50 protein-coding genes (1 of these 50 running past the window's edge) are annotated in these 57,671 nt (G+C 55.0%); 43 read left to right on the top strand and 7 right to left on the bottom strand.

Annotated elements, in window-relative coordinates; translation table 11 throughout:
- The 13 genes from ACT3TR_RS00250 to lpxC form a co-directional block, all read left to right on the top strand.
- Window positions 1–1,479, top strand: the 3' portion of a protein-coding gene (locus tag ACT3TR_RS00250) for a peptidoglycan D,D-transpeptidase FtsI family protein (protein WP_441684075.1). It extends 228 nt beyond the left edge of the window; 1,479 of the gene's 1,707 nt are visible here — the last part of the coding sequence; its start codon lies beyond the left edge, outside the window; the stop codon is at window positions 1,477–1,479.
- A gap of 16 nt (window positions 1,480–1,495) precedes the next feature.
- A complete protein-coding gene (locus ACT3TR_RS00245) occupies window positions 1,496–2,989 on the top strand; it encodes a UDP-N-acetylmuramoyl-L-alanyl-D-glutamate--2,6-diaminopimelate ligase (protein ID WP_444625849.1) in 1,494 nt (497 codons plus the stop codon).
- A complete protein-coding gene (locus ACT3TR_RS00240) occupies window positions 2,989–4,347 on the top strand; it encodes a UDP-N-acetylmuramoyl-tripeptide--D-alanyl-D-alanine ligase (RefSeq protein WP_441684079.1) in 1,359 nt (452 codons plus the stop codon). Before ACT3TR_RS00245 ends, ACT3TR_RS00240 begins: the two co-directional genes overlap by 1 nt.
- A 9-nt stretch (window positions 4,348–4,356) precedes the next feature.
- Window positions 4,357–5,439: a phospho-N-acetylmuramoyl-pentapeptide-transferase gene (mraY, locus tag ACT3TR_RS00235; RefSeq protein ID WP_192535909.1), complete on the top strand. Its 1,083-nt coding sequence runs from the start codon at window positions 4,357–4,359 to the stop codon at window positions 5,437–5,439.
- A gap of 61 nt (window positions 5,440–5,500) precedes the next feature.
- Window positions 5,501–6,889: a UDP-N-acetylmuramoyl-L-alanine--D-glutamate ligase gene (murD, locus tag ACT3TR_RS00230; RefSeq protein WP_444625848.1), complete on the top strand. Its 1,389-nt coding sequence runs from the start codon at window positions 5,501–5,503 to the stop codon at window positions 6,887–6,889.
- Window positions 6,886–8,067 carry a putative lipid II flippase FtsW gene (ftsW, locus tag ACT3TR_RS00225; protein ID WP_441684083.1) on the top strand — a complete coding sequence of 394 codons (1,182 nt, stop codon included), beginning with the start codon at window positions 6,886–6,888 and terminating at the stop codon, window positions 8,065–8,067. The genes murD and ftsW overlap by 4 nt, the downstream gene beginning before the upstream one ends.
- 18 nt (window positions 8,068–8,085) lie before the next feature.
- Window positions 8,086–9,183 (top strand): undecaprenyldiphospho-muramoylpentapeptide beta-N-acetylglucosaminyltransferase, encoded by a 1,098-nt coding sequence (gene murG, locus ACT3TR_RS00220; protein WP_444625847.1) that lies wholly within the window; start codon window positions 8,086–8,088, stop codon window positions 9,181–9,183.
- A gap of 17 nt (window positions 9,184–9,200) precedes the next feature.
- Entirely contained in the window at window positions 9,201–10,649 is a 1,449-nt protein-coding gene (murC, locus tag ACT3TR_RS00215; RefSeq protein ID WP_193062703.1) for a UDP-N-acetylmuramate--L-alanine ligase, read from the top strand.
- Window positions 10,646–11,569 carry a D-alanine--D-alanine ligase gene (locus ACT3TR_RS00210; RefSeq protein WP_444625846.1) on the top strand — a complete coding sequence of 308 codons (924 nt, stop codon included), beginning with the start codon at window positions 10,646–10,648 and terminating at the stop codon, window positions 11,567–11,569. The genes murC and ACT3TR_RS00210 overlap by 4 nt, the downstream gene beginning before the upstream one ends.
- A gap of 33 nt (window positions 11,570–11,602) precedes the next feature.
- The gene (locus tag ACT3TR_RS00205; RefSeq protein ID WP_441684089.1) at window positions 11,603–12,316 is read left to right on the top strand and encodes a cell division protein FtsQ/DivIB; all 714 of its coding nucleotides are present in this window, start codon (window positions 11,603–11,605) and stop codon (window positions 12,314–12,316) included.
- Between the two features lie 311 nt (window positions 12,317–12,627).
- On the top strand, window positions 12,628–13,917 hold the full coding sequence (ftsA, locus tag ACT3TR_RS00200) for a cell division protein FtsA (protein WP_193062572.1): 1,290 nt from the start codon (window positions 12,628–12,630) through the stop codon (window positions 13,915–13,917).
- Window positions 13,918–13,951: 34 nt separating this feature from the next.
- A complete protein-coding gene (gene ftsZ / locus ACT3TR_RS00195) occupies window positions 13,952–15,133 on the top strand; it encodes a cell division protein FtsZ (protein WP_193062574.1) in 1,182 nt (393 codons plus the stop codon).
- Window positions 15,134–15,267: 134 nt separating this feature from the next.
- Window positions 15,268–16,179 (top strand): UDP-3-O-acyl-N-acetylglucosamine deacetylase, encoded by a 912-nt coding sequence (gene lpxC / locus ACT3TR_RS00190; RefSeq protein WP_193062576.1) that lies wholly within the window; start codon window positions 15,268–15,270, stop codon window positions 16,177–16,179.
- 105 nt (window positions 16,180–16,284) lie between these two features.
- Here the strand turns inward: lpxC and ACT3TR_RS00185 are convergent, their stop codons facing one another.
- Window positions 16,285–16,758 carry a DUF721 domain-containing protein gene (locus tag ACT3TR_RS00185; protein WP_193062578.1) on the bottom strand — a complete coding sequence of 158 codons (474 nt, stop codon included), beginning with the start codon at window positions 16,756–16,758 and terminating at the stop codon, window positions 16,285–16,287.
- 97 nt (window positions 16,759–16,855) lie between these two features.
- Here ACT3TR_RS00185 and ACT3TR_RS00180 point away from each other — a divergent pair, with 97 nt between their 5' ends.
- From ACT3TR_RS00180 to ACT3TR_RS00165, 4 genes are all read left to right on the top strand, one after another.
- Window positions 16,856–17,221, top strand: a complete 366-nt coding sequence (locus tag ACT3TR_RS00180) for a hypothetical protein (protein ID WP_226938526.1) — start codon at window positions 16,856–16,858, stop codon at window positions 17,219–17,221.
- A gap of 89 nt (window positions 17,222–17,310) precedes the next feature.
- On the top strand, window positions 17,311–20,043 hold the full coding sequence (gene secA, locus ACT3TR_RS00175; RefSeq protein ID WP_444625845.1) for a preprotein translocase subunit SecA: 2,733 nt from the start codon (window positions 17,311–17,313) through the stop codon (window positions 20,041–20,043).
- A gap of 43 nt (window positions 20,044–20,086) precedes the next feature.
- The gene (gene argJ / locus ACT3TR_RS00170; protein ID WP_444625844.1) at window positions 20,087–21,316 is read left to right on the top strand and encodes a bifunctional glutamate N-acetyltransferase/amino-acid acetyltransferase ArgJ; all 1,230 of its coding nucleotides are present in this window, start codon (window positions 20,087–20,089) and stop codon (window positions 21,314–21,316) included.
- A gap of 104 nt (window positions 21,317–21,420) precedes the next feature.
- Complete coding sequence (locus ACT3TR_RS00165; protein WP_444625843.1) at window positions 21,421–22,377, top strand: Nudix family hydrolase; 957 nt, start codon at window positions 21,421–21,423, stop codon at window positions 22,375–22,377.
- Window positions 22,378–22,503: 126 nt separating this feature from the next.
- On the opposite strand, the gene ACT3TR_RS00160 is transcribed toward ACT3TR_RS00165, so the two are convergent.
- Window positions 22,504–23,406 carry a carbon-nitrogen hydrolase gene (locus ACT3TR_RS00160; RefSeq protein WP_193062586.1) on the bottom strand — a complete coding sequence of 301 codons (903 nt, stop codon included), beginning with the start codon at window positions 23,404–23,406 and terminating at the stop codon, window positions 22,504–22,506.
- Between the two features lie 13 nt (window positions 23,407–23,419).
- Complete coding sequence (locus tag ACT3TR_RS00155) at window positions 23,420–24,469, bottom strand: agmatine deiminase family protein (RefSeq protein ID WP_444625842.1); 1,050 nt, start codon at window positions 24,467–24,469, stop codon at window positions 23,420–23,422.
- 239 nt (window positions 24,470–24,708) lie between these two features.
- On the opposite strand from ACT3TR_RS00155, the gene ACT3TR_RS00150 reads away from it, so the two are divergent.
- Window positions 24,709–25,950, top strand: coding sequence for a lipoprotein-releasing ABC transporter permease subunit (locus tag ACT3TR_RS00150; RefSeq protein ID WP_193062591.1), 1,242 nt, complete (start codon window positions 24,709–24,711; stop codon window positions 25,948–25,950).
- A 43-nt stretch (window positions 25,951–25,993) separates the two neighbouring features.
- On the top strand, window positions 25,994–26,722 hold the full coding sequence (locus ACT3TR_RS00145) for an ABC transporter ATP-binding protein (RefSeq protein ID WP_193062594.1): 729 nt from the start codon (window positions 25,994–25,996) through the stop codon (window positions 26,720–26,722).
- Between the two features lie 9 nt (window positions 26,723–26,731).
- On the opposite strand, the gene ACT3TR_RS00140 is transcribed toward ACT3TR_RS00145, so the two are convergent.
- Window positions 26,732–27,283, bottom strand: a complete 552-nt coding sequence (locus ACT3TR_RS00140; RefSeq protein ID WP_193062596.1) for a DUF2062 domain-containing protein — start codon at window positions 27,281–27,283, stop codon at window positions 26,732–26,734.
- 97 nt (window positions 27,284–27,380) lie between these two features.
- Between ACT3TR_RS00140 and ACT3TR_RS00135 the strand changes: the two genes are divergently transcribed.
- From ACT3TR_RS00135 to murB, 6 genes are read left to right on the top strand one after another with little or no spacing between them, the layout of a single operon-like run.
- The gene (locus ACT3TR_RS00135; RefSeq protein ID WP_444625841.1) at window positions 27,381–29,672 is read left to right on the top strand and encodes a DNA internalization-related competence protein ComEC/Rec2; all 2,292 of its coding nucleotides are present in this window, start codon (window positions 27,381–27,383) and stop codon (window positions 29,670–29,672) included.
- Window positions 29,673–29,728: 56 nt separating this feature from the next.
- A complete protein-coding gene (gene msbA / locus ACT3TR_RS00130) occupies window positions 29,729–31,465 on the top strand; it encodes a lipid A export permease/ATP-binding protein MsbA (protein ID WP_444625840.1) in 1,737 nt (578 codons plus the stop codon).
- Window positions 31,462–32,475, top strand: a complete 1,014-nt coding sequence (gene lpxK, locus ACT3TR_RS00125; RefSeq protein WP_444625839.1) for a tetraacyldisaccharide 4'-kinase — start codon at window positions 31,462–31,464, stop codon at window positions 32,473–32,475. The genes msbA and lpxK overlap by 4 nt, the downstream gene beginning before the upstream one ends.
- Before the next feature lie 13 nt (window positions 32,476–32,488).
- The gene (locus ACT3TR_RS00120) at window positions 32,489–32,698 is read left to right on the top strand and encodes a Trm112 family protein (RefSeq protein ID WP_193062602.1); all 210 of its coding nucleotides are present in this window, start codon (window positions 32,489–32,491) and stop codon (window positions 32,696–32,698) included.
- Window positions 32,698–33,501 carry a 3-deoxy-manno-octulosonate cytidylyltransferase gene (kdsB, locus tag ACT3TR_RS00115; RefSeq protein WP_444625838.1) on the top strand — a complete coding sequence of 268 codons (804 nt, stop codon included), beginning with the start codon at window positions 32,698–32,700 and terminating at the stop codon, window positions 33,499–33,501. Before ACT3TR_RS00120 ends, kdsB begins: the two co-directional genes overlap by 1 nt.
- 10 nt (window positions 33,502–33,511) lie before the next feature.
- Window positions 33,512–34,519, top strand: a complete 1,008-nt coding sequence (murB, locus tag ACT3TR_RS00110) for a UDP-N-acetylmuramate dehydrogenase (RefSeq protein WP_444625878.1) — start codon at window positions 33,512–33,514, stop codon at window positions 34,517–34,519.
- Between the two features lie 103 nt (window positions 34,520–34,622).
- Here the strand turns inward: murB and rne are convergent, their stop codons facing one another.
- Entirely contained in the window at window positions 34,623–37,958 is a 3,336-nt protein-coding gene (gene rne / locus ACT3TR_RS00105) for a ribonuclease E (protein ID WP_444625837.1), read from the bottom strand.
- A 730-nt stretch (window positions 37,959–38,688) separates the two neighbouring features.
- Here rne and ACT3TR_RS00100 point away from each other — a divergent pair.
- The 3 genes from ACT3TR_RS00100 to sppA are packed head-to-tail and all read left to right on the top strand — an operon-like array spanning window position 38,689 to window position 41,388.
- On the top strand, window positions 38,689–39,630 hold the full coding sequence (locus tag ACT3TR_RS00100) for an RluA family pseudouridine synthase (protein WP_096280609.1): 942 nt from the start codon (window positions 38,689–38,691) through the stop codon (window positions 39,628–39,630).
- A 39-nt stretch (window positions 39,631–39,669) separates the two neighbouring features.
- On the top strand, window positions 39,670–40,323 hold the full coding sequence (locus tag ACT3TR_RS00095) for an HAD family hydrolase (RefSeq protein ID WP_444625836.1): 654 nt from the start codon (window positions 39,670–39,672) through the stop codon (window positions 40,321–40,323).
- Between the two features lie 24 nt (window positions 40,324–40,347).
- Window positions 40,348–41,388, top strand: coding sequence for a signal peptide peptidase SppA (sppA, locus tag ACT3TR_RS00090; protein ID WP_444625835.1), 1,041 nt, complete (start codon window positions 40,348–40,350; stop codon window positions 41,386–41,388).
- A gap of 48 nt (window positions 41,389–41,436) precedes the next feature.
- Here sppA and ACT3TR_RS00085 read toward each other — a convergent pair whose 3' ends face one another.
- Window positions 41,437–42,039 (bottom strand): Maf family protein, encoded by a 603-nt coding sequence (locus ACT3TR_RS00085; protein WP_193062707.1) that lies wholly within the window; start codon window positions 42,037–42,039, stop codon window positions 41,437–41,439.
- Window positions 42,040–42,295: 256 nt separating this feature from the next.
- Between ACT3TR_RS00085 and ACT3TR_RS00080 the strand changes: the two genes are divergently transcribed.
- The 15 genes from ACT3TR_RS00080 to ACT3TR_RS00010 all read left to right on the top strand — a co-directional run bounded on the left by ACT3TR_RS00080 (window position 42,296) and on the right by ACT3TR_RS00010 (window position 55,465).
- Complete coding sequence (locus tag ACT3TR_RS00080; RefSeq protein ID WP_444625834.1) at window positions 42,296–42,826, top strand: YceD family protein; 531 nt, start codon at window positions 42,296–42,298, stop codon at window positions 42,824–42,826.
- A gap of 36 nt (window positions 42,827–42,862) precedes the next feature.
- The gene (gene rpmF / locus ACT3TR_RS00075; RefSeq protein WP_096280598.1) at window positions 42,863–43,033 is read left to right on the top strand and encodes a 50S ribosomal protein L32; all 171 of its coding nucleotides are present in this window, start codon (window positions 42,863–42,865) and stop codon (window positions 43,031–43,033) included.
- A gap of 43 nt (window positions 43,034–43,076) precedes the next feature.
- On the top strand, window positions 43,077–44,120 hold the full coding sequence (plsX, locus tag ACT3TR_RS00070; RefSeq protein WP_193062615.1) for a phosphate acyltransferase PlsX: 1,044 nt from the start codon (window positions 43,077–43,079) through the stop codon (window positions 44,118–44,120).
- A gap of 120 nt (window positions 44,121–44,240) precedes the next feature.
- Window positions 44,241–45,200: an ACP S-malonyltransferase gene (fabD, locus tag ACT3TR_RS00065; RefSeq protein WP_193062617.1), complete on the top strand. Its 960-nt coding sequence runs from the start codon at window positions 44,241–44,243 to the stop codon at window positions 45,198–45,200.
- Window positions 45,201–45,257: 57 nt separating this feature from the next.
- Window positions 45,258–46,001: a 3-oxoacyl-ACP reductase FabG gene (gene fabG / locus ACT3TR_RS00060; RefSeq protein ID WP_193062619.1), complete on the top strand. Its 744-nt coding sequence runs from the start codon at window positions 45,258–45,260 to the stop codon at window positions 45,999–46,001.
- 124 nt (window positions 46,002–46,125) lie between these two features.
- Window positions 46,126–46,359, top strand: coding sequence for an acyl carrier protein (acpP, locus tag ACT3TR_RS00055; RefSeq protein ID WP_008956801.1), 234 nt, complete (start codon window positions 46,126–46,128; stop codon window positions 46,357–46,359).
- A 191-nt stretch (window positions 46,360–46,550) separates the two neighbouring features.
- A complete protein-coding gene (gene fabF / locus ACT3TR_RS00050; RefSeq protein ID WP_193062621.1) occupies window positions 46,551–47,789 on the top strand; it encodes a beta-ketoacyl-ACP synthase II in 1,239 nt (412 codons plus the stop codon).
- Between the two features lie 6 nt (window positions 47,790–47,795).
- Window positions 47,796–48,635 (top strand): aminodeoxychorismate lyase, encoded by an 840-nt coding sequence (gene pabC, locus ACT3TR_RS00045; protein WP_193062623.1) that lies wholly within the window; start codon window positions 47,796–47,798, stop codon window positions 48,633–48,635.
- 30 nt (window positions 48,636–48,665) lie between these two features.
- Window positions 48,666–49,673 carry an endolytic transglycosylase MltG gene (gene mltG / locus ACT3TR_RS00040; protein ID WP_193062625.1) on the top strand — a complete coding sequence of 336 codons (1,008 nt, stop codon included), beginning with the start codon at window positions 48,666–48,668 and terminating at the stop codon, window positions 49,671–49,673.
- 62 nt (window positions 49,674–49,735) lie between these two features.
- A complete protein-coding gene (gene tmk, locus ACT3TR_RS00035; RefSeq protein WP_193062626.1) occupies window positions 49,736–50,389 on the top strand; it encodes a dTMP kinase in 654 nt (217 codons plus the stop codon).
- A complete protein-coding gene (locus tag ACT3TR_RS00030; RefSeq protein WP_193062628.1) occupies window positions 50,380–51,366 on the top strand; it encodes a DNA polymerase III subunit delta' in 987 nt (328 codons plus the stop codon). The genes tmk and ACT3TR_RS00030 overlap by 10 nt, the downstream gene beginning before the upstream one ends.
- Before the next feature lie 42 nt (window positions 51,367–51,408).
- Complete coding sequence (locus ACT3TR_RS00025) at window positions 51,409–51,744, top strand: PilZ domain-containing protein (protein ID WP_193062629.1); 336 nt, start codon at window positions 51,409–51,411, stop codon at window positions 51,742–51,744.
- A 72-nt stretch (window positions 51,745–51,816) separates the two neighbouring features.
- Window positions 51,817–52,647, top strand: a complete 831-nt coding sequence (locus ACT3TR_RS00020) for a TatD family hydrolase (protein ID WP_193062630.1) — start codon at window positions 51,817–51,819, stop codon at window positions 52,645–52,647.
- Between the two features lie 38 nt (window positions 52,648–52,685).
- A complete protein-coding gene (locus tag ACT3TR_RS00015; protein ID WP_444625833.1) occupies window positions 52,686–53,258 on the top strand; it encodes a DUF1285 domain-containing protein in 573 nt (190 codons plus the stop codon).
- On the top strand, window positions 53,255–55,465 hold the full coding sequence (locus ACT3TR_RS00010) for an ATP-dependent helicase (RefSeq protein WP_193062634.1): 2,211 nt from the start codon (window positions 53,255–53,257) through the stop codon (window positions 55,463–55,465). Before ACT3TR_RS00015 ends, ACT3TR_RS00010 begins: the two co-directional genes overlap by 4 nt.
- Before the next feature lie 84 nt (window positions 55,466–55,549).
- Here ACT3TR_RS00010 and ACT3TR_RS00005 read toward each other — a convergent pair whose 3' ends face one another.
- Window positions 55,550–57,214: an electron transfer flavoprotein-ubiquinone oxidoreductase gene (locus ACT3TR_RS00005; RefSeq protein WP_193062636.1), complete on the bottom strand. Its 1,665-nt coding sequence runs from the start codon at window positions 57,212–57,214 to the stop codon at window positions 55,550–55,552.
- Window positions 57,215–57,671: the final 457 nt, after the last annotated feature.

Below are 57,671 nucleotides of genomic sequence, written 5' to 3'. Positions count from 1 at the left end.
CGCAATGGCGAGCCGCTGGCAATTTCTACACCCGTAGTAACGCTGTGGGCCAATCCACAGGAATTGCCAGCAGACGCTATTCAACGCGTGATGTTAGCGCAAGCGCTAGGAATGACGCTGGACGATTTTGAATCGCGGGTCTCGCGTTATAGTGAACGTGAATTTATGTATTTACGTCGCCAAATGACGCCTGCTGCCGCTCAGCGAATTCTCGACTTGCGCACTCCGGGCGTTTATCCCCAGCGTGAATATAAGCGCTATTATCCTGCCGGTGAGGTGGCTGCCCAGCTGCTGGGGGTGACCAACGTGGATGATGTCGGCCAGGAGGGATTAGAACTCTCCTATCAGTCCTACTTAGCCGGGCACCCGGGGCAGCGCCGCGTGATTAAAGATCGCCGCGGCCGCTTGGTACGCGAGCTGGGTGTGATTAGTGAGGCCCAACCAGGGGGCGAGCTGATTTTAGCGATTGATCAGCGCATCCAGTACATGGCCTACCGCGAGCTGCGAGCGGCGGTCGCCAAACATGACGCGGATGGCGGTGTGCTGGTGATGATGGATGCACGCACTGGGGAGGTGTTGGCGATGGCCAACCTGCCTTCCTACAACCCCAATAACCGGGCGGGGCTTGATCCTCGTGGGCTGCGTAATCAGGCGCTGGTGGATGTGTTTGAGCCAGGCTCGGTAATGAAGCCATTGGCAATGGCCGCCGTGCTGGAAAGTGGTGTCGTAGATCGTGATGCCTTGGTAGACACCTCGCCTGGCTGGATGCGGTTGGATCAGTTTACCATTCGCGATTTTCGTGACTACGGTGAGTTAGATCTAGCGGGGATCCTTGAGCACTCTTCAAACGTGGGTATGTCTCGTTTGGCGCTACGACTCAGCGATACTGCGATTTGGGAAAAGTACAATCAGTTAGGGTTAGGGCAGGCACCTGGCACCGGCTTCCCCGGTGAGTCGACGGGCAGTTTGCCTGCCCCAGTACGCTGGTCGCGCAGCGAGCGGGCAACGCTTGCCTATGGATATGGCCTATCCGTTTCAGCGGTCCAGTTGGCGAGTGCCTACACCGCTATTGCAAACAATGGCGAACGTTTGCCGCCGTCTTTACTGCGCCTTTCTGAACCGCCTCAGGGTATACCGGCGATGTCGCCTACGGTTGCCAATGACTTGCTTAATATTCTTGAAACCTCGGTTGCCGCCTATACCGGCGGACGACGAGCACGCGTTGAAGGCTATCGCGTGGGGGGTAAAACGGGCACGGTGCGTAAAATAGGCCAGCAGGGCTATACCACTGATGCCTATCGCAGTGTTTTTGCTGGGATTGCGCCTATTTCAGATCCGCGAATTGTTACCGTTGTCATGATTGATCACCCCAAAGAGGGTGGGTTTTACGGCGGAGCCGTTGCAGCGCCCGTGTTTTCCAGCGTAACGGGTAATGCTTTACGCTTGTTAGATGTGCCGCCAGATCACGAGGCGGAGTAGCTTTTAAGGAGATGGCATGACGCTGAGTCAAGGCGATGTGTTGACGGCGCTCAGGCAGGTATGGCCAGCGTCACCGCTGCCCGTTGACCTGCCTACGCTCCCAGCAGAGGTGCGGATCGAAACAGATTCGCGCAAGCTTCAGCCGGGCGACATTTTTGTGGCGGTGCCGGGTAGCCAGCGTGACGGGCGCGATTTTATTGAGCTGGCTATTAAAGCTGGCGCTGCGCTTGTCTTGGCGCAAGGCCTGGATGACGATATGCAGTTAGAGGGGCGGGTGTTGGCGCTTCCTCATCTGTCGGCGCGCCTGGGCGAGTTCGGCAGCGCGCTGTTTAAAGTGCCGTCTGATCTTGAAGTCATCGGCGTTACCGGTACCAATGGTAAGAGCTCAGTGACGCATTACATCGCGGCTCTCAGCGAGGCGCTGGGAACAAAAGCGGGTGTCATTGGTACGTTAGGAATGGGGCGTCCAGGTGCGCTTAATGATAGCGGTTTAACAACGCCGGGTCCGCTGATGCTTCAAGCGGCGCTGGGCGAGCTTGCGCAGCAGGGCGTTCGTCGTGTCGCGGTAGAAGTCTCTTCTCACGCGCTTGATCAGCGGCGCTTGGAGGCCGTCAACGTTAGCGTGGGCGTGTTTACCAATTTGACCCGCGATCATCTGGATTACCACGGCAGCATGGCAGCCTATGCGGCCTCAAAAGCGAAGCTATTTCGTCGCTCAGAGCTTAGCTTAGTCGTTGTGAACGGTGATGATCCGTTGGCGCGTTTAATGCTGGCAGGCTGCACCAAAGGCGTTCGTGTCTTGGCGACGGGCCAAGACGAGGCGGTCACGTTCAGAGTGATGGACTGGCAGGCCTTTGAGCATGGTCAGCAGGCAATGATTGCAACGCCGGAAGGCGAGAAGATACTGTCGTTAAAACTGATGGGCCGTTTTAATTTAGACAATGTGCTGCAGGCAATGGCTGTGCTTTATGGGATCGGAGAGTCGATTGATGCGCTCTTTGAGGCCGCGCCATCGCTTACTCCCGTACCCGGCCGCATGGCGCTCTACCGCGATACTGATACGCCTAGTGTGGTCGTCGACTATGCTCATACGCCAGACGCTCTGCGCAGCGCATTGCAAGCGCTGCGAGCGCACTTGGGCAGTGCAGGTAAGCTATGGTGCTTATTTGGCTGTGGTGGCGATCGCGATACGGGAAAGCGTGCCGAAATGGCCAAGATCGCCGAACAGCTCGCGGACAACGTTGTGGTTACCGATGATAACCCTCGGTATGAGGCAGCTGCAGACATTCGTCAGCAAATATTGGCAGGCTTCTCCGCTGCTGCACAGCCTATTGAAATAGCGGATCGTCGCCAGGCCGTGGCGACCGCTATTCATGATGCTAGTGCTCAGGACGTGGTGCTGATCGCTGGAAAAGGGCATGAGGCGTATCAAGATGTGCAAGGGGTGCGCCACGCCTATGAAGACAGTCAAGAGATCCTGCGCGCCTTTGCTGTACGGAGAGCCTTGTGATGCGCTGGACGCTCGGTCAGCTAGCCACAATGCTCAGCATTGCCGTGCCTACCGCCAATGCTGAGCTGTTGATCAGCTCGATCGTCATCGATAGCCGTAAAATTGAGCCAGGGTGCCTGTTTGTGGCGCTAAGAGGGCCTACTTTTGATGGCCATGACTTTGTCAAACATGCCTATGAACTCGGCGCTGCAGCGGTTTTAGTCGATACGCCTATCGATAGCGATGTGCCTCAGCTGGTATGCCCCGACACGCGTTTAGGTCTAGGGTTGCTCGCCGGGGCGCATCGCCAAGCATGGCATGGCGTTTTAGTGGCCGTGACTGGCAATAGTGGTAAAACGTCCGTTAAGGAAATGTGTGCGGCGCTGCTGGCACCTTTGGGCAATGTTTTAGCCACTCAAGGCAATCTGAACAATGATATCGGTGCGCCACTTACGCTGTTGAGGCTAGCGCCGAGTCACGCCGCTGCCGTGATAGAGTTAGGGGCGAACCATCTAGGTGAAATTGCCTGGACGGTTCACATGGCAAAGCCTGACGTTGCGCTTATTACCAACGTGACCGGTGCTCATGTCGGTGAGTTTGGCGGAATGGGCCAGATCGCACAGGCGAAAAGCGAAGTGCTGGACGGCCTAAGCGAGAGCGGTACAGCCATAGTGAATCGCGACGATCGCTATTTTTCCTTTTGGGCCGCGCGCAATGCACCTCGGCGATTAGTGAGTTTTGGCTTTCACAGCTTGGCTGATGTTAGCGCCTCAGCGCTTTCCTGTGATCCTCAAGGACGTTATGCTTTCACGCTTATGCATAATGGTGCAGCGTTAGGCCGCGTTCAACTGCGGTTGCTGGGTAAGCATAATGTCAGTAATGCGCTGGCTGCGGCAGCAGCGGCATTAGTGCTAGGCGTTACTGCAGAGCAGGTTGTTGAACGCCTTCAGTCTCTGCAAACGTTAGCAGGTAGGTTGGCCGTTGTGCCCGGTTTACGTGGGGCCAATGTGCTCGACGATACCTATAATGCTAACCCTGGCGCGGTCAAGGCGGCTTTGGATACGCTGGCAAGCTTTCCTGCGCCCCGCTGGTGTGCGCTAGGTGCGATGGGTGAGCTAGGCCGTGAGTCGGACGCGCTGCATGCAGAGATTGGCCGCTATGCCGCGGCACTGGGGATTGATGAGCTGTTGACGCTAGGCGAGGCCGCCCGTGCCGCCAGCGATGCCTTTGGTCGAGGGCTGCATTTTAACGACCACGAGGCGCTAACGCGCCATGTCACTAATACTTTGCCGCCTGATACCACGTTGCTGGTGAAAGGATCGCGCAGCGCAGGCATGGAAAATGTCGTTAAAGCGCTGCGTTCGGATGAAATAAGGTAAACGCCGTTCATGTTACTTCACTTGGCGAATTTTTTATCGCAGTACCAATCTGCTTTCCAGGTTGTTAATTACTTAACCCTGCGGGTGATTTTAGGTGCCCTCACGTCATTAATGCTGTGCCTGTGGCTAGGGCCATGGATGATCAGGCGTTTGGTTGAAGGGCAAATTGGTCAAGCAGTGCGTGATGATGGGCCTAAGTCTCATCTCTCTAAAGCAGGCACGCCCACGATGGGCGGGGCAATGATACTGCTGGCCATTGCGATCAGTACCTTGCTGTGGGGTGACTTAACGAATCTGTATATTTGGATTGTCTTGGCGGTCACCTTAGGTTTTGGCGCCATTGGCTGGGTGGACGATTATCGTAAAGTGGTTGAGAAAAATCCGCGCGGTCTGCCTGCTCGCTGGAAATACTTTTGGCAATCTATCGTGGGGTTAGGTGCCGCGGTGCTGCTTTATGTCACCGCCTCTACGCCGGTTGAAACCAGTTTGCTCGTGCCGCTATTCAAAGACGTTGCCCTGCCTTTGGGCGTTTTCTATATCGTTCTAACCTATTTTGTCATTGTGGGTAGCTCCAACGCGGTGAACTTGACCGATGGTCTTGATGGCCTGGCGATCATGCCTACCGTGCTTGTGGCGATGGGCTTGTCGGTTTTCGCGTATGCGAGCGGCAACACCGTGTTTGCCGACTACCTGCACATTCCGTTTATTGCCGGCACCGGTGAGCTAGCGGTTTTTTGCGCCACGATTGCCGGTGCTGGGCTGGGTTTCTTGTGGTTTAACACCTATCCCGCGCAAGTTTTTATGGGCGATGTGGGCGCGCTAGCACTGGGCGCTGCGCTCGGCGTTGTGGCGGTAATTGTTCGCCAAGAAATAGTGCTATTTATCATGGGCGGCATTTTTGTCCTCGAAACAGTGTCAGTGATTCTTCAGGTGGGATCTTACAAACTTACCGGGCGTCGCATCTTCCGTATGGCGCCGTTGCACCACCACTATGAATTGAAAGGCTGGCCCGAGCCTCGCGTCATCGTACGCTTCTGGATTATTACCGTAGTGCTGGTGTTACTCGGCCTTGCGACGCTCAAAATTCGTTAATGCACGTGGTCATGACGGCTACGCCTAATGGGCGTGGCATTGTGCGACAAGGAAGCCGTTGATGGTTCGAGTAGCTAAAGGTTTGACGCTGGTAGTAGGGCTAGGGGTTTCAGGTCGCGCTATTTGCCGTCATTTAACGCGCTTAAATCTGCCCTATATGGTCGCCGATACACGCGTCGCGCCACCGGGGCTGGATGACTTTCGCGCTGCTCATCCTGGGGTTGCTATTCACTGTGGCGCGCTCACAGCGCTTGATTTGAGCGATGTAAAAGAGGTAGTAGTGAGCCCAGGTCTTGATCCTCGTATGGCGGGACTAGAAAGCCTTGCTGATCGGTTAAACCCTGACACCGGCGAGCCAATGGTGGTCGGTGAAATTGCGCTCTTTGTGCGTGCAGCCCATGCACCTATTGCGGCGATCACAGGATCTAATGCGAAGTCGACGGTTACCACTCTATTGGGCGACATGGCGGCTGTCGCCGGTGTTGATGCAGCTGTCGGCGGTAATTTAGGCACTCCCGCGCTGGATTTATTGGCCAGCCATCCTAATGCTGAACTTTTCATACTAGAGCTTTCCAGTTTCCAGCTTGAGACAACGCCTCGTTTAGGCGCCAGCTGTGCAGCTTTTTTAAATTTGTCGGAAGATCATCTGGATCGTCATGGTGATATGCACGGTTATCGCGCGGCAAAGCAGCGAATTTTTATCGGAACCCAGCACGCCGTTGTCAACGCCGATGAGCCTTTAACGTGGCCGGACCAGCCGGTTGCCCAGATTGCTCACTTTTCAATGAAAGCGCCCAGCAGTTCTGAATGGGGCTTGGCGCTTTATCACGATACGTTGACGTTAATGCAGGGTAATAAGCCTTGGCTGGCGGCTGATGAGATGCCTATGACCGGCCAGCACAATTACGCCAACGCACTTGCCGCGCTGGCCATGGGGAAGGCGCTAGGCTTTGCCGAAGCGCCCATGTGTGATGCGCTGCGTGAATTTAAAGGCTTGGCGCATCGTAGTGAAGTGGTGGCGCGTATTAACGGCGTTACCTGGGTGAACGACTCTAAAGGCACCAATGTAGGGGCTACGTTAGCGGCCATTAATGGTATTGGCGCTTCGCTTGACGGGCGCTTGATTCTATTGGCTGGCGGAGTAGGTAAGGGGGCGGATTTTTCTCCTTTAGCGGCGCCGCTTGCCTCATGCGCGCGGCATGTATTGCTATTCGGCTTAGATGCCCCGCGCTTAGCTGACGCCTTAATTAAGCATGTGAGTGTTCAAGAAGTAGACAATTTATCCCAAGCCATGGAGGCTGCCTTTAAACTCGCTCAACCCGGAGATTGCGTGCTCTTATCCCCCGCCTGTGCCAGCCTAGATCAGTTTGCCAATTATCAAGAGCGCGGCGATATGTTTCGACGCTGGGTAGAGCAGAGGGCGCAGCGTGCCATCGAGGCCTCGCTATGAGCAGGCTTCAGCGTTTGCGCAGTGCACTTACGACCCGCGATCTACCTTGCGATATTTGGCTGATTATCGCAGCCGTTGCTTTAGCGGGACTGGGGTGGGTCATGGTCAGCTCAGCATCGATTGGCCTGTTGGAAGATACCTTTCACTACTCGCGTCAGCATGGCGTTTTTCTAGTGATCTCTATTGTCGCCTGTATCTTTATGCTCTGCGTGCCGCTTGAAGTTTGGCGCCAAAATGCCGCACTGATTCTCATGGCCAGTATTTTTCTGTTGATTCTGGTGCTGTTCGTTGGCCAAGAAATTAATGGTAGTAAACGCTGGATTGCGCTGCCGGGACCCTTGCCTAGCTTACAGGTCTCTGAGTTTGCCAAAATTGGGCTTATTTTCTACATGGCGGCGTTTATGTCGCGCTTTACCTACGACCTGCGTCAGCGGGCATTTAGCATGTGGCGCCCGCTGGCTGTACTGGCGGCACCTGTTGGCCTGCTGTTTCTAGCGCCCGATTTTGGCGGCATGGTGGTGCTCGCTATTTGTGTCATCGGCATGCTGATGATGAGCGGGGCATCGCTGGTGTTACTGCTCGGTAGTGGCGGGCTGCTGGGGTTTGGCGCCGTTATGATGGTCGTTATTGAACCCTACCGGCTGGCGCGTTGGACCAGTTTTCTCGACCCATGGGCGGATCAGTTCGCTACGGGCTACCAGTTGACTCAGGCGTTAATTGCGTTTGGTCGTGGCCATGTTACCGGCACTGGTTTGGGCAACAGTGTTCAAAAGCTGCACTATTTGCCTGAGGCGCACACCGACTTTATTTTTGCCGTCATTGCTGAAGAGCTCGGCATGATTGGCGCCATTATTGTTGTCTTACTGTTTACACTTTTTATAGCCCGCGCGATGTGGGTTGGGCGGCGTGCTGAGCTGGCGGGCCATCTGTTTGGTGCTTATGTCAGTTACGGTATTGGCTTTGTCATCGCGGCTCAAGCATTTATCAATATTGCGGTCAGTTCAGGCTTGCTGCCTACCAAAGGGCTAACGCTGCCGCTGATAAGCTATGGCGGCTCGAGCCTGTTGGTGACCGGTATGATGGTGGGGCTACTGCTGCGCGTCGATGCCGAAACACGCCATCGTCCTCGGCGTGCCTCTACCCCTTATAAGCCGCGCCATGAGCCGCGTTTATCGTAGGCATTTTAGGAGTTTAATGTGACCACGAACGCACGTCGAAGAGTGCTGATCATGGCAGGTGGAACCGGTGGTCACGTGTTTCCAGCGCTTTCACTCGCTCGGGCATTGCAAGCGCAGCAAGTAGACGTTGAATGGCTAGGCAGCCCCAGGGGCATTGAAAATCGCCTTGTTCCTGAGGCAGGCATTACACTGCACACCATTGCAGTAAGCGGGCTACGTGGCAACGGGTTAATGGGCTGGCTCAAGACGCCGCTCAATCTTACCCGCGCCGTTTTGCAGGCGCGCGCAGTTATTCGCGATTTCAAACCCCAGGCTGTGGTAGGGCTGGGCGGTTTTGCCAGCGGCCCCGGTGGGCTGGCAGCATGGCTAATGCGCATTCCGCTGATTATTCACGAGCAGAATGCTGTGGCGGGGCTCACCAACCGCGTTTTATCACGCTTCGCCAAGCGCACCTTTGCGGCTTTTCCGGAAGCCTTTGGCGCGCGAGCTGACGTTATCGGCAACCCGGTGCGTGACGATATTGCCAGCCTAGGCAGTGCGCCGCGTGATGTGACTGTACTGTCCGCGCGCGCTCTACGATTGTTAGTAGTGGGTGGCTCGCTTGGCGCGGTTGCGCTTAATGAGCGCTTGGCGCCTGCTTTGGCGCAGCTGCCTGAAGAGCAACGCCCCCAAGTGCGCCATCAGGCAGGCAAAGGTCGTGACGCAGATACAGCAGCGCTTTACCAGCAATACGGTGTTGTCGCGGAGGTCAGTGCGTTTATCGATGACATGGCCGCTGCCTATGATTGGGCTGACCTTGTCGTATGCCGTTCGGGCGCCTTAACGGTCGCTGAGCTGGCCGCGGCGGCTAAGCCAGCGCTGCTGGTGCCTTTTCCGTTTGCGGTTGACGACCATCAGCGTATCAATGCCCAGGTGCTGGTAAACGCCGGTGCTGCACAGTGCGTTGTTCAGTCAGATCTGACCGTTGAGCGTTTAACCGATTTTTTAAATGAATTGCTCGTCCCGAATACTCTGGCAATGATGGCGTCTAAAGCACGCCAAGCCGCTCATTTAGACGCCACAGAGCGCTTAGCGGAAGGGTGTTTGGCGATGGTGTCGTTAGGAGACTCCGCGTGACCGATTTAATCAAGTCCATGACGCCCCAGCGTGGTTGTACCACGGCCCCGGGAATGCGCCGCATCCGGCGTATTCATTTTGTGGGCATCGGTGGCGTCGGTATGTGCGGTATCGCCGAGGTGCTCGCCAATCAGGGTTACACCGTTAGTGGCAGTGACATGAACGCCTCCTCCGCGGTGGAGCGGCTGCGTCAATGCGGCGTCTGTGTCGATATTGGCCATGCTGAAGCCCACGTTGATGGCGCGGATGTGGTGGTCGTATCAAGCGCCATTGATGACACGAATCCGGAAATTCGCTGGGCCCACGAGCACCGCGTGCCGGTCGTGCGCCGGGCAGAAATGCTGGCAGAGCTGATGCGTTTTCGACATGGCATTGCCGTCGCCGGTACCCATGGTAAAACGACGACGACCAGCTTAACGGCGACGCTGCTAGCTGAAGGTGGGCTTGATCCTACGTTTGTGATTGGTGGGAAGCTCACCAGTGCCGGCGCTAACGCACGCTTGGGCGCCGGTGATTACTTGGTCGCGGAAGCCGATGAATCGGATGCCTCGTTTTTGCATCTTCAGCCGATGGTATCCATTGTTACCAATATCGATGCTGATCATATGGCGACGTATGGCGGTGACTTCGAACGTCTGAAGAGCACCTTTATCGAGTTTCTGCACAACCTACCGTTTTATGGGTTGGCGGTGCTTTGCATTGATGATCCGCACATTCGCGGCCTCTGCGAGCAAGTTAAGCGCCAATTCGTGACCTATGGATTTGACAGCGATGCGGACTATCGCATTGTAGATTTTTCTCAGTGCGGCGGTGAAGTCACATTTACCGCGCTGCGCCCGGGAGACGTTGAACCGCTAAAGGTACGTTTAGCGATGCCTGGGCGTCACAATGCATTAAATGCCATGGCGGCGATTGTCGTGGCCACCGATGCTGGCGTTAGTGATGCCGCTATTTTAAGCGGTTTGGCGGGCTTTGCTGGAGTAGGGCGCCGTTTCCAGGTGCATGGCCACTTTCCTGCACCAAAAGGAGATGGCGACATCATGTTGGTAGATGACTACGGTCATCATCCGCGTGAAGTCGACATGGTGATTCAGGCCATTCGCGCAGGTTGGCCCGAACGCCGCTTGATAATGCTCTATCAGCCCCATCGCTATAGCCGGACTCGTGACTTGTACGAAGACTTTGTGCGGGTACTTTCCCAGGTTGATACGCTGGTGCTGCTGGATGTTTATAGTGCCGGTGAGGCCGTGATTCCCGGTGCAGAAGGGCGAACGCTGGCAGGCTCTATTCGCCAACGTGGCGAAGTAGACCCGCTATTTGTAGAGCATAAGCATGAGCTGCCAACTCTGCTCGCCAACGTGCTACGCCCCGGTGATATTTTAATTACTCAAGGGGCCGGCGATGTGGGCGGAATTTCTCTTCGCCTGGCGCAGGCGCAGCTAGTGATGAATGAGGTAGAACTGTGAGCGTTGATGTGACCAATACACAAAACGTCGTTGTGGTTTACGGCGGCACGTCTGCTGAGCGTGATGTGTCGCTCAAAAGCGGTACCGCGATTCTGGATGCGCTGAAGCGTAAAGGCGTGGCGGTATGTGGCTATGATCTTCGCGATAAAGGCCTAGTTGGCTTGGAGCAGCTGGCGCCTTCCGTGGTGTTTGTCGCTCTGCACGGACGTGGTGGAGAAGACGGAACGCTACAGGGCGCTTTGGAATTGCTCAATATCCCTTATACGGGCAGCGGTGTTCTTGCCTCTGCGCTGGGTATGGATAAGCAGCGCACTAAGCAAGTATGGCGCGCGATGGGTCTACCAACGCCTGAAAGCATTATGCTGGATGCAAGCTCTGACTGGTCTGCCGTGGTAGCTGAGCTTGGTTTGCCGTTGATGGTGAAGCCGGTGCATGAAGGCTCAACGCTTGGTATCAGCATTGTGAAAAGTCAGGCAGCGCTGGAATCGGCCTACCAAGAAGCAGCGCAATTTGATGCGCGCGTCATGGCGGAGCGTTTTGTCGTTGGGGATGAGTACACCGTCGCGCTGCTGGGCGATCAGGTGCTGCCGGCGATTCGCGTTGAGGTGCCGGGCGGATTTTACGACTACGAAGCCAAATATATCGCCAACACGACTCAGTATCATCTGCCCTGCGGCTTGTCTGTTGAGCAAGAGACAGCACTTGCCGTGCTCTGCCAGCAGGCGTTTGCCGCCATTGGTTGTGAGGGCTGGGGGCGTGTTGACGTTATGCACGACGGCGAAGGGCGCTTTTGGCTATTGGAAGTCAATACCGTGCCGGGTATGACCGGTCATAGCCTGGTTCCTCAGGCGGCCGCTTACGCTGGGATTGATTTTGATGATCTCGTGCTACAAATACTCAACACCGCAAGCGAGCAGTGACAGCATGAATAATGCCTTATTAAAAAGTGCCTTATGAAAAGGCGTAATGCTTGGTTGGGGATTATCCTGCTCGCTTTGCTCATGGGGGCCGGAGGGCGTGCGCTTTGGCTGTGGCTAGATCGCCCCATTGAGCGGGTATCTATTCGTGGCGAATGGGAGTACGTGAGCGCTGATTATTTGCGCACTCAGCTTGCTCCGCTAGTCGTTAATGCCACCTGGCTGTCGGCAGACCTGGGTGAACTTCGTGATCGAGCCCTTAATATTGGCTGGTTGAATGAAGTTCGTATTTCCCGTGAATGGCCCAATGCCTTAGTGTTTGAGTTGGTTGAGCAGCAGCCCGTGGCACGTTGGAATGATGACTTTTTAGTTAATCCCGAGGGCGAGGCTTTTGCCTTTGCGCCGCTTTCTCCACCGTCCGGGCTCCCAGATTTAGCAGGGCCTAACGGAAACAGTGCAGAGGTATTGCGCTATTACCAGCGGTTAAAATCTCACTTTGCGCAGTTATCGCTTGATCTAACGCAACTGCGTTTAGAGCCAAGGGGGGCTTGGCGGTTACAGTTAAATGATGGTGTTTGGGTAATGTTGGGCCGTCGGCAGCACGAAGTTCGCTTAGCCAGATTGTCTGCGTCATGGCAACGAGAGCTATATTCTCTTGGTGACAAGATTCGTTATATTGATCTTCGCTACCCTAATGGCGTTGCCGTTGCGTGGCATGGAGAAAGTGAATTTGAGGAGCCAGATGAGTAACAATGCTATTACTTAGTGCAAATAAGGTGTAAAAGTGAGTGGTTGCAATCGCTGAAAAGTCGATATTAGGCTTCATTTTGCTTTCAAAGCCTATTATTGTGTGTTTGTACTAGTCGTATTGCTACTATTGTTTCTATACTATGACCCAAGCGCTGGTTAAATAGTTTTTAAATTCGACTATTTGTACTTAGCAAGAGTTGAGAAACATCACTGATTATTTCGGGTTGTACGCCTTCAATGTTTAACGTTGGATTAAGCGTCTCCCTATTTATATTTACCTTTAAACATGACGCAAGGAGATTTACCGACTCATGGCAGGCTCACCCAACGCATCCAATATGGTGGTCGGGCTGGACATTGGAACGTCCAAGGTCGTCGCGATAGTCGGTCAACCTACCGATGACGGCGGAATTGAAATTGCCGGTATTGGCTCGCATCCTTCGCGTGGCATGAAGCGCGGCGTGGTGATCAATATTGAATCCACCGTGCAGTCTATTCAGCGCGCAGTAGAAGAAGCTGAGTTAATGGCTGGCTGTGATATTCACTCGGTATATGTTGGCGTCGCAGGCAGCCATATTAGCTCAATGAACTCTGATGGCGTCGTGGCCATTAAAGAGCGTGAAGTAACCCCTTCAGATATTGAGCGTGTTATTGATTCGGCTCGTGCTCGTGCTATTTCAGAAGGGCAGCGCGTCCTTCATGTGTTACCTCAAGAATTTTCGATTGACGCTCAGGGCGGCATTCGTGAGCCATTAGGTATGTCAGGCGTACGTTTAGAAGCTCAGGTACATTTGGTCACCGCGGCGCTAAACGCGGTGCAGAATATCGAAAAATGCGTGCGGCGGTGTGGCTTAGAAGTAGACGCAATTATTTTAGAGCAGCTTGCCTCAAGCATGGCCGTACTCACAGAAGATGAGCGTGAACTGGGTGTGTGCATGGTAGACATCGGCGGCGGCACTACCGATATGGCTATCTTTACCGAAGGTGCTATACGTCACACAGCGGTTATTCCTATTGCTGGCGACCAGGTCACCAACGATATTGCAATGGCATTGCGTACGCCCACGCAGCATGCTGAAGAAATCAAAGTTAAATACGCTTGTGCGCTGACGCATTTAGCGGCAAGTGATGAAATGATTAAAGTTCCTAGCGTAGGCGATCGCGCTGCTCGTGATTTATCACGCCAGGCGCTTGCTGAGGTGGTAGAGCCACGTTACGAAGAGCTGTTTACGCTAATACGAGATGAATTACGTCGCAGTGGCTATGAGGATATGGTCGCTGCAGGGATAGTGCTTACCGGCGGTACTTCGCGCATGGAAGGCGTTAGCGAATTGGCGGAAGAAATTTTCCATATGCCTGTTCGTATCGCTTGCCCTCAAAATGTAAAAGGTTTGGCGGATGTCGTCCGTAACCCGATTTATGCGACGGGGGTTGGCTTGCTGCACTATGCCTTGCAGGAAACGCGTTATGGGCAAGGCTTGAAAAGCCACGGGGGAGTTGTTGCAGCTCATAAAGGCCGCAACGAACTTGCCCGGCGTGATATCAAGGAAGACCATTCGACGCTGGCAAGATTTAAAGGCTGGTTCAAAGGAAATTTCTGACAGGGCCGCAAGCGCGGTTCAGGAGACGGGGCTTATGTTCGAATTGGTAGATAACGCACCCTCGAGCAGTGCGGTCATCAAAGTGGTGGGTGTTGGCGGCGGTGGCGGCAATGCTGTTAACCATATGGTCGAAAGCAATATTGAGGGCGTAGAGTTTATTTGCGCCAATACTGACGCGCAGGCATTAAAGCGCGTGTCAGCTAAAACGGTATTGCAGCTAGGCAGTGAGATCACTAAAGGATTGGGCGCAGGTGCCAATCCTGAAGTGGGTCGTCAGGCGGCCATGGAAGACCGTGAGCGCATTGCTGAATTGCTGGTAGGCGCTGACATGGTGTTTATCACTGCCGGTATGGGCGGTGGTACTGGCACTGGCGGTGCGCCGGTTGTTGCACAGGTCGCCAAAGAGCTGGGGATACTGACAGTTGCGGTAGTAACACGCCCCTTCCCCTTTGAAGGGCCTAAGCGTATGCGTGCAGCTGAAGAGGGTATGAAAGAGCTCTCTCAGCACGTTGATTCGTTGATTACGATCCCCAACGAAAAGCTGCTTTCTGTGTTGGGTAAAAATGCCACGCTGTTGACAGCTTTTAGCGCCGCTAACGATGTGCTGCTAGGGGCGGTTCAGGGCATTGCCGAGCTGATCACAAGTCCAGGTATTATCAACGTCGACTTTGCAGATGTGCGTACGGTGATGTCCGAAATGGGCATGGCGATGATGGGTACCGGCGGCGCGACGGGTGAGAACCGTGCTCGTGAAGCAGCTGAAAAAGCTATCCGCAGCCCGCTATTGGAAGATATCGATCTTCATGGTGCGCGCGGTATTCTGGTTAACATCACTGCAGGACCTGATCTGTCGATTGGTGAGTTCAATGATGTGGGCGCGACGGTGCAAGAATTTGCTTCTCCAGACGCTACTATTGTTGTGGGCACCTCCATTGATATGGAAATGTCCGACGAACTGCGTGTCACCGTTGTGGCTGCAGGCTTAGATGGCAATCACAAAGCTAAAACGACTGCGCGTGAACCGGCACGTCGTTCGGCGGCAGAATCTTCATCTGACTATCGTAAACTGCAACAGCCAACCGTGATGCGTCAGCAGGCGACGGCCCGCTCTGAAGCGCCTGAAGCCAATGCTAAACCACGTTCTGAAAAGCGCCGGTCGACTGAAGCCGATGACTATCTGGACATCCCAGCGTTTCTACGCCGCCAGGCGGATTGATCCTCTTTATCGGGCAGGCTTTAACAGTGAGCAAGCGTTTTATTGGCTAAAACGCTCGCTTACTGTTAAAGTGAACACTGTTTGATAACTTTTTCCCTGCGGTAATCACCGTCATAAGAGTACGACTACTATCCATGATCAGACAACGCACCCTTCAAAACGTCATTCGCGCTACCGGAGTGGGCCTGCATTCTGGCAAGAAAGTCCATCTGGCTTTGCGTCCGGCGCCAGCCAATACAGGGATTGTGTTTGTTAGAACCGATCTGGAGCCCGCTGCGCACGTGCCCGCGAAAGCTGAGTTGGTAGAAGATACTCGACTATGCACGGCGCTTGCGTATAACGGGGTTAAAGTAGCCACGGTTGAGCATCTAATGTCCGCCTTTGCAGGGCTCGGTATTGATAATGCTTACGTTGATGTAAGCGAGCCTGAAGTGCCCATTATGGATGGCAGCGCTAGCCCGTTCGTATTTTTGATTCAGTCGGCGGGTATTTTAGAGCAGAATGCAGCTAAGAAATTTATCCGTATCAAGCGTCGTGTGGCCGTCACCGATGGCGATAAAGAAGCCGTTTTTCTGCCCCACCAAGGGTTTAAGGTCTCGTTCGCGATCGACTTTGACCACCCCGTGTTTGAACAGCAAAAGCAGACGGCGCTGATTGATTTTTCAACCACGTCTTTCGTTAAAGAAGTGTCGCGTGCCCGTACCTTTGGTTTTATGCGTGATTTAGAGTTTTTGCGCTCTAATAATCTGGCGCTAGGCGGCAGTCTAGATAATGCGATCGTGGTAGATGATTATCGCATTGTTAACGAAGGTGGCCTGCGTTATGAAGACGAGTTTGTTAAGCATAAAGTCCTGGACGCGATTGGTGATTTATACCAGTTGGGCTATAGCCTGATTGGTGAGTTCCGAGGTGTAAAATCAGGTCACGCGCTTAATAATCAGCTGTGTCGAGAACTAATGGCGCAGCCCGATGCTTACGAAATCATTACCTTTGAAGAAGAAAAAGCGGTTGCACCGATCTCTTATGCAGCCCCTGCTATGGCGTAAGGTCGGCGTTCATTACTGAATCGTTAATTGTCAGTTTTATAAAGCACCACTCATGTGGTGCTTTATGCATTTCAGGCCCGCTTAAAGAGGCTAGTTGTGTATTCGTCAGAGCGGTTGCTTGGTTGGTGGGCGAGCATGTGAGGCAAGCCTTTCAAGAGCCCGTTTTAATGCGGGGTTGGTGGTGTCTTCAGCACACTCAGCTAATGTTTTACCAGCATCTAATGACAGGCTGCGAGTATTGCGTGCAGGGGCCACGATGGGGCGTACTGGGCGAACTTTAAACGTAAAGCCATTCACGCCTTCAAAGCCAGGCAGCTGGTGAAGCAGGTCTAGCAGGCGGCGCTGTTCGAAGCGCAGCCAAGTCAGCCAGCTAGCTTGACCACTAATAACGGTTAGGCGGCCATCGCGAAAGCCGCCCACGAAGATATGTTCGCGCATGTCTTCGGGTAAATGAGCGCGCAGGTGACGCTGCGCCTGATCGATTAAGCGAGATAGGCGCATTAACTGGCTAATATCACCGGACTTTGACAGCAGACGGGCGATGGGCTGTGCGTGAGAACGCTTAACCTTTATACTCATACACTTAATTCCTAGCTACCCCTAAATCGTTGCATCGGCGGATTCAAGCCGATTACCCATTTGCAGAGCCTACCACGCTCAGGAGCCGGTCTACAGCATGTCGCCTACGCTTGAAGTACAAACTGCTCTGCCGCGGCGCCAGCGCCGCTACGGTATAGCACGTTGGTGGCTGGCTGGTTTGCTTGTAAGTTGCCTCCTACCTGCGAGCTTAAGCCCCGCGGACGCTTTTCGCGGCGGTGAACGCAACGTTACTATCTGTTTTTGGGTGCCCGCTATTTTGCGCGCCCAGTCGCACTGGGTTGCAAAAAGGCGTCGAGCACTGCGCCGCTGGTCTCAGCGTCGCCGTAGTGTCACGCCGATTCGGGCGCGATTTAACTGGCTTCCCCCGCTAATAGCCCTTGTCGCGGCGAGCGATGTTTTGACCCAACGCGGCCCGCCCTCATGCCGAGACATTCGTTCATAAAGCTACTTTGTCTCTGCTCTTGAATAAAAAGAGCTTGCAGAAAAAAAGGGTAGCTCCTGAGGGGGCGCTCGTGAATATCTGGATACTCCATGCTGAATAATTTGTTACGTAAAGTCGTTGGGTCTAAGAATGACCGCGAAGTAAAACGCATGCATAAAAATGTGCCGCAGATTAACGCTCTTGAAGCGGAGTTTGAGGCTCTTACCGATGCTGACTTACAGGGCAAGACTGCCGAGTTTCGTCAGCGCCTGGATGCGGGTGAATCGTTAGATAGCTTGCTAGCGCCAGGGTTTGCTATCGTTCGCGAAGCCAGTAAGCGCGTGATGGGGATGCGCCACTTTGACGTCCAGATGGTCGGCGGGATGACGCTGCACCGTGGCCGTATCGCTGAAATGAAAACGGGCGAGGGTAAAACACTCGTCGCTACGTTGGCGGTTTATCTCAATGCGCTGACCAGTAAAGGCGTGCATGTCGTTACCGTGAACGATTACTTGGCGCGTCGTGACGCTGAGTGGATGCGTCCGCTTTATGAGTTTCTAGGCCTGAGCATAGGCGTTATTTTCTCTGGCCAAACCGGTGAAGAGAAGCGTCATGCTTATCAGTGCGATATAACCTACGGCACCAACAACGAGTTTGGCTTCGATTACCTGCGCGATAACATGGCATTCTCGTTGGAGGATAAGGTACAGCGTGGATTGCATTTCGCGATTGTCGATGAGGTTGACTCGATTCTTATTGATGAAGCGCGTACACCGCTGATTATCTCTGGGGCGGTCGATGAAAATACCGATCTTTACAAAGTGGTTAACGTACTTGCCCAGCAGCTTGAGCAAGGCGAAGCATCTGAAGATGAAGATGCCCCGGTAACCGGCGACTTTGTTGTTGATGAAAAGCAAAAACAAGTCGAGCTGACCGAACAGGGGCATAACAAGGTTGAAGAGCTCATGCGAGCTGAAAACCTGCTAGGTGTCGAAGAGTCTCTTTACGCCGCACAAAACCTTAATTTGCTTCAGCATATGCATTCAGCGCTGCGCGCTCGCTATCTGTATAACCGCGATGTTGACTACATTGTGTCGGAAGATCAGGTGGTGATTGTTGATGAGCACACCGGCCGCTCAATGCCTGGCCGCCGCTGGTCGGAAGGTTTGCATCAAGCCGTTGAGGCAAAGGAAGGCGTCACCGTACAGCGTGAAAGCCAAACGCTGGCATCGACCACTTTCCAGAATTACTTCCGGCTGTACGAGAAATTAGCCGGGATGACGGGCACGGCCGATACTGAAGCGTTTGAATTCCGCCAGATTTATGGCCTCGACGTGATCGTTATTCCGACCAATCGGGCGTTGGCACGTAAAGACCTGAACGACCTGGTTTATTTGAGCGCTGAAGAAAAATATGAAGCGATCATTAAGGACGTAAGGACGGAGACGGAAGCAGGGCGCCCGGTTTTAGTCGGTACTGCTTCGATTGAAACATCGGAATATCTGGCCACGCTGATGCGCGAAGCAGGACTCACGTTTAACGTCCTTAATGCTAAGCAGCACCAAAGTGAAGCCGAAATTATTGCCCAGGCAGGCCGCCCAGGTGCGATTACGATTGCCACCAACATGGCGGGTCGTGGTACCGACATAATGCTGGGGGGTAACTGGGAGGCTGAAGTTGCCAAACTGCATAACCCTAGCCAAGTGCAAATTGATGAATTGAAGACCGAGTGGCAGGTGCGTCATGATGGCGTGTTAGCTGCTGGCGGTTTGCACGTGGTGGGCTCTGAGCGCCATGAGTCACGGCGCATCGATAATCAGCTGCGCGGACGTGCTGGGCGTCAAGGCGACCCTGGTTCAACGCGTTTCTTCCTGTCGCTTGAAGATAGCCTGATGCGTTTGTTTGGCTCTGATCGTGTCAAGCGTTTGATGCAGGCATTAGGTCTTGAACGCGGTGAAGCGATTGAGCATAAGATGGTGTCCAACGCCGTTGAACGTGCGCAAAAGAAAGTTGAAGGCCGCAACTTCGATATTCGTAAGCAGCTGTTGGAATACGATGACGTTGCTAACGATCAGCGTCGTGTTATCTATGAGCAGCGTAATGACATTCTTGCTGCCGACAACGTTGCTGACGCCGTTATTGGCATCCGCGAAGAGGTAATGGAAGAGGCGATTAGCGACTATGTGCCTCCTCAGAGTCTGCCCGAGCAGTGGGATTTGCCTGGCTTAGAAGCGCATCTCAAGACGGAATTTAATCTTGATGTGCCCGTCGTTAAATGGGCCGCAGAAGATGAGCGTTTCAGCGAGGAGCAGCTGCGCGAACGACTGCAAACGATGCACCGCGAAGCCTATGCCGCCAAAATTGATGCGGCGGGTGAGAAGCTTATTCGGCGCTTTGAGAAGCAGGTAATGCTGCAAGTGTTAGACACTCGCTGGAAAGAGCACCTGCAGTCAATGGACCACCTGCGTCGCGGCATTCACCTGCGCGGCTATGCTCAAAAGAACCCCAAGCAGGAGTATAAGCGCGAATCGTTCGAACTATTCCAGCACCTGCTGACCCATATTAAAGCAGACGTAACGCGTATTCTTAGCCACGTTCAGGTACGTCAACCTGAAGAGGTAGATGCCCTTGAGCGTAGCCGGCGTGAAACGTTGGAGCGCGAAGCGACCACCGCGGCAAGCCGGCACGATGATCCTGCCGAAGAACAGCTGGAAAATGCCCAAGATGAGCCAGTCGTTGATGGACAGCCCGTGCGTCGGGAAGGGCCTAAAGTAGGTCGCAACGACCCGTGTTTTTGTGGCTCGGGTAAGAAGTACAAACAGTGCTGCGGCAAGCTGAGCTAACGGCGAAAGCGTCTCAATATGGGTCTGCCTAAAGGAGAGAATCATGGCAGTTGGAAATGTTCCTTTTCCAGAGATGCTGCCCCTTAACGGGGTGCGCCTGGGAACGGCAATGGCGGGTATTAAAAAGCCGGGTCGTCGTGATTTAGTAGTTATTGAGCTACCTGAGTCAGCAACGGTATCCGGTGTCTTTACCCGCAATGCATTTTGTGCGGCGCCTGTGGCAGTGGCGAAGCAGCACCTTGAGCACTGCCGTGCTCAAGGACGATCACCACGTTTTTGGCTGATTAATACCGGCAATGCAAACGCCGGTATCGGCGAAGCAGGCATGCGCGATGCCTACGCCAGCTGTGCAGCGCTTGCTGAGCAGGTAGGTGTTTCGGCGCAGGATGTCTTGCCGTTTTCAACCGGTGTGATTGGTGAGCCGCTACCGATGGATCGTCTGTTGGCGGGCTTGGCTCCCGCCCTTGAAAGCCTGTCTAGTGACGATATCGCCTGGCAGCATGCGGGCCAGGGTATTTTAACGACCGATACTCGAGCGAAAGGTGCAACCGCGACGCTGGAGGTTCATGGCCAGCAGGTGACGATTAACGGCATTACCAAAGGGTCGGGCATGATTAAGCCCAACATGGCGACTATGTTGGGGTTTGTGGTGACTGACGCTGCCATTGAGACGCCGCTGTTAGATCGCCTGCTGCGCGAGACAGTCGACCACTCGTTTAACTGCATCACCGTGGACAGCGATACGTCGACCAATGATGCCTGCATGTTAGCGGCCACCGGTACGGGGCCTAGCATTGTCGATAAGGGTGACGTGTCGGCATTCCGCGATGCGTTGCAGGTGGTGATGACAGAGCTTGCTCAGGCGATTATTCGCGACGCAGAAGGGGCAACGAAGTTTGTGACGCTTCACGTTGATGGGGCGAACAGCCGCCAAGAGGCGCTTGATGTGGCTTTCACTGTTGCGCATTCGCCGCTGGTGAAAACCGCGCTGTATGCCTCGGATGCTAACTGGGGGCGTATTTTAGCAGCAGTGGGTAGGGCACCTGTCAGCGATTTTGACGTTAATCGTGTGGTGATTGATTTAGGCGATGTTCGCTTAGTCGAAAATGGCGGACGTGCAGCCAGCTACACCGAAGCAGCGGGAAGTGCAGTGATGGCGCAGTCTGAGATTACTATTCGCATTAATTTGGGACGCGGTGACGAAAGTGCCACGGTGTGGACGTCTGATCTTTCCCATGACTATGTGTCTATCAACGCGGATTACCGTAGCTAACGAATTACCTCCAGCGCTGACGCGATGGCTGGGGTAAAGGGCAAACGCAGTGAGATAGCAGCGGCGGCAGTAGCGTCGCTGCGCAGACAGTGGATAAAGACGCAATGAGTGTAAAGGTGAAACGGCGGGTTCACGTCGCGGCGGCTGCAATTGTGAGCGCCGATCGGAAGCAAGTATTGATCGCTCGTCGGCCGTCAAACGTTGACCATGGCGGGCTATGGGAATTTCCGGGGGGCAAGCTTGCACCTTACGAAACCGGGCTTGAAGGCCTAAAGCGTGAGTTGCATGAAGAGCTTGGGATTGAAATTATCTGTGCCCAGCCACTGATTCGCGTGCACCATGAGTATCCTGACAAGCATATTTTGTTGGATGTATGGCAGGTGCATGAGTTTGCTGGCGAACCTTTTGGCCGTGAAGGGCAGGCGGTTCGCTGGGTGCCCATGAGCGAGCTTTCAAACTATCCCTTCCCCGCTGCTAATTTGCCTATCTTGCGTGCAGTAAGACTGCCCACCGAGTACCTGATCACTGGGGAAGAGGCTGACGATGCGCGGTTTGATGCATTTTTAGAACGCGCGCTGCGCGAAGATGATGTGCGCTTAGTTCAGCTGCGCGCAAAGCAGCTGGACGACGCGGCCTACGTTGCGCGCGCGAAGCGAGCCTTGCAAATGTGTCGCGAGCACGGCGCACGATTGCTTCTCAATGGTGAACCAGCGCTGCTAGAGGAGGTTGATGCCGACGGTATTCATCTGACCAGCGAACGTTTAATGCAGCTTGAGCGTCGTCCCATTGCGGAAAATAAATGGCTATCTGCGTCAACACATAACCAAACACAGCTGAAAAAAGCGGCGGTTTTAGGCTGCGACTTTGTCAGCCTCTCGCCGTTACGTACCACGCCCTCGCATCCGGAAGTTTCACCGCTTGGGTGGCATGATTTCCAGCAATTGGTTGAGCGTGCAGGTATGCCCGTTTTTGCACTGGGAGGCATGACCCGCTTTGACGCGAATCATGCGCGCGCCGTGGGTGCTCAAGGTATCGCGTCGATTCGCGATTTCTGGAAGTAGTCTACCCGCTAGCCAGCCGCCAGTGTGGAATGAAAAACGCCTGCCCCTATCTTCATTGGGGCAGGCGTTTTTGTGTGCTAGTGAAACGAATGTTGCGTTTAACGTATGAAGAACATTTGGCTTTACCTAGTCACGATAGCGGCGGGTCATATCTGCGTAGGCATCCACGCGACGGTCTCGCAGGTAGGGCCATATACGCCGCGTGTTTTCACTGCGCGCCATGTCTAGTGTAACCACTAGCTGCTCCGCGTCTTCTTTTGCATGCGCTAATAGCTCCCCCTGCGGTCCGCAAATAAAGCTGCCGCCCCAGAACTGAATGCCGCCGCCAACGCCAGAGTGGTCTGCTTCAAACCCTACCCGGTTGGCTACTATCACAGGCAGGCCATTCGCCACGCCGTGAGCACGCTGAATGATCGTCCAGGCGTCTTTTTGGCGAACGTGCTCGGCTTCGTCATCGCTTGGGTCCCAGCCAATCGCCGTCGGATAAAGCAATAAGTCCGCACCCGCGAGAGCCATCAGTCGCGCTGCTTCTGGATACCATTGGTCCCAGCAGACCAGCACGCCCAGGCGCCCTAGCGAAGTTTCAATCGGCGTAAATCCTTCGCCGCGCGCGCTGTCGTAGTCGCCAGGGGTGAAGTAAAATTTCTCGTAAAAGCCCGGGTCATCGGGGATATGCATTTTTCGGTACTGACCTACGCGGCCTTTAGCCCGGTCATATACCACTGCGGTATTGTGATATAGGCCCGGCGCGCGACGTTCAAATAGTGAGCCGACCAGCACAATATCAAGCTCCTGTGCGAGCGCGGCCAGGCGCTGTCCCGTTGGCCCATCAAGCGGTTCAGCCAAGTCGAACAGGGCAGGATCCTCAAACTGGCAAAAATAATGGGTGGCATGTAGCTCTTGAAGCAACACCAGTTGAGCACCTTGGCGAACGGCATCGCGAATACCTTGCTCGCTCACGGCTAGGCTTTGGGCTTTATCTGGCCAAGCAGATTGTTGAACAACCCCTACGGTTAGCGTAGTCGACATGATGACTCCTTTATCAAGTAGTGAGCGCTGCCAGCGTGCCTTGGGGTAGCTGCATGGTTAAGCAGTGTAGGCTGCCGTGTTGGCGAATAACGCTATTGCACTCGATCGGGATAAGCGTGTGCTCTGGAAATGCTAACGCTAGCGCCTGAAGGGCTGCGACGTCGGCTGGGTCACCATAGGTGGGTACTAGTACGGCTTGATTGATGATCAAAAAGTTAGCGTACGTCGCCGGTAGGCGATGGCCGTCGTCTGGGTCGAAGCAGGCCTGTGGCCAGGGCAGCGCAATAAGACGGTAGGGCTCGCCATTACGTTGTCGAAAGTGTTGAAGCTCCTGCTCCATCGCCGCTAGTGCCGGGTAGTGCGCGTCATTAGGATCATCGCAACGCACGTAGGCAATGGTCGCCGGATCACAGAAGCGTGCGAGCGTATCAATATGGCTGTCGGTGTCATCGCCTTCTAGATGACCGTTAGCCAGCCACAGCACGCGGTCAACGCCAAAATCTGCCGCCAGCTGTGCTTCTACGTCTGTACGCGAGAGCGTGGGATTGCGATTAGCGTTCAGTAAGCAGGCTTCGGTGGTCAGTAGAGTGCCTTCGCCATCTGTTTCGATGCCGCCGCCTTCCAGCACTAAATCTCGCGACGCTATGGGGCATGACCAAACGCCTGCGTCAGCAAGTCGCTGAGTCAACTGATTATCGTGCTCAGCGGAAAACTTACCGCCCCAGCCTGTGAAGGTGAAATCGAGCATTAATCGCTGGTCATCTTCGTCTACGACGGTAATCGGCCCATGATCCCGCGCCCAGGTATCATCGGTGGGGGCAACGATCAGCAGTAGTCGTTCACTCGGCACTTGATAGGCCGTGAAGGTGGCCGCTAGGCGTTCTTTCGTCAGCTCATTCGGTACGCAAATAAGGACGCGTTGATAGCGCGTAGTGGCCACTACAATGCGTTCAAGAGTCGCTTCGATGCAAGCCAGCAGGGGCGCCCAATCGCCGTCGTGACGAGGCCAAGTAAGCTGAATACCATCCTGTGGATGCCATTCGGGTAGTAAGCGATAAGTCATAGTAGCCAACGTCTTGAATGCCCTTTGCGAAGAGTGTATCGAGTAGATTGCAGGCAGCCTCTAGAAACACTAGCTTACTCTGCGACAAGCAGTAAATCGCCGCAATGTAGGCGGTGGCGAGGTAAGTTGCAAGCATGCGCTGTGAACGCTCACGGTGTAGACCGCTCTAATGGCTGTTTGAGCATGCAGAGACATTAAAAAAACCGTACCATGAGCGCTTATTGATAAGGAATCACGCCATGCTTGATCGTTTGCCTTTTCTGGTGGGGCTGCGCTACGTGCGCGCTAAACGCCGAAACCACTTTATTTCTTTTATTTCGCTGACCTCAATGCTGGGATTAATGCTGGGCGTTGCGGTCCTTATCCTGGTGTTGTCGGTGATGAACGGCTTCGATCACGAGCTGCGCACACGCATTTTGGGGATGGTGCCCCATGCTAAAATTGAGTCCCGGGAAGGCTTAGTTGAATGGCAGTCGTTGGCTGAGCAGTTGATGCAGCGTGAGCGTGTTATCGGCGCAGCGCCCTATGTTGAACAGCAGGGTATGTTTTCGGTCGGTGGTCGCAATCAAGGCGCCATGGTCAATGGCATTAATCCTGAGTGGGAAGATAAGGTGTCCATCATCAGCGATCACATGCGTGAAGGTAAGTTGGCTGACCTTGTGCCCGGTGAATGGCACGTGGTGATGGGCTCGGCACTGGCACGCAGTTTGGGTGTTGGCGTGGGCGATCGGGTCACGCTGTTAGTGCCCGAAGCATCGATTACGCCCGCCGGGGTCTTTCCGCGCTTAAAGCGCTTTACCGTCAGCGGTATTTTTAGCGTCGGCGCTGAGCTTGATGCCAACTTGGCTTATGCCAATATTGAAGATATGCAGACCCTTGCGCGTTTAGGCGATGCAGTGGGCGGTTTGCGTCTAGAGTTGGATGATCTGTTTGCGGCTAGCAGCGAAACCCAGGCCATTATCAATGAGCTTGGTTCCGGCTATCGCGGCAGCGACTGGACGTTTACCCAGGGTAATCTGTTTCAAGCGATACAAATGGAAAAGCGCATGATTGCGCTACTGCTCACCGTTATTATTGCCGTGGCAGCGTTTAATATCGTTTCGACACTGGTCATGGTCGTCACCGACAAGCGGGCAGATATCGCCATTCTGCGTACTATTGGTGCTAAGCCAAGCTCGATTATGGGCATTTTTATTGTTCAAGGCATGGCGATCGGGATTATTGGTATCGCCATTGGTGTTGCGGTGGGGGTGCTGCTCGCGCTAACGATTGCGGACCTCATTGGTTGGGTCGAAGGAACGCTGGGCATTCAGTTCCTAGATGCCGGGGTTTACTTCATCAGTGATCTGCCCTCACGTCTGGAGTGGAGTGATGTCAGTCGTATCGTGTTGGCCGCTTTTGGATTGACGTTCCTATCAACGCTCTATCCCGCTTGGCGCGCAGCGCGGGTTCAGCCTGCCGATGTATTGCGCTATGAGTAGTCATGAGAGCGGCAATAATGAGAGCAGCAATAAGGATGCCAGGATGTCTATGAATACGATGCCTCTGAACACACGCCAAGACGCGGCGGTGATGCTCGATTGCCAGGCGCTGAGCAGGGTCTATAGCGAAGGGCCCCAAGAACTTACGGTGCTGGACCAGCTCAACTTGCAGGTGCGTGCCGGAGAGCGGGTGGCTATCGTCGGCAGTTCGGGGTCAGGTAAGACAACGCTATTGAATTTGCTGGGCGGCCTTGACCGCCCCAGTGAAGGCAGCGTGACCATTGCCGGAGAGCCGCTAGCAGGCTTAAATGAAACGGCGCTTGGCAACTTCCGTAATCGCTATATTGGTTTTGTGTATCAATTCCACCATTTGTTGGCGGAGTTCAGCGCTGTTGAAAACGCCGCTTTGCCGCTGATTATTCGCGGTCAGTCGAAAAAAATGGCCGAGCAGCGCGCTATGCAAATACTTGAGCGAGTAGGCATGACGCCGCGGGCTAATCATCGGCCTGGTGAGCTGTCCGGAGGCGAGCGTCAGCGCGTGGCGATCGCTCGTGCGCTGGTGACGGATCCAAGCCTGGTCTTAATGGATGAGCCGACGGGCAACCTGGATCAGACCACGGCAGCCACTATTTTGGCACTGATGGATGAGTTGGCAAAAGAAAGCGCCTGCGCGTTTGTCATTGTGACTCATGACGTTGGCTTGGCTGCTCATCAAGATCGCGTACTCAAGCTGGATGCAGGAAAACTTATCGAGCAAACGCCCGCCCTTTAGTCATCCAGCTCAGTCATCAAACTCTGCTTCGATGCGCGCACGCCGCTGCCGACGTTTTAGGCGGCGGCGTTTCCAATTATAAGAAACGTGCCAGCGCCAAATCAGGCGAATACCAATATTGGCGACGATGGCTAAAAAAAACGCTGTTACTAATGATCCGACGATCAGCGGCGGCATAATGTCGTGCATCTGTTCGGCAATCCAGTGCGTTGAAATCCTAGAAGGAGCCTCCCGTACCGGCGCGCCGAGTATAAATGTGCCAATTCGGTAGTTGCCGTAGAAAATGAGTGGCATCGTTAGAGGATTGGTAATCCATACCAGGCCGATTGATAACGCTAAGTTACAGCGCGTTAAGCGAGCGCCCAGCGCTGCCACCACCATTTGAAAAGGAATGGGCAGCATGGCGCAAAACACGCCCACGCTAAACGCATTCGCAACGCTTCGGCGAGTTAAAAGCCACAACCCCGGGTCTGCAATCAGCGGCGCTAAGAACCGTAATGAGCGCTGTTTCCTGATAGTGTCGGGTTTGGGCATGTAGCGCTGCAGGAATCGGCGCGGCATAGCGGACACTCTTACCTATCGATCTCGCCTATTATCCATATAGCGCCGCCCTTAAGCTATGCTGGACAGTGAATGAGCTAACGCAAAGGAGAGCTGTATGCGGTTCGGTGTTGCTATGCCAGCCGCTTTTGCGGCACTGAGCGGGGGCATTTTTGCTTGGTATAGCACTTTTTCAGATATGACATCCAGCGCGCTAGGATGGGGTTTGGTGGCTACGTTGTTTGTGATGACGTGGCGCCCGCGTCTTGGTATTTGGCTTTTAATCGGCCTATGGGTTTTTATTAGTGTACAGCGCGAGTGGTCTGGCCGCCTGCCGGCCGGGTTAAGCGGTGAAGATATTGTTGTTGAAGCAACCGTTTTAACAGCTCAGCCGCTCTCTGTACCATCTTCTCAGGCTACTCGACTATTGCTTGCGCTTGATACGTGCCATAGCCCGGCGCAGCGCCCTAGCTGCTCGTCACTTTCCAAAGTGCGGGTATCGGCCTATAGCGATGAGGTGTTTAAGCCAGGGGAACAGTGGCGAATGACGCTGCGTTTGCGTCCTCCTGGTGGTTTTGCCAATCCGCATACTTTCAATTTTGAGCAGTGGCTCTGGCGAGAAGGTATTCATGCGACGGGGTATCTGCGTCAGGACCCCCAGGCTGAACGGCTATCGACCGCTAGCGTCTCCTTGCGCCAGCTAGCGCTAGACTTCTTATCACAACAAGCACTCAGCGAACGCACCCAGCGCTGGTTGGCGGCGCTGACGCTAGGTGAAAGCGGCCAGCTGACACAAGATGATTGGTCGCTGCTAAATGCCACCGGCACCACCCACTTGGTGGTTATTTCGGGATTACACGTTGGCTTGGTAGCTTCGTTTGTACTGCTATTAGCAAAGCTCGCTGCACGGCTATTAACTCCCGGCAACTGGCGCATGCGAGTCTGGCCATGGTGGGCAGCAGCAGTGGGCTGCGTTGCATACGCCGTGCTTGCAGGAATGGCGCCACCCGCTATGCGAGCAATGGTGATGACGCTAATTGGCCTGTGGGTACTTAGCGGTCGACATGCCCCCGGCGCTTGGCAAGCATGGTGGCTGGCACTCGCGCTAGTGCTGATGTTTGATCCTCTGGCTTTATGGCGGCCTGGTATGTGGCTGTCCTTTGTTGCCGTCGCATGGTTAATCGTTATTTGGCAGGGGCGTCAACGCCCGCGGGGTATTAAAGGGTGGTGCTGGGCGCTGATCCGAACGCAATTACTCTTAGCCCCGCTCATGGCCGCCGCTGTGCTGGTGGCGTTTGGCAGAGTGGCCCCGGTGGCTCCGCTGATTAACTTAGTTGCCGTGCCCTGGGTTAGCTCGATCATGGTGCCTACGGCGCTATTAGGCTGGCTGCTAGCGCCATTTCCTCTCGTGGGCCATGTGGCGTGGTGGATATTTGAGGCAGCGCTCAACGTTTTTCATCTTTTACTGACGCTGTCGTCGCAACAATGGCCGCTTTGGGAGCCTGACCGACTGCTGACGTATCCGCTAGCCTTTGCACTGCTGCTATTGTCGCTGTGCTGGGGGTTGCCGGGTGTTCTGCCTGGACTACGGCTACTTTCGACCGCGCTGATAGTTGCGTTGCCTTGGTGGTCGCTTGCACCGCCGTTTGCGCCAGGCGTTATTAGAGTGAGCGTGCACGATGTGGGCCAGGGGCAGTTGATCGAGCTGCGTAGTCAGCACTATCGTCTTCTCTATGATGCAGGGCCGCGGTTTAGGGGTGGGTTTATGCCCTTAGAGACGCTGTGGTCGCCGGGGCAGCGTTTTGATCAAGTGATTATTAGCCACGCCGATAACGACCACGCAGGTGGGGTTGAGGCGTTACTCTCTGATCACCAGGTCAATCAGTGGCTGGCCCCCTTAGGAGAATCACTGCCCGTGCCAAGCGTTGCTTGCGCGCGAGGCCAGGCATGGGAGCGCGATGGGGTTGGCTTTCGTATTCTCTGGCCACCTGCCGGTGCTAATACGCTTTCTGCTAACGATCGCTCCTGCGTATTGGAAGTCAGCGTAGGCGAGCACAGACTGTTGATAACCGGCGATGTCGGTGCCGACATAGAGCGGCGCTTATTACACGACATGTTGCAGGACGTGCGCCCGCCGGTCAGTGTGCTGGTGGCTGGGCATCACGGCAGCCGCACTAGCTCGGGTATTCAGTTTGTGCGCCATACGACGCCCCAGCACGTTATTTTCAGCGCAGGAAAAAGCAATCAGTTCCAACACCCGGCTGATCAAGTGGTACGACGTTTTCGCTATGAAAATAGCTGTTTATGGAGCACCGCGCAGGATGGCGCGCTGCGTTTTTGGCTAGATGCTAACGATCTCATACAAATCAAAACGACACGTAAGCTATCTGGACAACGCAACCGGTGTTGAAGCACGCCGCCTTAAGGTAGAATTCAGCGCACTGCACACTATTGCCAGGAGCGCGTGTGACCGATTCAAGTTGGGATGTCTATAAGCGGTTGTTGAGCTACGTTAAGCCACATTGGCAGGCGTTTGCGCTGGCGCTGGTGGGGTTTGTGGTTTATGCCGCATCAAGCACCGCATTGGCGGAGATGATGAAGCGCCTGATTGATGGCATTCAAAACCCAGATGCAGCCTTCCGGCTATTTCTGCCACTGTTTGTCATTATTATGTTTTTCGCCCGTGGGGTTGGCACCTTCCTAAGTACCTATTTCATGTCCTACGTTGGGCGCTACGTGATCCACACGCTGCGCTGCGATGTGTTCGCCCATTTGCTTCATCTTCCCGGCTGGTTTTTTGATCATCATTCGAGCGGCCAGCTGGTGTCGCGAGTAACCTATCATGTTGAGCAGGTGGCCGGAGCAGCCACCAAAGCAGTGACCATCATTCTTCGCGAAGGCCTCTTCGTAATTGGTTTGATTCTCTATCTGCTTTGGACGAACTGGATGTTAACACTGCTGTTTTTGGGTGTGACGCCAATCATCGCCGTGGTGGTTAGCTATGTAAGTAAGCGATTTAGACGTATTTCAAAACGCATTCAACACTCTATGGGCGATGTGACCCACATTGCCTCGGAAGCCCTTTCGGGTTATCGCGTCGTGCGTACGCATGGTGCTGAAGCTTATGAGAAGCAGCGCTTTGCGCGAGTGAGCGAAGAGAACCGCCGTCAAAGTATGAAGGAAGCCATGACGCGCGCCGTTAGCTCGCCGGTGATTTTGATGCTCGTGGCCATCTCCATGGCGCTGCTGGTTTGGCTTGCCATGTCGCCCTCGCTAATGGCCAGCATGACGCCCGGTGAGTTCGTGGCGTTTATTACAGCGGCAGCGCTGATGATTAAGCCAGTGCGCCAACTGACTGAGATTAATGGTGAAATCCAAAAAGGACTGGCCGCGGCATCGGAGCTATTTGGACTGCTGGATATGTCGCCTGAACAGGACACTGGAAAGCACATAGCCAGCCGTTTAAAAGGCGATGTCGTGATTGATAACGTCAGCTTTCGCTACGCCGACGACCAGCCTGACGTACTGCATGACATTAACCTTCACTTGGCACCTGGAGAGTTAGTCGCCATCGTCGGGCGCTCGGGGAGCGGAAAGTCGACACTGGTTAGTCTGTTACCGAGATTTTATCGGTCTAGCCAGGGCGCGATTACCATTGATGGCATCAATGTTGATGACTACGCGCTAGGGCCGCTGCGTCAGCAGATTGCGCTGGTCTCTCAGCAGGTGACGCTATTTAATGCCTCGATTGCCGATAACATTGCTTACGGTGTAGCCAATCCTGATATGCAGGCGATTAAAGCCGCCGCCGAGGCTGCCTATGCGCATGAATTTATCGATAAACTGCCCAACGGCTATGCCACCACGGTCGGTGAAAATGGCGTTATGCTGTCGGGTGGGCAGCGTCAGCGTTTGGCAATTGCCAGAGCCATCTTTAAGGATGCGCCATTGCTAATACTAGATGAAGCAACGTCGGCACTGGACACTGAGTCTGAGCGCTATATTCAAAAAGCCCTTGAGCGAGTTTGTGAGGGGCGCACCACGCTGGTCATTGCACACCGGCTTTCGACTATTGAGCGAGCCGACCGAATTGTGGTGATGGATCAAGGGCGTATCATCGAGGAAGGCTCCCATCAGGCGCTGCTTGAAGTGGGCGGTGCCTACGCGGCACTGTATCAACTACAGTTCCAAGAAGCGGTATGAAGCTGCCTGCGAAAACGCTAGCAGAACGATGGCTAAAAGCCGCTTATCAAGGCAGCCGCTGGCTAGCGCTACTTAAACCGCTAGGGGCTCTGTACCAGCGGGGCATGGCGCGTCGTGAACAAGCCTACCGGCGCGGAAGAAAAGCCTCTTGGAAGGCGCCGGTGCCGACCATTGTGGTTGGCAATATCACCCTTGGTGGAACGGGTAAATCCCCTTTGGTGGCCTGGCTCGCTAGTTGGCTGGTGGGGCAGGGCTACACGCCGGGGATTGTGACGCGCGGCTATGGCGGAAAAGCGCCGCATTATCCACTGCGAGTGACGGCCAGTACGAAGGTGGCTGAAAGTGGCGATGAGCCGCTTATGCTGGCACAGCAAACCGGGCTGCCGGTGGTGGCGGATCCCAATCGCGTACGGGGTGTGCAGGCGCTGATAGCGGCGGGGTGCGATATTGTTCTCAGTGACGATGGTTTACAGCACCTGGCACTGGCTAGAGATATCGAGCTGCTCGTTGTTGATGGCACCCGAGGCCTTGGTAACGGTTATTGCCTGCCAGCCGGGCCGCTGCGCGAATCGCCTAGTCGGCTACAGCGAGTCGATGCGGTGATCGTCAATGGGGATCTAAAGCAGTCGCTACCCGTTGCGCCGGTCACTCATATGCAGCTGGCACCGGTCTGCTGGCGACGACTGGCAGACGGCACTCGCTTTCCGTTAACACCTTTGCCGTTTGCATTGCCGGTGCATGGCGTGGCGGGCATCGGTCATCCCGAGCGTTTTTTTCGGACGTTATCTACCCTCGGAGTCGAGGGTGACTGGCACCCGTTAGCAGACCATCAGCGTTTTAGTGCTGAGGCGCTAAGCTTTGCAGAGTCGCGGCCAGTGGTGATGACGGCCAAAGACGCCGTAAAGTGTTATGACCTGGCACCGCCCAATAGCTGGATATTAGACGTGGAAGCGACGCTTCCATCAGAGTTTGAGCACTGGCTGGCAGCGCGACTGTCGGCACTTTCCTAAAGGAGACGTTCGCATGGATAAGGAACTGCTGGCAATGCTGGTCTGCCCGTTGTGTAACGCTAAGCTAAAATATGATCGTGAGGGGCAAGAGCTTCGCTGCCATTACGATGGCTTGGCCTATCCCATTCAAGAAGGTATCCCTGTCATGCTGCCGGAAGAAGCCCGCGCAATGGATGCCGATGAAAAGCTGCCTACGTCGCCGGGACGCACTGGAGACGCTTAATGGCTGTTACTGATTTTACGACGCCTGGCGTCACCTTTCCTGAATTTACCGCTGTTGTTCCCGCGCGCTATGGCTCTTCTCGATTACCCGGTAAGCCGCTGCTTGAGATTGCCGGTGAGCCAATGGTCGCTCACGTTTGGCGGCGTGCTTGCCAAAGCCATGCTAGTCGGGTGGTGATTGCAACCGACGATGCGCGCATACGCGATGCTATGCAGGCTTATGGCGCTGAGGTGATCATGACGCGCGATGATCACCCTTCGGGCACTGATCGCTTGGCCGAAGTGGCGACTAGTTTGGCCTTGCCGGCAGATGCGCTGCTGGTTAACGTCCAGGGCGACGAGCCGTTGATTCCTCCAGCGTTGATCGACCAGGTGGCTTTGCGCCTGGCTGAGGACCAAGAGGCATCGATAGCAACGCTGGCAGAGCCGATTAGCGACGTGGCGTCGTTGTTTAATCCCAATGTGGTCAAGGTGGTGCGCACTCTGCAGGGGCGAGCGCTGTACTTTTCTCGTGCGCCGATTCCCTGGGATCGCGAGCATTTTAAACAGCCGCCCACGCTACTAGCGAGCGATCAATGGCTGCGTCATATCGGCATTTATGCTTATCGTGTGCGTTTCCTAGAGGCGTATCTCGATTGGCCTGCGTCGAGTCTTGAGCAGCTCGAACAGCTCGAACAGCTGCGTGCACTACAGCATGGTCACGTTATTCAGGTGGCTTTAGCCTGCGAAGTAAATCCCGCCGGTGTCGATACCGCTGAGGATTTAGAGCGAGTACGCGCGCTATTTGCCGAGCCAAGTGCTTAAAGTGGCTGAGTTGAATATTACTCGTCATGTGGATCTCACGTCCGCCAATACGCTGGCGCTACCATGCCGGGCTGAGCGTTTTTCAGCCCCAGGTACCTTGTCCGCGCTGCGTAGTACCCTAGCGAAAGCGCGCTGCCAGGAGTGGCCAATCACGCTATTAGGCGGCGGCAGTAATGTGCTACTGCCCGAGCAGTTACCGGGCTTGACGGTACGTCCGGCGCTTAGTCAATGGTGGCTCAGCCAGCAGCAGGGCCATGTGCTAGTGCATGTGGGCGCGGGCGTAAACTGGCATGCCTTAGTAATGGCGACCGCCCGGCGAGGGCTGTGGGGGATCGAGAACCTTGCGCTGATCCCTGGCAGCTGCGGAGCGGCGCCGGTGCAAAATATTGGTGCCTACGGTGTAGAGCTTGCCGATACGCTTCAGTCGGTGCAGGTCATGGAGGTTGCCTCCGGCCAACTTGCCTGGTTAAGCGCGCAGGAGTGCCAGTTTGGCTATCGCGACAGCGTGTTTAAAGGGGCGATGGCGGATAAAGTAGTCATTACTCAGTTAGTTTTGCGCTTATCACGAAAGCCTGCCCCGCAGCTTGGCTATGGTGATCTTGCCGCTCGGTTATCGCCGGTGCCCACGCCGCTTGAGGTCGCTGAGGCGGTCTGTACGATTAGGCGTGAAAAATTGCCTGACCCAAAGGTGCTTGCCAATGCAGGGAGTTTTTTTAAAAACCCTCTGATATCTGATGACCAGGCGGCCCGTCTGCTGCGTCAGTATCCTGATATGCCGCATTTCCCTCAAATGAAAGGGCAGACAAAGCTGGCGGCTGGCTGGTTGATCGACCAGTGCGGTTTAAAGGGGATGCGTGATGGTGTCTTTGGGGTTCATCAACATCAGGCGCTGGTGCTGGTGCATTTTGGTGGCGGCGATCGCCATGGCTTGATGAAAATAGCCAGCTACATTGCTGTTCAGGTGGAGGCGCGCTTTGGCGTACGACTATCGCCAGAGCCGCGTTTAATTAATCCTTAAATCTGCCCTAAACTGAGCGGCGCCAATACATAAGCTAATGCAAATGCGAAACAAAAAAATCCCCGCCGAAGCGGGGATTTTGCTGTTGCCACACACCATCAATTTATTCTGGGAGCGTGTCTTGCTGTGTCTGTTTACGCTTCTCGCGTGGATCGTTGTGCGCACGAGTGCGCCGACGAGGCTTCGGCATCTCTTCAATAGGTGCTGCAACAGATGCTTCAACAGATGCTTCAGCAGGTACTTCTTCAGCGGTCGTTGTCTCAGCTTGCGCTTCATTGGCTAACGGGAGGCTGGGCTGAGGCTCTGCTTGCGCTGTTGGTGCAGGGCTAGCCTGTGGCTCAACGACTGATTGTTCAGCACTGATCTCGGCAGCCTGTTTTTCAGGCTCTTGGCTTTCAGGCTCTTGGATTTCAAAGTCTTGTTTTTCAAAACTTTGTTTTTCAAAATCCTGTTGCTCAGACGCCTGCTGTCCAGATGCCTGTTGCTCAGCGCCTTGCAATATCACGCTAGGCTGTTCTTCAGCCGCAGGCGCTGGCTGTTGAGCCTCAACGATATGTTCAGGAACACTAGAAGCGGCTGCTTGCTGGTGAGTTTCGTCAGCGTCGCTGGAGGCAGCGGACTGGCTATTGCTGCTTGATTCACTTTGATCCGCGCTGATGGTCGGATCGGCGGCGCGCGGCGTTTCAGCGCGTTCAGTCATGACGGGTTCGTCAGCGTGGGACGCATGTTGACTTGCCGGGGCCTGCTGAACGTCTGGCTGCTCCGTAAGCGTTTCAATTTCGGTCGCTTGCGAAGGCTCTGCCGCAGGCGCGTTGCTGGCTGAGGTCACCGGCTCGCTTGGTTTAGCAAAGGCTTCTGGCAGCTCAGTAGTTTCTGCCTCAGGCGCTGTCGGAGCCGCTTTAGGCTGGCGGCGCTGGTGCGTTGATCTGCGCGCTTTGGCATTCTCCGTCACGGGGCGTTCAGCCGTCGTCGTGTTGTCAGCGTCATTGTCGTTATCTGCCGATTTCGCCGTCTGTGCTTCACTAACAGGCACTTCACTAGCAGTCGCTTCACTGACCACGGGCTGTTCGGCAGGTGCTTCGCTTGGCGTTGGCGTGGCCTCTAGTGCTTCGCTTGGCGCTTCGGCCTGCAGTTTTAGCTGCTCGGCTTCTGCCTGAGGATTAATAGCCTGGGTGCGCGAACGATTACGTGGGTTGTTACGCGTACGCTTGGGCTTATCGTCATCCTGCTGGACTTTCGGCTGGGCGGTAGCATTAGCCGGCTGTTGAACCGTTTCCTCGCGCTGATTGTCGCGAGCTGGTTCGCGCCGCGGCTCTTTCTGGGCGGCGGGCTTGCTAGCAACATTGTTGCTGTGGCTGTCTTTTGCGGTATTAACGCTGTCTTGCGCAGTGTTTTCGTTTTGCTGAGGATGGCGGCGACGATTGCGCGTGCGGCTAGGGCCACTGCGTTTATCGCTATTCTCATCGCTCACTGAGCGTGGCGTGCTGCTGCGTGGCTCAGCCTTTTGCTCAGTTTTGGCAGGGCTTTCGCTGCGCGACTCGTTTCTACTGCTATTGCTGTCATTGCGCTCACCGCGCGCGGAGCGCTGACGAGACTCGCTGTTACGCTGGCTGCTTCTACGCTCACTTGGACGACGTGGCGCTGGCGTTTCAACCTTCGCCGCAGCCGCTGGCTCAGCGGACGTATCGTCGCTGCCTAAGAGCTTTGCAAAGCCGCGCATGAAGCGACCAATAACGCTAGGCTGCTCGCTAGGGGCTGGAGCTGCTTTGGTCGCAGTAGGCGTGGGAGCAGGCGCAGGCGCTTTTTCTTCAGTTTGCAGCGACGCCGGTGCCGGTGCGTTGTGAGTAACGCTTTTAACGGCAGCTTCAGCACGTTGAGCGGGGGGTACAAAGCTCGGTGCAGGCTCTTTACCTACTTCGGTATCGGTAGACAGTTCAAAGCTTGAAAGGCTTTGGGTGTCGTCTTCGTCCAGATGGTCATCACGCAGGCGCTGGACATCGTAATGCGGCGTATCCATATCAGGATTAGGCAGCAGCACCACACGAACACCCTGGCGGGATTCAAGATCTGCCAACACGCTGCGTTTTTCGTTAAGTAAGTAGGTGGCGACCGGTACCGGCAGAATGGCGCGAATCTGCGCGCTATTCTCTTTCATGGCTTCTTCTTCAATCAGGCGCATGATGGAAAGCGAGAGCGAGCGCACGTCGCGGATGGTGCCCTGGCCATTACAACGTGGGCAAACCACACCGCTGGTTTCACCCAGCGAAGGGCGCAGGCGCTGACGAGACATTTCCATCAAGCCAAAGCGCGAGATACGGCCGATTTGCACTCGCGCACGGTCTAGCTTGAGCGCGTCACGCATGCGGTTTTCAACGTCACGCTGGTTACGTGCAGGTCCCATGTCGATGAAGTCGATAACCACCAAGCCACCGATGTCGCGCAGGCGCAGCTGCCGAGCGATTTCATCGGCGGCTTCGGAGTTGGTCTGCAGCGCGGTTTCTTCGATATCGCTGCCGCGGGTGGCGCGAGCGGAGTTGATATCGATGGAGACCAGGGCCTCGGTGTGATCGATGACAATCGAGCCACCAGATGGCAGCTTTACTTCGCGCTGATAGGCTGTCTCGATTTGCGATTCGATCTGGAAGCGGGAGAACAGTGCGACTTCATCAGAGTAGAGTTTAATTTTTTGCTGATAAGAGGGCATAACCTGGCGGATAAAGCCCAGCGCTTCGGCATGAACCTCTGGGCTATCGATCAATACTTCGCCGATGTCCTGACGTAAGTAGTCGCGCATGGCACGGATGATGACGTTAGATTCACGATAAATCAGGAACGGAGCAGAGCGCTTAGCAGCTTCAGTAGTGATGGACTCCCATACTTGGACTAGGTAATCCAGGTCCCACTGCAGCTCTTCTGGGTTGCGGCCAATGCCTGCGGTGCGCACGATCAGGCCCATTTTGTCAGGCACGGTCAGCTGGCCCATGGCATCTTTGAGCTGGCTGCGTTCGTCTCCTTCAATGCGACGCGAAATACCGCCAGCACGAGGATTGTTCGGCATTAAAACTAAAAATCGGCCTGCCAAACTGACAAACGTGGTCAGCGCGGCACCTTTGTTGCCACGCTCTTCTTTGTCGACCTGAACGATGACCTCTTGGCCTTCTTTGAGCACTTCTTTAATGCTCGGACGCCCGGAAACGTCTTTAACGAAGTACTCGCGAGAGATTTCTTTAAGCGGCAAAAAGCCGTGACGGTCGGCGCCGTAATCGACAAAGGCAGCTTCTAGTGAAGGTTCTACACGAGTGATTTTACCGCGATAGATATTAGCTTTTTTCTGTTCTCGAGCGCCGGATTCGATATCTAAATCGTACAGGCGTTGTCCATCAACCAAGGCGACACGCAGCTCTTCAGGCTGGGTCGCATTAATAAGCATCCGTTTCATGTTGTCTCACATAGCGTTACGTGCCGGCGAACTAACTACGGCATGGCGTAGGTGAATCGCTGGTTGCTGCGTGCTTGTGCTCGGCGCATAGCTATGCTGACGCGTAAAACCGGGAGGGCGTCATCGCCGACCCGGCCAATAGGGCGTTGAGTACGTGGCGGAGGCAGGACATGTTCCGGTGGCTGTCACGTCCATCCGGCCCTGCTGACACCGCCAACACCTGGCATTCATCGATTCACCAACGCCGGCCACCGGCACAGCGTTGAACTGGTCGTCCTGAGTCAGTCGGCACCTTGTGACGAAAAAGGAGGGGCTGCTCAGCACGTGGCGTTTTTTAAGTTTCTACCCGCCGTTAAGGGCTGGGCTTACGTTCATCTGCCGACAAAAAGAACGGGCGGCAGATTTGTTGCATTTTTAGATCATATTTCGATGCCGGAAAAACGGGCAATGCGTACACTGGTGCCGCTTTTCGTGCTCTGGCCTGCGTGTTTGTCGGGCAGGCGCATTAACCAAACTCAGCGTTGATACATTCTGCTAAGTAATTTTGCCAATTAGCTATTGATCAGCTAGTGATAGCGCTAGATAAGACAGCTTTCTGCGCTAGGCTGGTGAGCATTTTTGAATATAACAGTAAAGACAACGACCAGCAATTGACGCAATGCTCTTGGGTCTACGCTAGAATGCCGTTTTTAGCCTGACGTCATAGAGTAACAGCAGGAGTAAGCAAGTAATGTCCGAAGGGCGTGAAGTACAGTGGGTGGATATTGCCCCAGAACAAGCAGGGCAGAGAATTGATAATTTTCTCATGACACGTTTGAAGGGAGCGCCGCGGGCGCTCATCTATCGGATTGTGCGCAAGGGTGAAGTCCGCGTTAATAAAAAGCGCGTTAAGGTGGATTACCGGTTGCAGGCCGGCGATTTGGTTCGCGTGCCGCCGCTGCGTTTGGCACCGCGTGAGGCAGTGAAAGAAGTCAGTGATAATCTGCGTGATCTGTTAGTCGGCAGCGTCATTATGGAAGGCCCTGATTGGATGGTGCTCAATAAACCCTCAGGGCTGGCGGTGCACGGTGGCAGTGGGGTTAAAATTGGTTTGATCGAGGCGCTGCGCCAAGTGCGTGATGATTTGAGTTTCTTAGAGCTGGTTCACCGGCTTGATCGCGATACGTCAGGCTGTTTGCTGCTTGCTAAATCCCGCGATGCGCTAGTGACGCTCAATGAGTCATTAAAAAAGCACGGCATGGATAAGCGCTACTTGGCCTTAGTGAGCGGGCGCTGGCCTGCGCGCAAAACCTATGAAAGCGCTCGTCTGGACCGGTTTGATGCAGGTAATGGGGAGCGGCGGGTTAGGGTTGATCCTAACGGGAAGGTGTCGCGGACGCATTTTTCGGTGGTTGAAGCGTTTGAGAAAGTCACCCTGATCGAAGCTGAGCCGGTGACGGGGCGCACGCATCAAATTCGCGTTCACGCTGCCCATGCAGGCCATGCGCTGCTGGGGGACGATAAGTACGCCACCCGTGAAAGTGGCTTTCTTACTAAGCAGCTAGGGCTGGGGCGACTTTTCTTGCATGCCCGTGCGCTGACCTTTCCTGAGCCTACGAATGGCCGCCCGGTAACGGTTAAAGCACCGCTGCCAGAGGTTTTGGAAGAAACCCTCAAGCGCGCCCGTCGATAAGCGGCCGTTTGTTTATATGCCTGCCAAGAAGGATCTGTAATGCAGTACGAGCTGATAATATTTGATTGGGATGGCACGCTGATGGACTCGGTGCCGCGTATTGTCTCGTGCATGCAGGCTGCTGCCTTAGAAGCAGAGTGGGGCGCGCTCTCAGCACCGGACGTTGAGGATATTATCGGCCTAGGCCTGCCCGAGGCGATTGCTAAACTTTGCCCAGGCATTCTTCCGGCTCAGGCGGAGCGCCTTCGCGAGCGCTATTCGCACCATTTTGTGCACGCCGACGCAACGCCAATGATGTTTTTTGCCGGCGTAGAAACGCACATTGCTCGTCTGCGCGAACGCGAGGGGCAGCGTTTGGCAGTAGCGACGGGTAAAAGTCGCCGTGGTCTTGATCGCATTTTTGCGGAGACGGGTAGCGGTGCGTGGTTTGAATCCAGTCGTACGGCGGATGAGACGCGCTCGAAGCCCCATCCGCAAATGCTTACCGAGCTGTTGGCAGAGCTTTCGGTCCCGGTTGAGCGGGCGGTGATGGTGGGCGATACCGAGTATGACTTGGAAATGGCGCGAGCGATTGGCATGGACCGCATCGGGGTAACCTATGGTGTGCATACGCCAGAGCGCCTCTCGCTGAGCCGTCCTAAGTGGCTAGCGCATAGTGTCGGTGAGCTTTTTGAGCGATTGCATAGCGAGTAGCCTACGTCTATATAAGGATATTTTATGAGTGACGATCGCTGGACAGAAGGTGCTGAAGTTTCATCAGAAAACGTAGACCCAGTGGCAGGTGCGCCCGGAGACGACGCTGAAACGCTGCGTGAGCGTCAACGCCTGGCGCAGGTGGATATGATGGATCGTTGGGTCGGCGGTGTTTTAACCGAGCAGCGCCGCACGCGGCGCTGGAAGCTGTTTTTCCGTTTGATGACACTCGCAGTGGTGTTAGTGGTCCTATTCGCCACGCTTTATGGGCTGTTTTGGAATAGTCCTGGCGCGGCCGCACCTTCCCAGCGTCATTTAGGTATTGTGGAGGTTAATGGCGTGATCGCCAGTGATTCTCCTGCCAATGCTGAACGTATTATTCTGGGGCTTAACCGCGCCTGGGAGGCGCAAAGCGCAGCCGTCGTGGTGCTGCATATTAATAGTCCTGGCGGTAGTCCGGTGCAGTCACAGCGAATTTATGCGGAGATCATGCGGCTACGAGAGCAAGGCGATAAGCCGATTATTGCGGTCATTGAAGATATCGGTGCCAGCGGTGCCTATTACATTGCCGCGGCGGCCGACGAAATTGTCGCATCGCCTGTGAGCCTGGTCGGCTCAATCGGCGTTATCTATGCGGGCTTTGGTTTTGAAGAGGCGATATCTCGTCTCGGCGTTGAACGTCGCGTGTTGACCGCGGGCGAGAACAAGGCCTTCTTAGATCCTTTTCAGCCGCTAGATGACGACGCCGAGACGTTTTGGCAGGGCGTGCTTAGCCAGACCCATCGGCAGTTTATTGACGATGTGCGTGCAGGAAGGGGCGATCGGCTCAGCGATAGTCCGGATATTTTCTCTGGCCTGATTTGGAGCGGAGAGCAGAGCCTAGAGCTAGGTTTAGTCGATCAGTTGGGTAGCCTTGAGCAGGTGGCGCGCGAGCAGGTTGGCGATACCGAATGGATTGATTACACGCCGAGCCTTGATCCGTTTGAGCGCCTGACGCGACGCTTTGCCCAGGTTGCTGCTGAGGTGTTGGGTGTGCGCGCGCCTAGCACGCCGCTGCGCTTTTAGCTTGAGTGCGCCGTATGGGTATGCCTGTATAGATAAAGCGGCTGCCTGTTATGAAGCGCCAAGCGGGTCTAGCCCTGCTTGGCGTAGCATATCGCACAGTGCGATCAGCGGTAGCCCAATCAGCGCGTTGGGGTCGCGACCTTCCAGTTTTTCAAACAACGCAATGCCTAATCCTTCCATCCGAAAGCTGCCAGCACTGTCCAACGGCTGCTCTTTGGTGACGTAATTTTCGATTTCCTGGGTGCTCAGGGTGCGAAAAACGACCTCGAAAGGCTCCACGTGCACGTGATGTCGCTGATGGCGTGTATCTAAAAGTGCGAGCCCTGTGAGAAATGTGACGCGCTGGCCGGAAAAGCGAGCAAGGTTGGCGCGTGCTTTTTCTGACGTATGCGGCTTGCCGAGAATGTCGCCTTCAAATACCGCGACTTGATCGGAACCGATAATGCAGTGATGTGGAAAGCGCGTTGCAACAGCATTGGCTTTGCTAAGCGCGAGGCGATGCACTAACGCATGCGGTGTTTCGCCGCTACGCGGTGTTTCATCAATGTCAGGCGAGTAGCATTGGTAAGGAAGCTGCAGGCGGTCAAGTAGCTCGCGTCGCCAGCGTGAGCTGGAGGCCAGTACCAGCTCGGTTGTTAATGGTTCGATCATTGGTGAAGTCACAAAAGCTCCTGGCAGCGTGATGGCATCGGTTGTTTCTGCTGTGATTAGGTTAAAGCAGTGTCTAAGTAGAGCGGTCTAAGCAGTAGAGTGTAGCGAAAGCAGTTAAGCCTGCCTATTGGGGGGTTGATTAAGCCCCAGATGGGCTGTTTATTGAGCCCTATTCGGGTTATTTATTGAGGAAGCTATGAAGAATTGCACCGACGGCTTTGACACCAGCAGGGGGAGTGCCTATCATTGCGCGCCTATGTTGACCTCACAACTCCCCAGCCGGGTTGAGCCTTATAAGCTTGCAGCCCGCCACGAACGAATCGAAGGCTTGGTAGCGCTTGATAAGCTGCCACGTCTTGCCGATGAAGCGGGTGCCCAAACTGGCGACTGTCATGTCGTGCTTGAGTTTGGCGTCGATGCTCAAGGTCGTCGTGAAATTCGTGGCCACTTGCAAGCGACATTAGCGCTTGCCTGCCGACGCTGCCTGGTGCCGCTGCCTCAACAGGTGGACAGTGACTTTCTGCTTGGAATGATCACTGATGAAGCCTTAGCGGCCGAGCTGCCTGCGAGTCATGAACCGGTGCTGGTGGAAAAGGAACAGCTGGATCTTCTGACCGTGGTTGAGGATGAATTGATTCTTAGCCTGCCTCAGGTGGTCTATCACGATGAAGCCGAATGTCATGTCTCGGCGGAGCAGCTGGTCAGCAAAACAGAAGGCGTGGCGACAGAAGTAACGCCAGCGACGAACCCTTTCGCGGTGCTGAATGTCTTGAAAGGCAAAAAATAAGCACCCTTTACCTTAAATACCTTGGAGTAAACACCCATGGCAGTTCAGCAGAATCGTAAAACTCGTTCCAAGCGCGGCATGCGTCGTAGCCACGATGCACTGACCGGCCCGACTTTGTCTCAGGACAAAGAAACCGGTACTACTCACCTGCGTCACCACGTTGCCTCAGATGGCTTCTACCGTGGTCGTAAGGTTGTTGAGGTATAAGTCTCAACGGCACTGTTAAGCGGCTAAACGGATTCGGTGCGGTATGCGCCTAGCGATTGATGTAATGGGGGGTGACCAAGGCCCTCGTGCAATTGTCGCTGGCTCTGCCAGGGCTGCGGTAGAAAACCCAAGCCTAGAGCTGATTTTGTTTGGCCCGCGTCAGCAGATTCTTGCTGAGCTTTCGCGCTTGCCGCAGCCTTTGGCTGCGGCAGCGTCGCGTTTGGTGGCCTGTGATGCTCCCGATAGCATCATGCCATCAGCAACGGCTGCCTGGGCATTACGCAGAGGCCGTTCGAGTAGCATGGCGCATATGTTGCGCAGCGTTGCTCAGGGCGAAGCAGATGCGGGTGTTAGTGCGGGTAATACGGCCGCGCTGGTGGCGCTTGCAAGGCGAGAGCTGGGAATGATCAAGGGTATTTCTCGCCCAGCGATCAGTACTGCAATCCCGGCCCGCGGTGGGCATCGCTGCTATTTGCTTGATTTGGGTGCTAACGTTGATTCGCCTGCGAGTCGACTGCTCGATTTTGCGCTCATGGGTGCGGCGATGGCGCAGTGTGTCGATGGTACGCCTATGCCTCGGGTGGCGCTGCTTAACGTTGGCTCAGAAGCGACCAAAGGCAGCGCTAGCGTGCGGGAGGCCGATCGTCTGTTGCGCGAGTATGCTAACGATGATGCCTTTACCTACGAAGGCTATGCTGAAGGTGGTGATCTGTTTAAGGGCCAGCTGGACGTAGTGGTATGCGACGGCTTTGTAGGTAATGCTGTGCTTAAGACAAGCGAAGGTTTGACAAGTATGTTGGTCGAGCGCGTACAGATGGCCTTTGAGTCGCGTCTGAGCGGTCGTTTGGCAAGCCTACTGGCCAAGCCTGTGTTGAAGCGGTTGAAGCGAGAGCTTGATCCCGTTCGCTATAATGGGGCTAGTTTGTTAGGGCTGCGTGGGATTGTGGTGAAAAGTCACGGCAGTACGCATGCCGATGGTTTCTACTACGCTATTCAGCGAGCTCTAAAGGAAGTGGAACACAATTTACCTGCGAGGATCGCAGGCCGCTGGCAGGCGTCATTAGTTGAAAGCGATGGCGCTCGCTAGCCATGAGTAGATAATAAACGGTAAGAATTTTTTGCGGGCTATTAGGTGGCATCAGGATGTGCCAATGGCCTCGCCTATCGCTCATATGAGCAAATGCCTACAAGAGCAAAGGTGAACAACATGTCTCAACCCCTTGCCCTCATTTTCCCCGGGCAAGGCTCTCAGCAGTTGGGAATGCTGCGAGAGCTGGCCGAGCGCTATAGTGTAGTGGGAACGACATTTGAGGAAGCGTCTGATGCTTTGGGCTATGACTTGTGGAAAGTCGTCCAAGAAGGTCCTGAAGCATCCCTTAATGCAACTGCATGCACCCAGCCTGCGCTGCTCTCTGCAAGCGTGGCTATTTGGCGCGTCTGGCAGGAGTTAGAAGGGCCGCGTCCGAGTGTGATGGCTGGCCATAGCTTGGGCGAATACAGTGCGATGGTGTGCGCTGGCGTCATGAGCTTTGCCGAAGGCGTAAATTTAGTACGCTTGCGCGGTGATGCTATGCAGGAGGCAGTGCCCGCGGGTGAGGGCGGCATGGCGGCCATTCTTGGCTTGGCAGATGATGCTGTCGAGGCCGCTTGTGAAAAGGCGGCTCAAGGTGATGTTGTGTCTGCCGTGAATTATAACTCTCCGGGGCAGGTGGTTATTGCCGGCGCTAAAGCGGCCGTTGAGCGGGCAATGGTAGCCTGCCAAGAGGCGGGGGCTAAGCGCGCTATGGCGCTGCCGGTTTCGGTGCCATCGCACTGTGCGCTGATGTGGCCCGCTGCTGAGCGGTTGGAGGCGGCTATGCAGGATATTGAACTGCGAGTGCCGCGCTATAAAGTAATCCAGAATGTTGATGCCCAGGCCCATGCCGATATTGCTACACTGCGTACACGCCTTATTGAGCAGCTGTATCAGCCGGTGCGCTGGAGTGCCTGCGTTGAAGTGATGGCGGGTCAGGGCGTTGAGGTATTTATTGAGTGCGGGCCAGGAAAGGTGTTGACTGGTCTTAATAAGCGTATCGTGAAGGGTAGCAAGGGGCTGGCAGTGAACGACCCTGACAGCCTTAACTCGGCGCTAGCGCTAGCGCGTGAAGCGTTGATTGGCAAAGCGTGACCGCAAGCTGTTTTGATCGCTATCCTAACGTGTAGACACGGTTGAAGGCAGAACGTTATGACGCAAGAACGTAGAGTGGCACTGGTAACTGGCGCGAGTCGTGGCATTGGGCAAGCAATTGCCCGCGAGTTAGGTCGCCAGGGTCGCATTGTGATTGGCACGGCCACGAGCGAGTCCGGCGCTGAAAAAATTGATGCCGATCTCAAAGAGAATGGCATCGACGGGGCCGGGCTATGCTTGAATGTGACTGATCAGACCAGCATTGATGAAGTGTTGAAAGCCATCACTGAGCGCTTTGGTGCGCCGACTATCTTGGTTAATAATGCGGGTATCACGCGCGACAATTTGCTGATGCGCATGAAAGAGGACGAGTGGGACTCCGTCATGGATACCAACTTGAAATCTGTCTACCGTGTAAGCAAAGCCTGCTTGCGTGGTATGACCAAAGCACGTTTTGGGCGTATCGTGTCGATTAGTTCTGTGGTGGCAACCATGGGCAACCTGGGCCAAACTAACTATGCGGCCGCAAAAGCAGGTATGGAGGGCTTTAGTCGCGCTTTGGCTCGAGAGGTTTCCTCGCGCGCCATTACGGTTAACGCAGTGGCGCCGGGGTTTATCGCCACTGATATGACCGGAGCGCTGCCTGAGGCGCAGCATGAAATGCTGCTTAAGCAAATTCCGTTGGCCCGCTTAGGGGCGCCTGAAGAGATCGCCGCAGCGGTGGGGTTTTTGACCAGTGAATCAGCCGGTTATATCACCGGCGAGACGCTTCACGTTAACGGCGGCATGAATATGCGTTGATGGCCTTGGGCTTGGCGGTTGCGTCGATCCAAGGGCGTCTATAAACTACCCCGCAGCTTTTGGCTTGCGGTTTCCAAATAGCTGGTTATCAAAAACGGCTAATGTGAACGACTGGAGTACGTTAATGAGTACTATTGAAGAGCGCGTGAAGAAAGTTGTAGCAGAGCGCCTGAACGTTAAAGAAGAAGACATCCAAAACAGTTCTTCTTTTACAGAAGACTTGGGTGCTGACTCGCTCGACACCGTTGAGCTGGTAATGGCTTTGGAAGAGGAGTTTGATACTGAAATTCCTGATGAAGAAGCTGAAAAGATCACCACGGTTCAAGAAGCCATCGATTACGTGAACGCCCACCAGTAAGGGCTGTATCGATGCATCGAACCTGGGTGGGGTGCTAGCACCCGCCTTAAAAGCCGTCCTTTCGCAGGACGGCTTTTTTGCTTTGCTGCAACAATGCTTATAACGTTCAAAGTCCGTTATACTATTGACCAAATTTAAGCAGCAAATGACCCAAGTGGGTTGCATCACCATGGATGCATGGAGGAAAGCAGATGGCACGGAAAAGGGTAGTGGTAACTGGGCTAGGCCTGGTGACTCCGGTGGGTAATAGTGTTGATGAGTCGTGGGCTAACATTGTTGCAGGCAAAAGTGGCATTACACCGATTGAACATTTCGACACCAGCGGATTTAACACGCGCTTTGGTGGTTCTATTAAAAACTTTGATATTAGTCCGTATCTGAGCCCTAAAGACGCCCGTAAAATGGATCTATTTATCCAATACGGCATGGCAGCGGGTGCCCAGGCAGTTGAAGACTCGGGTATCGAGTGCAGCGAAGAAAATGCCGATCGCATCGGTGTGGCTATTGGCTCAGGCATTGGTGGTTTGCCAATGATTGAGCATAACCACAACGCGTTGAATAAAGGCGGCGCTCGTAAGGTGTCACCGTTCTTTGTGCCAGGCTCTATCATCAATATGATTTCCGGCAACATGGCGATTCAGCATGGTTTTAGAGGGCCCAATATTGCGATTACGACGGCCTGCACGTCGGGCACGCATAATATTGGTTACAGCGCGCGTACGATTGCCTATGGCGATGCTGACGTAATGGTCTGTGGCGGTGCAGAAATGGCCACCACGCCGCTTGGTCTGGGTGGGTTTTCTGCCGCGCGCGCGCTTTCCACGCGCAACGATGATCCGCAGGCTGCTAGCCGTCCGTGGGATAAGGATCGTGATGGCTTTGTATTGTCTGACGGTGCCGGTGTACTGGTACTTGAAGAGTATGAACATGCCAAAGCCCGTGGCGCGCACATGTATGCTGAGCTAGTGGGATTCGGCATGAGTGACGATGCGTACCATATGACCTCGCCACCCGAAGATGGCCGCGGCGCGGCGCTCTCTATGCGTAATGCAATTAAAGATGCCCAAATAGATGTGTCCAAACTGCATTATATCAATGCTCATGGAACGTCGACAGCCGCAGGGGATTTGGCCGAGAGTCGTGCTATTGAAAGCGTTTTGGGTGATGCCGCTAATAGCGTGGCCGTCAGCTCGACCAAATCAATGGTTGGGCATTTGCTGGGTGCGGCTGGTGCGGTAGAAGCGATATTTTGTATCCTCGCTATCCGTGACCAGGTGGCACCGCCAACGATTAATTTGGATAACACGCAGGAAGGCTGCAATCTGGATTACGTGCCACATACCGCCCGTGACATGCGTATTGATATGACGCTTTCCAACTCGTTTGGCTTTGGTGGTACTAACGGCTCGCTGCTATTTAAGAAAGTTTAGTTAGCGATGATACCGCCCCCACTGTCAACTGATGAGCCTGCGTTTGAGGGTCAAGTGCCCTTCGATGACCGTGGGCTCGCATACGGTGACGGTGTGTTTGAAACCGTGCTGTTGCGCGCGGGCAAGCCCGTCTTGTGGGATTACCACATGGCGCGCCTGAGGCAAGGCTGCCAGCGGCTGGGGATCAACGTGCCTTGCTCAGCGTCGCTTGACGCGACATGGCAGGGCGCGCCTACGGCCACACTGGAAGTGCTGAAAATCATCCTTACTCGTGGCAGCGGTGGCCGGGGCTATGCCCAGCCGGACACAGTAGCGCCGCGTTTGCTCAGCCGACGAGCGCCATTTCAGCCCTCGGCTGAGCGCTGGCGTTCGGGGATCACGGTACGGCTTTGTGACCTTCGCCTAAGTCGTCAGCCGCGACTGGCGGGTATAAAGCATCTTAATCGTTTAGAAAATGTGCTGGCTCGCCAAGAGTGGACCGATGCCGGTATTGCTGAAGGCCTGCTCGTCGATAGCGATGATACTGTCGTGGAGGCCACCAGCATGAACGTGTTCTGGCAGCAGGCGGGGGAGGTGTTTACACCGCTGACTGACCAGTGCGGTGTTGCGGGAACCCTGAGTGCTGCATTAATGGATCAAGGGGCTGTAAAGCAAGCAACGCTGCGGCTTAGTCAATTGCCGGCGGTAGAGCAATGCTGGGTGGCGAACTCTGTTCAGGGCATGTGGCCCGTTACCACGCTACTGGCAGCCGACGGGTCGGTGCTAAAGCGCTGGCCTGCATGTAAAGCGGATTCTCTGCAGCATTTGGCGCACCAGCTATTAGGCTATGCGCCAGAATCCTATTAGGTATCGCCCCGCAATTTTCAACGAGGTGTCATGGTGAAACGGTTATTAACCGCTTTGTTAGTACTAGTGGTCGTTGGGGCTACAAGCGTGGTGGGCGGCTATTTTTATTGGCAGAGTCGGTTAAATGCACCGCTCGCCCTGGATGCACCCATGCTCTACCAGGTTCCTTCCGGTGCCGGGTTCAATCAGGTGGTTGCGCAGCTAGAGGCACAAGGCGTAGTAGACGATGCCTGGGCATTCCAGCTGCTGGCGAAGGTTGAGCCAGAGCGTGTGCCGCGTTTACGTACCGGCGAGTATCAGCTATTGCCTGAAATGAGCGGGCTGGAAATGATGGCGCTGCTGGGCAGTGACAAAGTCGTGACCTACTCGCTGACTATTCCTGAGGGCTGGTCGTTTCGGCAAATGCGCGAGCTGCTGAATGCAGCACCGAAGCTTGCACACCGTACAGCAGATATGAGCGATGCCGAGGTCATGACGCTGCTTGGCCGCGAAGACGTATTTCCGGAAGGTTGGTTTTTCCCCGATACCTATCGCTATCACCTAGGCATGAGCGATGTGGATGTTTTGCGGCAATCCCTAGCGCGCATGGAGCGTATTCTTGACGAAGTTTGGGAAGAGCGCGGCGATGACTTAACGATTGAGTCTGCTTACCAAGCGCTCATTATGGCCTCGTTAATTGAGCGTGAGACCGGTGCGCCGCAGGAGCGCAATGAGATTGCCGGTGTGTTTAAACGGCGCATGGAGCAAGGCATGCGTTTACAAACAGACCCAACGGTTATTTACGGTATGGGCGAGCGTTATGACGGGCGGATTACCCGTGCTGACCTGCGTGAGGCAACGCCTTACAATACCTATGTGATTGACGGCATGCCGCCCACGCCCATTGCCATGCCGGGGCGCGCGTCGTTAGAGGCCGCGGTGAATCCGTTACCGGGTGAAACGCTTTACTTCGTTTCCCGTGGGGATGGTACTCACCAGTTCTCGCGTACGCTGCGTGAGCATAATAATGCCGTCAATCGCTATATTCGTAATCGATAATCGTCGGGATCTTTCGCCAATGATTGATCACTGACGATTCATCACCACAGTAAGGAAGCACGATGACCAAGCGTGGACGCTTCATTACGCTGGAAGGCGGTGAGGGCGTGGGAAAATCCACTAATGTAGGCTTCGTCGCCGAGTGTTTGGAAACCCAGGGCCTAGAGGTGGTGCGTACCCGCGAGCCGGGTGGCACCGAGCGCGGCGAAGCTATGCGCGCATTGCTGCTGGACCCCGCTCCTCTAGAGCCGCTGCATGTCGACGCTGAGCTGCTGTTGATGTTTGCTGCCCGAGCACAGCATCTGGCGGAAAAAATCCTTCCTGCGCTGGCCCGGGGCGCCTGGGTGGTGTGCGACCGTTTTACCGATGCTACTTTTGCTTACCAGGGTGGCGGTCGTGGCATCCCCGTAGAGCGCATCGCCGTATTGGAAGCGTTCGTTCAGCAGGGGCTTGCGCCCGATTTAACGCTGCTGCTCGATATGCCTGAGGCAGCTGCGAAGCAACGCCTAGAGTCACGACTACGTGACCGCTCAGAGCAGCGGGATCGTTTTGAGCAAGAACACGTCAATTTCTTCCAGGCCGTGCGGAGTGCCTACTTAGCGCGCGCCGAGCAGGCGCCCGAGCGTTTTGCCGTGATTGATGCCCAGCACACACTAGAAAATGTTCAAGCACAAATTCGTCAAGCCCTGATGGGGCGGATTGCTGAATGGTATTAACCGGCGTTATGCCGTGGCATCAAGCCACCTGGCAGCAGTTAATCCGCTTGGCTGACGGAGGACGAATGCCCCATGCGCTCCTCATTAACGGTGCCCATGGCGTTGGCAAGCAGCAGCTTGCCGAAGCGTTGATCGCCCGAACGCTATGTGCAGGCCCTGCAGATCTTGCCTGTGGGCACTGCCATAGCTGTTCCATGCTGGCATCCGGGTATCATCCGGACCTGCTGCGCGTCTCGCCGGAAGAGGGCAAACGCCAGATTCGTATTGATCCCATTCGCGAGGTTAACCGCTTTGTCTCGCAAACGGCTCAGCAGGGTGGCTACCGGGTCATCGTTATTTCTCCTGCGGAGGCAATGAATATCGCTGCCGCCAATGCGCTGCTTAAAAGCCTTGAAGAGCCCGGTGAAAAGACGCTGTTTATCCTGCTGTCAGACGTGCCTTCGCGCATGCTGCCTACCATTCGCTCTCGTTGCCAACAGTGGTCGTTACCCACCGTTGCCTTTGAAGCGTGCCGTGGATGGCTAATTGAGCAGCTGAGCAGCGCTGATGAAGCCTACTTTTGGTGGCAAGTGGCGGGCGGTCTGCCGCTACTTGCCGTTGAGCTGGCGGCGCCGGAAGAGCGCGCCCTGCGCCATAAAATTCACGACAGTTTTGAGCAGCTAGTGCGCGGCGCCGAGCCCGTTTCAGAAGCCGCGCGTTTGGATCGCCAGGCGATTGATGCCATCTTGTGGTACGGTATTGCATGGCTTGAAGACTTGATTCGCTTAGGTTTATCCGGTGATGCGGCGGTACTGCACAACCCTGATCTTGAGCCTCTCTATCGTCAAGCGGTTAAAAATGGTCGCGTGCAAGACTGGTTTCGCTTGCTGGACTACGCCCGTGAGCAGCGGCGGCTATTGTCGGTGGGGGCCAACCCCAATCCCCAGCTAGTGCTAGAAGCATGGCTAGTGCGCTGGGCGGCGCTGCTACGCTCATAGCTGCGTTAACGCTCTTATCGCTCGCCGTGCAACGAGGTCGCTATGACAGCTCAGAAAGCGCTATCACTCAACGTCCCCGATGTAGCAACGCTGCTCTCTGCATACATGCCTTTTCTGAACCGCGGCGGCATCTTTATACCCACGCTAACGCCTTACACGATGGGCCAGCAGGTTTTTTTATTACTCACGCTGCCGGGCGAAAGCCAGCGTCGCTCGGTGACTGGCCAGGTTGCATGGGTATCACCTGAAGGCGTTAGCGGGCAACGTATTGCTGGTATTGGCGTGCACTTTAGCCCGCACGCTTCATCCGTACGTGAGCGGATTGAAACGCTGCTTGCCGGCCAGTTAGATAGCGTCGCGCCCTCGTTCACGCTCTGAATAATACTTCTCTGAATAACACAGCTCTGAATAACACTGTTTAGCTTCTTTTCCTTCGCTGCCGAGACCCGCATGTTTGTCGATTCCCACTGTCATCTAGATCGCTTATCCGACCAGACCCATGGAGGCGATCTCGCCGCCACCTTGGCGGCTGCGCGCGCTGCCCACGTTAGTCAGTTCCTGGCCGTTGCGGTCAACTTAGATGATATGCCCGCGCTAGCGGCGATAGCGCGTGATCATCAAGATGTAGCGATTTCGGCTGGCCTGCACCCGCTGCATACGCCCGAAAGGGAGCCCAGCGTTGAGGATATTAAAGACGCCGCTGAGCAATACGGCGCGGTAGCCATCGGTGAAACGGGCCTGGATTATCACTACCGCGATAGCGTTGCGGTTGAAATTCAGCATGAGCGCTTCAAGCGTCATTTGATGGCCGCGCGAGAGCTTGCCCTGCCGGTGATTATTCACACGCGAGAAGCCAAAGAGGAAACCCTGGCCCTGCTGCGAGAGTATGGCGACCCTCAAGTGGGCGGTGTATTACACTGCTTCACTGAGGACTTAGCGATGGCGCGTGAAGCGGTGCGGCTAGGCTTTTATATTTCCCTCTCGGGTATTATTACTTTCGGTAATGCAGCGGCGCTGCGAGAGCTGGCCCGCCAGCTGCCGTTGGATCGCTTGCTTATTGAAACCGATAGCCCTTATCTGGCGCCAGTGCCCCATCGTGGCAAGCCCAACCAGCCTGCCTGGGTAGTGGCCGTCGCCGAGTGCATTGCTCAAGAACGGGGCATCAGCGTTGATGAAGTCGCGATGCAAACCACCGCGAATTTTTATCAACTTTTTCGTGCGGCCGCACCTGATACTCCCGCACATGTTAAAGAGGCGCTGGCAAAATCGGGGCTTGTGTAGCCCGTTAGAGCCATCGGCATGATTAAACGAGGTGGGTAATGAATATTGATCGATTGATACAGCAGCGCGATTCAGCAGAAGAAAATGCCAGCGCTATCCCTCCTTTAGATGAGTGGCATCCAGCGCTTTGCGGTGACATGAATCTAAGTATTCATGCTGATGGCACCTGGTGGCACGAGGGGCGGCCGTTTGCCCGCACCAAGGTGGCCCGTTTGCTAGCAACGTTGCTGCGCCAAGATGCCGATGGCTACTGCTTAGTGACGCCAGTTGAGCGCTGGCGCGTCCAGGTTGAAGATCTTCCGCTGGTCGCCGTTGAAGCTGACTTTCATGACGATGCCTGGTGGTTCACCACCCAGTTTGATGACGTCGTTCGCTTAGATGCCGACCATCCGCTTAGCGTTACTTTAAACTCCCAGGGTGAGCGGGTGCCGCAGCTGCCGGTACGTTTTGGGCTAGCCGCACGGCTGCATCGCAACGTCTACTATCAGTTGGTTGAGGCCGCAGAGGCCCGCGATGTTGGCAATGGCGTGACCGAGATTGGCTTAGTCAGCGCCGGGGGCTGGTTTGCGCTGGGCCAGCTGGACGATGATTCAACAGGCGAGGCGCCGTGAAGTTAACCGCTGAACAGCAAGCCGTTGTTAATCATAGTACTGGGCACGCGCGGGTAGCGGCCGTGGCGGGGGCAGGCAAGACCACGACCATGGCTGCCCGAGTGCTGTATTTATTGGCAAGCGGCGTGCCGTCCAAGCGTATTTTGGTACTGATGTTTAACCGCTCTGCGAAGGATGATTTTCAGCGCCGCTTAGCGTCGATGGCGCCCGCCGGGCAAGTGCTGCCCGATGTGCGGACCTTTCATTCGCTGGGGCACCGCTTAACGCAAAGTCTAAGCCGCTGGGGCGCGCTTGCCTCACGTCACCTATTATCCGCCGATTGGCAGTTAGAAAGGTTGCTTCGTCAAGCGAGCCTTAATGTGCTGCGTGATGCCGTCGAGCGCCGTGATGCTGCCCTGGAAGGCGACCGGCTTGAAACCCTGGCGCACTTCTGCGGCTTAGTGAAAGCGGAAATGATCACGCCTGAGACGCTTTACGAGCGGCTTAATTTCGATGCCGATACCGACTATTTTCCGGCCGCTTTTGTCGAAGCAGAGCGGCTATTAGAGTCAGAAGGTGTGATGACGTATGCCGACTTACTTTATCGGCCGCTGCAGGCTTTAGAGGCAGATAGCGCGCTACGGGATCGCGTTGAAGGATTTCTCGATCACGTCATTATTGATGAGTATCAGGATATTAACGCCGCGCAGCAGCGTCTTTTATCCGTGCTCGTTGGTACTCACGCCAGCGTAATGGCCGTCGGGGATGCCAATCAGTGTATTTATGAGTGGCGCGGTGCCAAGCCCGATACCATGCTAGAGAATTTTACCGCCACCTTTGGCGATGCTACCGACTATCCGCTCTCGACTACCTTTCGCCACGGCCATGCCCTGGCGCTGGCCGCTAATCATGCTATCGCCGCTAACCAGCGTCGCCCTAACCAGCTGTGCCTCGCTGCACCTAATAATCCAGAGACCCGGCTGCTAGTAGGGCAAGGTAGCCGCTTGCTACTTGATGCGTTGATGGACTGGCAGGCCCAGGGGCGAGTGCTGAATGAAACCAGTTTGCTGGTGCGCAGCTGGGCGCTGTCGGTGCCGTTTCAACTGGCGTTGTTACAGGCCGGGATTCCGTTTCGCCTTCAGCGCGAGGATCGATTTGTCTTTCGCCTGCCGCTGGTGCAGGCGCTGGCGGGCTATTTAAAACTATCGCGCCGTCCAGGTCTTCTGCGTGACCCACAGCAGCTCTTGTTACTACTTTCTCAGCCGACTCCGTTTGTTGCCCGTGAGCGGCTGCAGCGTTTAGCCCAGCAACTGGCCGCTACTCAGCAGTGGCCAGAGCGGCATGATCCGGTGCTGACAGAGTTAAAGCCAATCCAGCGGCGCACGTTAAAAAAGCGCTGGGTACTGCTGTGTGAGCTGCCTCAACTGAGTGCCTGGCCGCCAGCGAAGCTGTTAAGGCATGTCGTTGACAGCGTTGACGCGGAAAAAACGCTCAAGCGGGCCGCCGCGCGTCGCGACAAGGGCGAAGAGGACGTTCGGCTTCTCGACGTGCTGATCGAACAGGCGCAGAGCGTCCAAGATCCCGATGCCTTTATCGAACTGCTAGAACGCCCGGTAGAAAATCAGGCGGGTGGCGTGCTTATTAGTACCGTACACGGCGCCAAAGGGCTGGAATGGCCGCTGGTTGCCGTAGCCGGTGTCAATGAGGAAGATTTTCCCCACTACAGTCGCGATAATCCGCTCAGCGATGAGCGCTTGGAAGAGGAGCGGCGGCTTTTCTACGTGGCGATTACGCGGGCTCAAGAGCAACTGCTAGTGCTTCATGATGGTGGTGCCCATCGTCCTAGTCGCTTTATTGCTGAAAGCGCTTGGCAGGACAGTATGCGCGTGGCGTCTTGCTTGGCGAGTGGCAGTGCGCCAGCGACTTCGTTGCAGGTGACTTCGGTTGGACTGGTTGAGCGCTATTTAATGCGCTTAGGTCGTGACGATATTGTGCTTGCCGCAGCGCAGGTTGAAGAGGCTAAAGCAGCGTATGCTGCAGGCACGCATTTTTATCCCGGTCAGCGGCTTTTGCATGCGGTGTTTGGAGAGGGGGAAATCGCGGCAGTAGAGGGAAATGCCAGTGATCCGGTCATTGATGTGCGCTTTGAGCAGGCCGGACGGCGGCGGCTTATTGCGCGTCGTGCACCGATTGAACTGCTGGAAACGCCGCAAAAAGCCGTGCTTTGATAGGGTGGCGGGAAAGCACGTGTGTTCAGCGCGTTACGGCTATTCGCTAGCCATAACGCGACTGATGGCATCGCAGAGTATGGATTACATATTGGGGTAGTTAGGCCCACCGCCGCCTTCTGGTGCTACCCAGGTGATATTTTGCGCAGGGTCTTTAATGTCGCAGGTTTTGCAGTGCACGCAGTTTTGAAAGTTAATCTGAAAGCGTGGCTGTCCGGCGCTATCCTCAACCACTTCATAGACACCGGCCGGGCAGTAGCGCTGTGCCGGTTCAGCGTACTTTGGCAAGTTGTCGCGGATTGGTAGCTCCGGGTCATCCAGGTGCAAATGACACGGCTGGTCTTCTTCATGGTTGGTGTTCGACAGAAACACAGAGGAAGGCTTGTCGAATGAAAGCTTACCGTCCGGCTTGGGATAGTTGATCTTTTCAAACTCAGCCGCAGGCTTTAGAGCCCCATAGTCAGTGGTGGTGTCGTGCACGTTAGGTAGCTTATTGCCTAGCAGCTGATGCGCAAAATTATACGCGCCGCCGCCCACGGTGCCGTATTTATGGATCGCAGGGCCGAAGCTGGCGCTTTCCTTCAGCTCTTGATAGGCCCAGCTGGCTTCCCATTTCTGAGTAAAGCTGGTTAATTCCTGCGCGCCTTCATCACCACCTTTGATTGCTTCAAATACGCTCTCTGCCGCCACCAGGCCGGATTTCATGGCGGTATGCAGACCCTTAATTTTAGAAAAATTAAGGGTGCCCGCATCACAGCCGATGAGAAGGCCGCCTGGGAAGGTCATTTTGGGCAGGCTATTTAACCCCCCTTTGGTGATGGCTCTGGCGCCGTAAGCAACCCGCTTGCCGCCTTCTAAATACTGGCTAAGCACCGGGTGGTGTTTCATGCGCTGAAACTCATCAAACGGCGACAGCCATGGATTCTGATAGCCTAAATCCATGATCAAACCCACCACGACCTGCTGATTTTCCGCGTGATAGAGAAACCAGCCGCCGTGGGTGTTTTTATCTAGCGGCCAGCCTGAACCGTGTACTACTAGGCCGGGTTCATGCTTATCAGCAGGCACGTCCCACAGCTCTTTTAAGCCGATGCCGTAATGCTGAGGGTCGCGTCCTGCATCTAACGAGAAGTCTTTAATTAAACGTTTGCCTAGGTGGCCGCGCGCGCCTTCTGCGAACAGCGTGTATTTGGCGCGCAGTTCCATACCGGGCATATGGCCATCTTTGGGCGTGCCGTCGGCGCTGACACCCATATCACCAATGAGGATGCCGCGCACGGCGCCATCTTCAATAATGACCTCTTGGGCAGCGAAGCCTGGGAATATTTCAACGCCTAACGATTCGGCCTGCTCGCCCAGCCAACGGCATAGATTACCCGCACTAATAACGTAGCGTGGCTGTTCGCTGCCGGTGTTATGCATGCTCTTAGGTACGAGCGCATTAGGCACTTTTTGCGCTTTGTCGGCGTCCTTCAGTAAGAAAACATCGTCGCGAATCGCTGGGGTCGTCAGCGGTGCGCCGCGCTCTTTCCAGTCCGGGAATAGTTCTGTTAGCGCGCGGGGTTCAAACACCGCTCCTGACAGAATGTGCGCGCCGACCTCGGAACCCTTTTCTACCACGCAGACCGTGAACTCTTGCTCTGCATCGTTGGCCTGTTGCATGAGGCGGCAAGCAGCGGCAAGCCCGGACGGGCCGGCGCCGACAATGACGACATCGAAGTCCATTACATCGCGTTCAACAGTTTCCACCCGGTTTCTCCTTATTCTCTTTAAGTGCCGCCGATTACTGAAACTAGCTGATAAGAGAGCTAGCGCATAAAAGGCTGGCCTTAATTTAAAACGGTCGTTTGCTTCTGGTTGTTGCTCATCATAGGCATAATACCTGTGTCACGTCACGCCTACGATGGCTAAAGCAGCATTTCTCAACGCTATGCCGCGCTGTTCCCCAGCCTTATGATCCAGGCTTGAACCAGTGGCTATTGTTGCTAGCCGGTAGGCTGTGGCAAATTGGTAGCGTTTTTCAACGCTGTGGCAATCAAACGCGCACATGAATTTTAGGGCGTGGCTCGGCTATTAGCGCCTAGCGGCGCCTAGGTTAAGTGTTTCAAGTCGGTATTTGATAACACGTTAGCATTTGATAGGAGGTGCCTGCTTGGCGGGCGCCGTTTCCGGTTAACGGCTTTTCTTACAAGACAAGTGAGGAATC

The organism is Halomonas sp. AOP12-B1-6, assembly GCF_052379225.1.
GTDB classification, from domain to species: Bacteria; Pseudomonadota; Gammaproteobacteria; order Pseudomonadales; family Halomonadaceae; genus Vreelandella; species Vreelandella casei.
Note: the sequence above shows the minus strand (reverse complement) of the source record. Positions and strands in the feature narration are given on the sequence as shown.

Bases quoted from the DNA above. Each gene is read 5' to 3' on its own strand.
- plsX (WP_193062615.1), top strand. From the start codon at position 43,077: ATGCGCCTAGCGATTGATGTAATGGGGGGTGACCAAGGCCCTCGTGCA.
- ACT3TR_RS00140 (WP_193062596.1), bottom strand. From the start codon at position 27,283: ATGCCGCGCCGATTCCTGCAGCGCTACATGCCCAAACCCGACACTATC.
- mltG (WP_193062625.1), top strand. From the start codon at position 48,666: ATGGTGAAACGGTTATTAACCGCTTTGTTAGTACTAGTGGTCGTTGGG.
- argJ (WP_444625844.1), top strand. From the start codon at position 20,087: ATGGCAGTTGGAAATGTTCCTTTTCCAGAGATGCTGCCCCTTAACGGG.
- sppA (WP_444625835.1), top strand. From the start codon at position 40,348: ATGAGTGACGATCGCTGGACAGAAGGTGCTGAAGTTTCATCAGAAAAC.
- fabD (WP_193062617.1), top strand. From the start codon at position 44,241: ATGTCTCAACCCCTTGCCCTCATTTTCCCCGGGCAAGGCTCTCAGCAG.
- ACT3TR_RS00080 (WP_444625834.1), top strand. From the start codon at position 42,296: ATGTTGACCTCACAACTCCCCAGCCGGGTTGAGCCTTATAAGCTTGCA.
- ftsA (WP_193062572.1), top strand. From the start codon at position 12,628: ATGGCAGGCTCACCCAACGCATCCAATATGGTGGTCGGGCTGGACATT.
- ACT3TR_RS00120 (WP_193062602.1), top strand. From the start codon at position 32,489: ATGGATAAGGAACTGCTGGCAATGCTGGTCTGCCCGTTGTGTAACGCT.
- fabG (WP_193062619.1), top strand. From the start codon at position 45,258: ATGACGCAAGAACGTAGAGTGGCACTGGTAACTGGCGCGAGTCGTGGC.
- tmk (WP_193062626.1), top strand. From the start codon at position 49,736: ATGACCAAGCGTGGACGCTTCATTACGCTGGAAGGCGGTGAGGGCGTG.
- lpxC (WP_193062576.1), top strand. From the start codon at position 15,268: ATGATCAGACAACGCACCCTTCAAAACGTCATTCGCGCTACCGGAGTG.
- fabF (WP_193062621.1), top strand. From the start codon at position 46,551: ATGGCACGGAAAAGGGTAGTGGTAACTGGGCTAGGCCTGGTGACTCCG.
- rne (WP_444625837.1), bottom strand. From the start codon at position 37,958: ATGAAACGGATGCTTATTAATGCGACCCAGCCTGAAGAGCTGCGTGTC.
- acpP (WP_008956801.1), top strand. From the start codon at position 46,126: ATGAGTACTATTGAAGAGCGCGTGAAGAAAGTTGTAGCAGAGCGCCTG.
- ACT3TR_RS00025 (WP_193062629.1), top strand. From the start codon at position 51,409: ATGACAGCTCAGAAAGCGCTATCACTCAACGTCCCCGATGTAGCAACG.
- ACT3TR_RS00150 (WP_193062591.1), top strand. From the start codon at position 24,709: ATGCTTGATCGTTTGCCTTTTCTGGTGGGGCTGCGCTACGTGCGCGCT.
- ACT3TR_RS00145 (WP_193062594.1), top strand. From the start codon at position 25,994: ATGTCTATGAATACGATGCCTCTGAACACACGCCAAGACGCGGCGGTG.
- ACT3TR_RS00245 (WP_444625849.1), top strand. From the start codon at position 1,496: ATGACGCTGAGTCAAGGCGATGTGTTGACGGCGCTCAGGCAGGTATGG.
- ACT3TR_RS00160 (WP_193062586.1), bottom strand. From the start codon at position 23,406: ATGTCGACTACGCTAACCGTAGGGGTTGTTCAACAATCTGCTTGGCCA.
- ACT3TR_RS00165 (WP_444625843.1), top strand. From the start codon at position 21,421: ATGAGTGTAAAGGTGAAACGGCGGGTTCACGTCGCGGCGGCTGCAATT.
- ACT3TR_RS00205 (WP_441684089.1), top strand. From the start codon at position 11,603: ATGAAAAGGCGTAATGCTTGGTTGGGGATTATCCTGCTCGCTTTGCTC.
- mraY (WP_192535909.1), top strand. From the start codon at position 4,357: ATGTTACTTCACTTGGCGAATTTTTTATCGCAGTACCAATCTGCTTTC.
- ACT3TR_RS00020 (WP_193062630.1), top strand. From the start codon at position 51,817: ATGTTTGTCGATTCCCACTGTCATCTAGATCGCTTATCCGACCAGACC.
- ACT3TR_RS00100 (WP_096280609.1), top strand. From the start codon at position 38,689: ATGTCCGAAGGGCGTGAAGTACAGTGGGTGGATATTGCCCCAGAACAA.
- ftsW (WP_441684083.1), top strand. From the start codon at position 6,886: ATGAGCAGGCTTCAGCGTTTGCGCAGTGCACTTACGACCCGCGATCTA.
- ACT3TR_RS00085 (WP_193062707.1), bottom strand. From the start codon at position 42,039: ATGATCGAACCATTAACAACCGAGCTGGTACTGGCCTCCAGCTCACGC.
- ACT3TR_RS00180 (WP_226938526.1), top strand. From the start codon at position 16,856: ATGTCGCCTACGCTTGAAGTACAAACTGCTCTGCCGCGGCGCCAGCGC.
- ACT3TR_RS00015 (WP_444625833.1), top strand. From the start codon at position 52,686: ATGAATATTGATCGATTGATACAGCAGCGCGATTCAGCAGAAGAAAAT.
- ACT3TR_RS00185 (WP_193062578.1), bottom strand. From the start codon at position 16,758: ATGAGTATAAAGGTTAAGCGTTCTCACGCACAGCCCATCGCCCGTCTG.
- pabC (WP_193062623.1), top strand. From the start codon at position 47,796: ATGATACCGCCCCCACTGTCAACTGATGAGCCTGCGTTTGAGGGTCAA.
- ACT3TR_RS00030 (WP_193062628.1), top strand. From the start codon at position 50,380: ATGGTATTAACCGGCGTTATGCCGTGGCATCAAGCCACCTGGCAGCAG.
- lpxK (WP_444625839.1), top strand. From the start codon at position 31,462: ATGAAGCTGCCTGCGAAAACGCTAGCAGAACGATGGCTAAAAGCCGCT.
- ACT3TR_RS00240 (WP_441684079.1), top strand. From the start codon at position 2,989: ATGCGCTGGACGCTCGGTCAGCTAGCCACAATGCTCAGCATTGCCGTG.
- rpmF (WP_096280598.1), top strand. From the start codon at position 42,863: ATGGCAGTTCAGCAGAATCGTAAAACTCGTTCCAAGCGCGGCATGCGT.
- ACT3TR_RS00095 (WP_444625836.1), top strand. From the start codon at position 39,670: ATGCAGTACGAGCTGATAATATTTGATTGGGATGGCACGCTGATGGAC.
- murD (WP_444625848.1), top strand. From the start codon at position 5,501: ATGGTTCGAGTAGCTAAAGGTTTGACGCTGGTAGTAGGGCTAGGGGTT.
- secA (WP_444625845.1), top strand. From the start codon at position 17,311: ATGCTGAATAATTTGTTACGTAAAGTCGTTGGGTCTAAGAATGACCGC.
- murC (WP_193062703.1), top strand. From the start codon at position 9,201: ATGACGCCCCAGCGTGGTTGTACCACGGCCCCGGGAATGCGCCGCATC.
- kdsB (WP_444625838.1), top strand. From the start codon at position 32,698: ATGGCTGTTACTGATTTTACGACGCCTGGCGTCACCTTTCCTGAATTT.
- ftsZ (WP_193062574.1), top strand. From the start codon at position 13,952: ATGTTCGAATTGGTAGATAACGCACCCTCGAGCAGTGCGGTCATCAAA.
- ACT3TR_RS00155 (WP_444625842.1), bottom strand. From the start codon at position 24,469: ATGACTTATCGCTTACTACCCGAATGGCATCCACAGGATGGTATTCAG.
- ACT3TR_RS00135 (WP_444625841.1), top strand. From the start codon at position 27,381: ATGCGGTTCGGTGTTGCTATGCCAGCCGCTTTTGCGGCACTGAGCGGG.